Source organism: Acidobacteriota bacterium, assembly GCA_030949985.1.
GTDB lineage: Bacteria > Acidobacteriota > Polarisedimenticolia > J045 > J045 > JALTMS01.
In genome coordinates, this window is record JAUZRX010000019.1 from 1 (window position 1) to 42,687 (window position 42,687).

Here is a 42,687-nt window from a genome sequence, read left to right on the forward strand (position 1 = left end):
GTCGGGGTCGAATTCGTCCATGAAATCGCTCCAGCACCCGCGGCAATAGGCGGCGCCGCACTCGCGGCAGACGCAATCGAGTTCGAGCCAGTAGCGCGGGGGGATGGCCTGCAAGTCACCCTCGCGGAGCGCGGCGATGATCTGGTGCACGAGGGCGGCCTCGTGAAAGAGGGTGGTGAATCCGGTGTTACCGGCGACGGTCAGGCTGTGGACGCCGGGCTGGTTCGTGGGACCCATGTCGGTGACCGTGGATGCCGGGCCGCCGCAGGCCGCACAGGTCATGGTGACGGCTTCTTGCCGGGGGGACGTGTTCGCGGTGTCGTTCATGGTCTGCCTCCTTGGCGGGCGGGGGCCCTGCAAAAGGAGGATCGACACTCCAGGCGCAAAAGTCTAATCGAATATTTTTAGGGGACAGATCCATCCGGCTGATGGATTCAGGGCTGCGCCAGCGCCTCCCGCAGGGCCTCGGCCACCCGGCCCACCTGGCCCTCGTCCAGCCGCGTGTGGAAGGGCAGGGCGATGGTGCGGGCCGCGACGGATTCGGTGACGGGGAACATGCCTTCCCGCAGCCCGAAGCGCTCGCGGTAGAACGGTTGGAGGTGGATCGGGGCGAAGTAGTTGCGGCAGCCGATACCTCGGGCGCGCAGCGCGTCGAGCACCCGTCCGCGGCGTTCGCGGTCGCTGCCTTCCTCGAGTGCGATGACGTAGACGAACCAGGAAATGCGCTGCTCCGCCGTGGCGGGAGGCGGCAGGATGATCCCCTCTACCTCGCCAAGGGCCTGGGCGTAGAGTTCGTAGACCTTCTGGCGGCGCTCGATGAAGCTCTCCAGGCGGCGGAGCTGGACGAGCCCCAGGGCGCAGAGGATGTCGGGGATGCGGTAGTTCCAGCCCAGGCGTTCGTGGCTCAGCCAGGTGCCGTCGGCGCCCCGGCCCTGGTTGCGCAGGGAGCGGAGGGTGGCGGCCAACTCCCGGTCGTCGGTGACCACCATGCCGCCCTCGCCGGTGGTGATCTGCTTGTTGGGATAGAAGGCGAAGCACCCGGCCCGGGCGAAGGCGCCGGCCATGCGCCCGCCGATGCGGCTGCCGAGGGCTTCGCAGGAGTCCTCGATCACCTGCAGGTCGTGGCGCCGGGCGATTTCCATGTAACGGGGCATGGGGCAGGGCCGGCCGAAGACGTGCACCGGCAGCAGCCCGCGGCAGCGGGGACCGATGGCCGCCTCGGCCGCGGCGGGGTCCATGTCCCAGGTCACCGGGTCGATGTCGGCGAACACCGGTCGCACCCCTTCGAAGAGCAGGCAGTTGCTCGAGGAGATGAAGGAGAACGGGGTGGTGACCACCTCGTCGCCGGGGCCCCAGCCCAGGGCGTGGACCAGCATGTGCAGCGCGGCGGTGCCCGAGGAGACGGCGACCGCCTCCCGGGTGCCGACGTAGCGGGCCATGGCCTGCTCGAAGGCTTCCAGCCGCGGGCCGAGGCTCAGGTGCTGATCCTCGAGAACCTCCACCACCGCGGCGATTTCCTCGGGGCCCACGTCGGGACAGGCGAGGGAGATCGTTTCGGCCATCGGCTCCACCATGGGCAACGCTCCTTGCTCCACCCCGGCCAGATTACCTCGACCCGGGAGCGGTTTCACTTCTAGAATGTCACGGTTTCCGGGGTTGTCGGCAAGTCCCTTCCCGCGGCCTCCGGCCTGGAGGATCCACGATGAGTACCCATCGCGCCGACTGGCACACCTACTTCATGAACATCGCCCGCCAGGTGGCGACGCGCTCCACCTGCGAGCGCAAGCACGTCGGCGCGGTGATCGTCCGCGACAAGCGCATCCTCTCCACCGGCTACAACGGGTCGATCCGCGGCCTGGACCACTGCGACGACGTGGGCCACATGATGGAGGCGGGGCACTGTGTCCGCACGGTGCATGCCGAGGCCAACGCCATCGTCCAGGCGGCGGCCAACGGCGTGGCCGTCGACGGCGCCGAGATCTACATCACCGCCAGCCCCTGCTGGAACTGCTTCAAGCTGGTGGCCAACGCGGGCATCCGGGCGATCTACTTCGGCGAGTTCTACCGCGACGAGCGGATCTACGATTTTGCCAAGGCTCTCGAGATCCGGCTGATCGATCTCAGCGGGAGCGGGGAGTAGGTCGAAATGCCGCGCCCGCTCAGCCGACACCCACCGGCTCCTTCGAGGCCTCGAGAAAGGACATGTCGGCCCCCGAACTCTTGAGGGTGGCGGCCATCGTTCCCTTGTCCACGGCGCGGATCCAGGCCTCCTCGGCGGTGATTTTCTTCTCCCGCACCAGTTCCATCAGCGCCTCGTTCAGGGTCACCATGCCGAACTTGCGGCCCGTCTGCATGATCGAGGGGATCTGAAAGGTCTTGCCCTCGCGGATCAGGTTGGCCACCGAGGGGATGCCGATCAGCACTTCCAGCGCCGCGACCCGGCCCCCGCCGATCTTCTTGCAGAGCGTCTGGGCGATGACGCCCTTGAGCGACTCGGAGAGCATGGTACGTACCTGGTTCTGCTGCTCGGGGGGGAACTGGTCGATGATCCTGTCCACCGTGGACACGGCGGTGGTGGTGTGCAGGGTGCCGAAGACCAGGTGGCCTGTCTCGGCGGTCTCGATGGCGATGGCGATGGTTTCGAGGTCGCGCATCTCGCCGACCAGCACGATGTCCGGATCCTCGCGCAGGGCCGCCCGCAGGGCCTTCTTGAACGAGTCCGTGTGAATCCCCACCTCGCGCTGATTGACCAGGCAGCGGATGTTCTCGTGGACGAACTCGATGGGGTCTTCGATGGTGATGATGTGATCGTTGCGGGTTTTGTTGATGTGGTCGATCAGCGCGGTCAGGGTGGTGGACTTGCCGCTGCCGGTGGGACCGGTGACCAGCACCAGCCCCTTGGTCAGTCGACACAGGTCGAGGATCTTCGGAGAGAGCCCGAGGTCGTCGGCGGTGAGGATCTTCGAGGGAATCGTTCGGAACACCGCCCCCGGGCCCTTGCGGTCGAGGAAGATGTTGGAACGGAAGCGGGCGAGCCCGGGAATTTCGTGGGCGAAGTCGGTGTCGTGGCAGCGCTCGAACTCCTCCCGGTTACGCTCGGGCATGATCGGCCAGAGCAACTCGCGGATCGCGGCGGCATCCCGGGGAGCCTCGCCCTCGATGCGCTGGATTTCCCCGTCGACCCGGAGAATCGGCACCTCTCCCGAGGAAAGGTGCAGGTCGGATCCCCCGGCTTCCACGAGCTTGTGCAGCAGCCGGTCGATCTCCAGCCCGCCGGCGGGCTCGGCGGAGGCGGCCGGAACCGCTGGCACCGGAGTCTCGGCGGCCGGCTGGGGTGCCGGTGCGACCCGGGGCGCTGGGGCGGCCTGGGGCGCTGGAGACGCCTGGGGCGCCGGGGGCGTGGGGGCCTCGGGGGTCCCGGGCGCCGGAGCCGCCGTCGGGGTGAAGACTGCCTCGAGTCCCGAGGCCGAGGCGTTCACCCGGAGCTGTATCGGCGGCAGTCCCGGACGGACGACGGTGGCTTCCAGGCTGCCCTGGCTCTGGATCTGCTCCAGCTCCGGCGCCGAGACCACCTCGGCAAGCAGGCCGAGGACCTGCTCGAGGTTGGGCTGGACGGAGGAGGCCGGCTGCAGGCCTTCGGGCAGGAGGAAGGCGGGGGAGCGGCCGGCGACGAGCTGCAATTCCCGGGCCTTGCGGTCGTACATCGCCTGGAAGAAACGGTCGAGCTTGGCCACCTGGGATCTCCACGCGGGCACTCTGCGCGCCGGCGGTGGCCGGCGCGGCGCCCCTGCGAAGAATCTAGGAACCGCGGGCGGAAAAGAAAAGGCCGGAGCCGTGGGGGCTCCGGCCTTTTCCGGATCGCGCCGCATCGGTGCGGATCGGGGGGCTACTGGACCAGGATCGTCACCTTGTCGATCTGGAGCGGCTCCCGCGGCGCGCCGGACGAAGTGCCGGCCCGCTCGAGGGCATCGAGGGTCTCGAAGCCGTCGACCACGCGGCCGAAGACGGTGTGCTTACCGTCGAGCCAGGGGGTGGGCTTGAAGATGATGAAGAACTGGCTGCCGTCGGTTCTCGGCCGGCCGGTGTTGGCCGTGGAGAGCACGCCTCGCCGATCGTGCCGGACGTTCATCTTGGTCTCCCCGGCGAAGCGGTAACCCGGCCCGCCCCGGCCGTTGCCCAGCGGGCAGCCGCCCTGGGCCATGAAGCCCGGGATCACCCGGTGGAAGGCCAGGCCGTCGTAAAAACCCAGCCGCGCCAGGTAGATGAAGTTGGTGACGTGCATCGGCGCGGCCTTGGGCAGCAGTTCGATCTTCATCGAGCCCTTGTTGGTCTTCATCAGGGCGAAGTACTTGCGCCCCTTGGTGAAGGTGACCTTCGCGGGGAGGGGAAGCTGGACCCGCCAGGCCCCGTCGCTCTTGTCGATCTCGGCCTTGGCGATCATGGCGTCGATGGCTGCCAGGGCGGCATCGGGCGCCGGGGCGGGCGCGGCCTCGGTGGCCAGCGCCGCGGGCAGCGCCAGGGCCAGCAAGGTCCACAGGGCAAGGATGTTCCGCTTCATCGATCTCTCCTAGTAGTACCAGCTGAGCACGGCGTAGAGCTGCGGGCTGCGGCGGAAACGAGACCCCGTGCGGGCCACGTGATCTCCGGCCTGGATCGTCCGGGTGGCGGCGGGCTTGCGGTAGCCCACGTCGGGGGTGTAGGACGAGAAGAGATCGCGCACGAACGACTTGTGTTCGGTCTGCAACCAGCCGAGTTCGAGTTTGAGGTTCTGGTCGCGGACGTACCATGTCACGCCGCCGCCCCACTGGCGCAGGCGCTCGCTCAGGGCGATCCAGGAGGGCCGGTCTTCGATCACCGGGGTGTCGGTCTGGCCGGTGTTGGTCAGCACCGGCGGCCCGAGTTCGGTCGCGACCGGGTCGACGATGCCGAAATCGGGCTGCTGGGCCTCGACCCAGCGGCCGACGACCTCCCAGTTCCGGGCCACGAAGAGGCCGACTTCGATTTGCCACACCTCCAGGTCCTGGTCATCACGACGCAGGACCACGGCGGAGGTGGGAATTGGGATGCCCAGCACGTGGTCCGCTTCGGGCCCCGCGTTGACCAGGCGGTTGTTTTCGTAGGTCCACTTCTGCCAGCTCGTCAGCAGGGTCACGGCTTCGGCCCGGTAGCCGAAGAAGAGCTCGAAGCCATCCCGCGAGACCGAGGGCTCGCACTCGGCCCCGGCCACCGGCAGACAGAGACCCTTGGTCTGCGAGTCGACCATGCCGAGGGAGTTCTTGACGAAGGCGGCGCCCACGGTGACCTGTTCTTCGTCCGGGCGCTCGTAGCGCGGCGAGTCGGAGTCGAAGCCGTCGGGACCGGTCAGCTCGAAGCGCAGGGCGATCTGCTGGTCGGTGTCCGTGTCGTAGGTGTTGCGCCCGGAGCCGTTCTGGACCGCGGCCTGGGCGTGGAAACGCCCCCGCCGCCAGTCGATTTGGAAACCGGGGTCGCGCTCGGGCGAGATGTAGGTCGTGGCCGGGGAGAGCCGGGGCAGGAGCTGTCGCCAGCTGCGCTGGAGCTGGAAGAAGCCGAAGGGCGTTTTGAACTGGCCGAAGGTCAGCGCCCACTGCTCGCCGGCCCGGATGCGAACCCAGGCGTCGAGCAGTTCCATGTCGGTACCTCCGCCCCGCGTCTCCGATTCCAGCCGGAAGGTCAGCCAATCGGCGACCGCCTTGCCGGTGAAGATCGCTCGGGCCCGCTGCAGGTCGAAGCCCTGCTGCTGGGGAAAGCGAATGCCCGCGTCGGAGGAGAAGGCGTCGCCCGTTGCGTAGGGGAAGGCGATCTCCTCGTCGTTGTTGCCGAGCCAGCCGTAGAACGAGCCCGAATAGTCCAGTTCGTCCCGCGAACGGTTGACGGCGACTTCTGCAAAGAAATGCATGTCGAGGGAGAAGTGCTCGCCCTCGGCAATCCGGATGCCTTGTTCGTCCGCCGAGGCCTCGCCGGCCAGGCTCGGAAGAGCGACGGCTCCGGCGGCGAGGACGGCGAGCAGGGCTCCCATCGATCGTAGCTTCATGACCAGGTCCTCCTCTGGGTCTGCGGAATCGCGGCGGCTCTAAAAGGCGTGCTGGATTCCGATGCGAATGAAGTTGGACTTGGCCTCGGTTCTGCCGCGAATGAAGTCGCCGGCCGCGAGCGCTTCGAGGGGGTCGCTGATGTCCAGGCGATCATCGATGGCCATTTCGAACTGGCCCACGTTGATTTGCAGCTTGAGGTCGTGGTTGCCCGTGAAGTAGTAGTTGAAGCCCGCGGTCAGGGCCGTGGTCTCGTACTCGCTCTGCAGTTCGCCCGTGTAGATCGTGTCGAGCGGGTCGGTGGTCCAGGACTCGTAGCGCAGGGCCACTTCGCTGTGATCGCCCACCCAGGCTCCCACTTCGACGGTGCAGGAGTCGAGTTGCAGCTCGTCCGGCCCGCCCGCGGGGTTGAAACCGGCGTTGTCCTGGCTCCAGGACTGCCACGAGAAGTTGGCGCGGACCCGCGTGCCGGCCACACCGCCGAAGACCTCGAAGGCCGACAGGTTGTCGGTGGCATAGCCGCAGGTCTGGGCGAGGCTGCCCTCGCAGACCATGGTGGAGCCCACTTCGTTGTCGTGGGCGGCCACGCCGATGCCGTAACGCAGGCCCTCGTACCGGCCCGGGAGGGCCGTCATGCCGCTGCCGAAGAAGCCGGGCGTCTGGATGTAGACTCGGCCCGACCAGGCGAACTCGTCGTTGTCGTCGCCCAGGCTGCCGGTGCCGTTACCGTTGCTCAGCATCGCGTCCCAACCCACCTTGTCGCTGGCGGTGTGGCCGGAGTAGCGCACGCCCACCTGGCGGCGCGGAGCGAAGGGCTCGCCGCTGAGGTAGGGGCGCTCGAGGAACATCTGGTCGCGGGAGTACTCCTGGTAGAAGTAGTCGAAGGGGTCCTTCTGCTGGCCCACTGTCATGCTGTGATTCTCGCCCATGCGGAACCGCAGCCACGCGTCCTGCAACTCCGGGCTGAGGGCGGTGCCGTAGCTGGGCATGGAGAGCATGTCCCCGCTGGGGGAGGGGAGGCTGGCCAGGTCCACGTCGACCATGTAGCTCAGCCACTCCGCACCGGCTTCGCCGAAGAAGCGCAGCCGGGCGCGGCGGACGATGAAATCGGTCTGGGGGTCGAAGTCCGTGCTCGGCACCCCCGTGTAGAGGGGGCCGGAGAAGGTCACCTCGTCATCGTTGTAGTCCGCCCGGACCTGCAGCAGAGTCGAGACGTTGAGACTGAATGCCTCGCCCTCGCGGATGAAAAACGCACCGTCCTCCGCCTTCCCGGCCTCGCCGGCCCAGATGGGCAGTGACAGACCGGCGGCCAGGCAGAAGATTGCCAACGCCTGGATCGACTTCCGCATGAAAGACCTCCTTGATTCCCCTGAATCGGCTGATGTTCACGCTCTACCGCGCCCGGCCACCTCTCCTCTCCGGTGGCGCGCCGCGAAGCGGGCAAGATATCGCGTCCGGGGGGGCTCCGCAATCGAGGCGGAGACGGGGCCGGCGGGCGGTCTCAGGCCAGTCGGTCGAGGTGGGCGCCGAGATGGGCGGCCCCCGAGCCGGGTTGGGGAAGGGGGACGGTGACGCCGCCCGGGCGGTAGCTCAGGACCCGCTCCGCCGGGAGGGGGGGGAGTTCCCGCGGGCCCCGCGGGCCGCCGGGCCGGGGTTTGCCGCCGGCAGGAGCGCCTGGGCGCCGATGGCCCTGGCGGGGGGCTTCGGGTTCGGTCTCGGAGCCGCCGAAAGTCGCCCGCACGCCCCAGCGCACAGCCGACCTGGGGTTCCCGTTCGGATCCCGCGCATACCGCTCATAGACGGCCTCGAGCCGCACCGGGCTCATGCTGGCAACCACACGGTCATCTTCGGCGGAATATAAGGCCTTTTGGAGGCCGGCGAAAGCTTCTTGCCGACGGTTTTTCGGCGCGGTTCGTCGATCCGCTGCCCCGGGCGGGAGGGACGGGGCCCCCGGCGCGCCGCACCCCGCGAAACGAGGCCGCATGGGGCATACTGGCGGGCCGGCGTGCGGTGTCCCGGTCCCCCGGAAGCTCGTTCCCGGGGGCGCGGGGGGCTCGCCGCGGGCCGCCGGGCGGGGACGTGGCCCCCGGCTGCGTTCGAGGTTGCGATGACACGCGTTGTTTCACTCCTGCTGATCCTGGCCGCTGCCGCGCCCGCCGCCGCGGGGGGCGCCGCCAGGGGCCGCTTGCGGGGCGCCGTGCGCTCGGCGGAGGGGCGGGCTCTGCCCGCCGCGGCGGTGATCGCCCAGCGCACCGCCGGACCGGCCTTCCTGGGGCTGACCGTGACCGATGGCCGTGGACTCTATGCGCTCGACGGTCTGCCCCCCGGTCCTTACCGCGTGCTGGCGCTGGCGGAAGGGTTTCAGCCCGCACGGCTCGAGGGCATCGTCGTAGGGGGACCGTTTCGGGCGGTGGCCGAACTGACCCTCCTCCCGGGATTCGCCGCGCCGGTTTCCGTCGAAGCGGCCGGTCAGGGACCGGGGCATGCCTTGCGGCTGCAAGCCGAGGACGAGCGGGGGGCTCCCCTGGCCGGCGTTCACCTGACCCTCGAACCCGTGGGGCAACGGGCCAACCCGGTCCGGCGGGTGACCGATGAGCAGGGCGCGGTGCCACCCATCGATCTGGCTCCAGGCCCCTGGCGCCTGCGGGTCGGCCGGGCGGGCTGGGCCCCGCTGGTCATCGGACGCCTGGCCTGGGGTACGGGCACCCTGGATCTGCGGGTTCGCCTGCGCCCCCTCCCCGAGCGTGCCGAAACGCCCCTCGACGAACTCGTGCCCCAGCCGCTGTGGCTCGACCACTCAGAGCCCCGGGTTTCCCCCGGGGGCGTTTTCTCCTCCGCGCTCGTGCCCGGGCCGGACCGCGCGGTAGCCCTGGCGGTGGCGGATGTCGTAGCCCCGGCTGCCGGGGACACGCACGCGGATCCGGACCAGGCGCCCGTCGAAGACCTCGTTGTCCGAGGCGTAGACCACCTGGTACAGGGCGCGCAGTTCCTCGGCGATCAACTGGTAGACACCGGCCAGTTCCTCGGCCTTGCGGACGAAAAAGGCGCGACCGCCGGTCATGCGGGTCAGCCGCTTGAGGGCCGAACGGGCGGTGCTCAGGGGTTGGACGCCCAGGCCGATGGCGTAGATCGTCACGTCGGAGAGTTCCGCTTCCTCCGTGATCGCAGCGAGGTCGAGGCGTGATTCGGTATCGTCCCCGTCGCTGAGGATGATCAGCGCCCGGCGTTCGGAGGGCACCTGGTAGCTGACGCGAAAGGCGGCATGGAGGGCGTCGTAGAGCGCGGTGCCGCCCACCGGGAAGGTGCCGCCGATGGACTTGCAGGCGGCGTCGAAGTCGTCGGTGATCTCCTCGACGAGGAAGACCCGCTCGTCGAAGTCCACCACGAAGGTCCGGTCGCCGTCCCGGAGCGTTTCGAGAAAGCCGCACGCCGCCTGTTGCGCGGCTTCCATCCGCCCCCGCATCGAGCCCGACGAGTCCATCACGATGCCCACCAGGATCGGCCGCTCCTCCCGGGAGACCTCGACGATGCGCTGAGGGCGGCCGTCCTCCTCGACGACGAAGTCGGAGGCTTCGAGACCGGTGACCAGCCGGCGGTCCTGATCCCGGACGCTGACATCGAGGACCACCCGCTGCACATGGACCACGTACCGGAGGTTCAGGGTGCGGGTGATGGCGAAATCGGAGACGGTGGGGCCGTCGCGGTGGTGGGCGACGACACGCACCACGTGCTGGGCGCTGGCCTCGCCGAAGTCGTATTCGGCCTGCCAGGGGGGCTCCCGGTCGGTGAGCACCAGGCGGTCGTTGACGTAGAAGCGGACGGCCTCGATCTCCCGTGGGTCGTCGATGGTGACCGCGGCCCGGATCTGCCGGGGCCCCGAGACGACCTCGCCCGAACGCGGGGCGAGCAAGGTCACCTTGAAGCCCTTGCGGGCCGTCAGGTCCTGGGCGGTCGTCACGGCCGCCACCAGGACCAGGGCCGTCAGCAGGCCGGTGAGCCGGGTCCGGGTGTCGCCCTTCACGGTGCCTCCTCCCCCGGGGGGGCGGCCCCGGGCCGCAGCCGTTCGAGGACCGCGTCGGCCCGGGCCGCCCGCTCCGGTGCCGGCGAGGCCGCCAGGTAGGCCTCGAGTTCCCGGACCAGGGTCTCGTAGTCGCCACGCCGCAGGGCCAGGCGTGCCAGGCCGGCATGGACCTCCGCCGGCGGGTCGGGTTGGTCCAGGATGCGCCGGTAGAGCTTTTCGGCTGCCTCCTCGGCACCGGTCAGCTCCAGGGTGAGAGCCAGGTTGGCCAGGTCCAGCGTATCCGCCGCTCCCCGCCGGTCGATCGTCTCGAGTACGCCACCGGCCTCGAGGGGATAGCCGGCGCGGTAGAGAATGGCCGCCGCCCGGCGCTCCAGGGCCGTGTCCACTGCCGGTCCGGCCAGGGCGCGCTGGGCGAGGCGGGCCGCCCGCTCCGGCTGCCCGGTTTCCACCAGCGAGGCGGCCAGTTCCAGGGTCTCGCCGGGCTCCGGCCGGCCTTCGCCGACGAGCTTTTCGATTTTCGCGAGGTGCTCCCGGCGCTCGAGCCAGCGCGCGCGGGCCGTGTCCAGCGCCCGGCGCTGCCGGCCGAGCAGGCGCTGGGGATGGGGCACCTCGAGCTGCTCGACGGCCTCGTCGATGCGCCCGGTACGAGCCAGGATTTCCGCCAGGACCCGTCGCGCCTCGACCAGGTCCGGATCGAGGCCGATCGCCTCGCGGGCCTGTTGTTCCGCCTCACCGAGGGCCTCGAGAGAGAGCAGGGTGCGGGCGGTCAGGGCCGGGATCCGGGCGTCGAGGGGGCGGAGCGCCCGCGCCCTGCGGGCCGTGGCCAGGGCGCGGTTGGCCAGGCCCGCCTCGAAGAGAATCCGTGCGAGGCCGAGTTGCACTTCGCCGTCGTCGGGCCGCAGCCGTGCGGCCTCCTCGATGTCGGCCCGAGCCTGCTGGATGCGGCCCTCGCGCAAGTGGAGTTCGCCCCGGTGCAGCCGTGCACGGGCGTCGGTGGGGTTGGCCTCGAGGGCCTTGCCGAAGAACTCGAGGGCGGCGGCGGTGTCGTCGCGGGCCAGGGCGAGGCGGGCCAGGCCGTCGTAGGCGGGGGAGTAGTCGACCCGCACCTCGAGAGCCCGGTAGTACGCCGCCCGGGCGGGGGCCGTACGGCCCGCCGCCAGGTAGGCGTCGCCGAGGGCGATCGCGACCCCCAGGTCTTCGGGGGCCAGGTCCCGCGCCAGTTCCAGGAACGAGATGGCCTCTTCGGCTCGGCGCGCCGCCAGCAGGGCCCGGCCGCAGCCCAGGTTGGCCCGGGCGGAGTTCAGGCCCCGCCGGGCGGCCCAGCAGAGGTCGTCCACCGCCGCCGCCGCGTTGCCCTGGGCGAGGGCCGCCAGGCCGCGCCCCATCCTCCGGGTGAATGCTTCCCGCACCCATGCCGCGTCCTCGGCACGGGTCGGTGGGAGGATGGCCGCTGTCAGAATGACGAGGCAGAGCAGTCGCCTGTGCATGGCTGCCGTCCAGCATAGCGCGGGCGCCTCCAGGAGCCAGAGCCGGGAGGCTGTCCGGGCTTTTCCAGGAAGGCCGGGACGGGAGGGAGCGCGGTTCAGCGTCCGGTGGATGGGAAGCGCAGCCGGAAACGCAGTTCCCGCAGATCCGGGTCGTGGGGGTCGAGGCGGATCGCCGCCTCGAGGGCCTCGAGGGCCTGTTCCCGCCGGCCCAGGGCGTTGAGGGAACGGGACCATTCCACCAGGGGAAGGGGGTCGTCCGGGGCCCGGCGGGTCACGTCTTCGAGCACCCGGGCGCTGCGGGCCGCGTCGCCGCCCTCCTCCCTGAGCCACACGCCCCAGGCTACCTGCGCCTCCACGCTGGCGGTGTCCGCCGCCGCCCAGCGCTCGAGCACCCGGCCCCGGCCGGCCTGGCCATCGACGCTCGCGGCCAGCTCCGACCACAGGCGCCAGGCCTCCGGGTTGAGCTTTCCCGCGCAGCGGTCGGCGAGGGATTCGAGAGCCTCGAGGGCGTGCCCGGGTCTGTCCATCCGGCGGTGGATCTCCGCCTCGAGCAGGCCCGCGTCGAGGGCCACGCCGGCGCGGCAATCCGGATCCGCCGCCGCGGCCTGGCGGGTCCGCTCGAGGGCCCGGCGAAACTCCCGCACGCGGAGTGCTTCCCGGCCCTCGCGCAGCAGGTCGGCGGCCCCCGAGGGCTGCTGCGGCGATCGACGCTCCGCGGATTTCTCGTAGGCCTGGTCGATGCCCTCGATCAGCCGTTCGGGCGAGGAATAGCCCACCAGGTCCACCAGCAGGGAGCCGTCCTTCGGATCGATGATCAGGACGGCCGGCAATTCCCGCACGCCGTAGCGCTCGGAGAGGTCCAGGCCGAGCCCCCGGCGGGCGTCCACCTCGCGCCGGAGGGGGACGGTGTTGCGTTCGACCACGCGGGTCACGCCCTCCTGGCTCCAGACGTCCTGATCCATCACGCGGCAGTACTTGCACCAGGTGGCCCAGCAATCGACGAGCACCAGCCGCCCCTCGGCCCGGGCCTTTTCCATCGCCTGCTGGAGATCGCCTTCGAACCAGGCCACCGCCGCGGAGGCGGGCGCCGGGGTCGCTGCCGCCAGCAGCAAGGCGACCAGCAGGCGCTTCATGCCACCACTCCACGGACCACGCGCCCCTCGTCTTCCAGCCCGGTGACGCGAAGGTCGAAGAGTTCCGCCCGGGGCGCGTCGGCAACCAGCACCTCGATGTAGTTGGCGGTCAGGGCGCGCCTGGAGCCGTCGTCCGCCACCGCGTCGAGGCCCAGGGCCGGCAGGACCCGGCCCAGCGCCTGGGCGCGGAAGGCGCGGGCTTTTTCCTCTCCCAGGGTGCGCAGTTCCGTGGTGCGCCGGCCGGCCACCCGTTCGGGAACGGGATCGCTGAGGTCGGCGGCGCGGGTGGTGGGGCGGGGGGAGTAGGTGAAGACGTGGAGGTAGGCCAGGGGAAGATCGGCGATGAAGGCCATCGTCCGGCGGTGGTCTTCGGGCTGCTCCCCGGGAAAGCCCGTGATCACGTCGGCCCCCAGGCAGATCCCGGGCACGCGCTCGACGGCCATCTCGATCACGGCCCGGTAGTGGCGCCGGCGGTAGTTCCGGGACATGCGGGCCAGCACCCGGTCGGACCCGCTCTGCAGGGGAATCTGCAGGTGGGGCGCGATTTGCGGGGAGGCCGTGGCCATCAGGTCGAGCAGGCGCCTGTCGATGGTGCGGGGCTCGAGAGAATTGAGCCGCAGGCGGGGGGGCACCGCTTCACCCGCCAGCGCGTCGAGCAAGGTCTCGAGCAGGTCGCTCAGTGCTCGCCGGGGCTCGAGGTCGGCCCCCCAGGATCCGGTGTTGACTCCCGTCAGGCCGATTTCCCGCACTCCCCGGCGGGCCAGGCGGCGGGCGGCGGCCACGATCGTCTCCGGAGTCGTGGAGCGGCTCGGTCCCCGCACGGAGGGGATCACGCAGTAGCTGCAGGCCAGGTCGCAGCCCTCCTGTACCCGGAGGAAGGCCCGCGAGCGATCGCCGAAGAAGAGATCGATGGACGCGGTCGAGCAGGTTTCCGTCGCACCGAGCAGGGAGGGCAGGCGCTCGCGCTGAGAAAGGCCCACCACCTCGTCCAGCACCCCCAGCTCTTCGAGGGCGCGGGGTTCCCGCTCGGCATAGCAGCCGGTGGCGATGATCCGTGCCTGGGGGTTGAGCCTTCTCAGGCGGCGCGCCAGGCGCCGGCCGTCGGCGTCGGCCTTCATCGTCACCGTGCAGGTGTTGAGTACGATCAGGTCGGCCTGGGCTGGATCGTCGGTGGGCGTGTGCCGGCCTTCACGCAGCCAGCCCTCGGCCCGGGCCGAGTCGAACTGGTTGAGCTTGCAGCCGAGGGTCGCGATGTAGTAGCGGCCCATGCTGCTAGCCCTGCGCGTCGGCGTCCAGGCTCTCCCTGGCCCGGCGGGAGGCCTGCTCGACCTCTTCGGCCATCGACCGCCGGCGCTCGGCCAGCCGTTCGGCCAGGCGCGGGTCGGAGAGGGCGAGGATCTGCACCGCCAGCAACGCGGCGTTGGTCGCTCCCGAGCCGCCCACGGCAAGGGTGGCCACCGGCACGCCGCGGGGCATCTGCACCGTGCTCAGCAGGGCGTCGAGGCCATCGAGCAGGGGGCCGGCCAGGGGCACGCCCAGCACGGGGCGCGAAGTATGGGCCGCCACCACTCCCGCCAGGTGGGCGGCCATGCCGGCGCCGACGATGAAGACCTCCACGCCCTTGGCTTCGGCGCGGCGGATGATCTCCACGGTGCGTTCGGGAGTGCGGTGGGCGGAGGTGATCTCCAGGTCGAAAGGCACGCCGAACCCGGCCAGTTCCCTGGCGGCGCGGCGCATCACGTCGAGGTCGGAGGCGGAACCCATCAAGATCATCACGCGGGGAGAGTCGCTCATGGTCAGGTCTTCCTCGCGGGATCAGCCGTCGATCCCGGCAGCGATGTCCCGGCGGTAGTGAGCGCCGGAGAAGGTGACGCCGGCGGCGCCCTCGTAGGCCTTGGCCCGGGCGGCGGCGAGGGTCGGGCCGATGCCCGTGACTCCCAGGACGCGGCCGCCGGAGGTGCGGATTTCCCCTCCCGGGCCGGTACGGGTGCCGGCGTGAAAGATTACGATGTCCTGCCGGCCGGTGAAGCGTTCGATGTCCAGGATCTTCTTGCCCTTCTGGTAGTGTCCGGGATAGCCCTGGGAGGCCATGATCACGCACACCGCCGCCTCCCGGCGCCATTCGACCCGCACGGTGGACAGGTCGCCGTAGGCGGCGGCCGAGAGCAGGGGCACCAGGTCGGATTTCAGCCGGGGCAGGATCACCTGGGTCTCGGGATCCCCGAAGCGGCAGTTGTATTCCAGCACACGGGGCCCGTCGTCGGTGAGCATCAAGCCCACGTAGAGCACGCCGCGGTAGGGATGCCCCTCGGCGGCGATGCCCCGGATCGTCGGTCCGACGATCTTCTCGAGGGCGTAGGCCGTCAGCTCCCGGTCCAGGTGCAGCGCCGGGGAGTACGAGCCCATGCCTCCCGTGTTCGGCCCCCGGCCGTGGTCGTAGGCACGTTTGTAGTCCTGGCAAGTCACCAGGGGGATCACGCGCTGTCCATCGCTGATGGCGAAGAAGGACGCTTCGCGACCCCGCAGGCACTCTTCGATCACCACCGTGCGGCCGGCGCCGCCGAAGGCCTTGTGGATCATCAGACGCTGGATGGCCTCCCGCGCCTGATCCCGGGTCTCGGCGATGAACACGCCCTTGCCCGCCGCCAGGCCGTCGGCCTTGATCACCAGGGGACGATCGGCCTTGTCGATGTAGGCCAGGGCCTCCTCGGAGCGATCGAAGATTTCGTAAGGCGCGGTGGGAATCCGGTGGCGGGTCATGAACTGCTTGGCGAAGACCTTGCTGCCCTCGAGGCGGGCGGCGCCCGCGGTGGGCCCGAAAACCGCCCGGCCATGGGCCATGATCTTGTCGGCGATGCCCTGCATCAGCGGCAGTTCGGGGCCGACGACCGTCAGGTCGATGCCCTGGCGGGCCACGAAGTCCGCCACGGCTTCGGGGTCCGAGGAGGCCAGGGGCGGGCAGTCGGCGATTTCGGCGATGCCGGCGTTGCCGGGGCTGCAGAAAAGCTCCTCCACCCCCCGGGACTGGCGGATCTTCCAGGCCAGGGCGTGTTCGCGGCCACCGCCACCTAGAACCAGGACCTTCATTCGGGGTCTCCCACGGTACGGGCGTCCACCCGCCGGGGGCGGGGCCGGCGGCGCGCTCGCGAAGCCGCCATTATCGAGCCCCCTTCCGGGGAGTGTCAAAAAAAGCTGGGCGCGTCCCCTGCCTCCCGAGGCCTGGCCCCGGCCGGGGGTTGCCGGGGTGCCGCCGCCCGTGGTACACAAGCCTCCGCTCGCGGCCCTCGAGGGCCCCGGGCGGAGGTGCTCGGGTTACGGGAAAGGGGTGAGATTCCCCTGCCGCCCGGCGACTGTGAGCGGTGACGGTGACTGCGGGCTCCGCGCCCCCCGGCCCCAGGTCGGGGGTGGGCGGAGCGGCCACTGGCCCATTTCGGGGGCCGGGAAGGCGCAGCGCACCGGACGACCCGCGAGCCAGGAGACCGGCCCCAGCACGAAGGGCAGAACCAACCAGGGGCAGGTTCCGCCACCGAACACCCAGGGATGGTTGCCGGCCTGCGGTCGGCGCCGTCGGATGGCCCCGTCGCCCGCCGCGCCCGCCAGGCGCAGGGGGGAGCGGGGCTTTTTCGATTCCCTCACGGGAGTCCTCACCAGGGGTGGCCGGCGCGGAGTTCTGTCCACGACGCCGGGTCTTCGATCTCACCATCGAGGGAGATTCCCCTGGGAAGAGCCGGCCGTGGGCAGATCCGCGTTCGGACCCTCCACGGAAATCCACATGCGTCGTTCCATGCTGCACCGTGTCTTTCTCACCGTCTGTCTGCTGGCTGTGCCGGCCCTGAGTTCAGCCCAGGTCGCACCGGGACCTTCCGGCTGGCTGACCCTCTTCACCTCCGATCCGATGGCCGATCCGGCCGTGGTGGTCGACGGCCCCGTCGCCGAGCGTCTGAACTGGCAGGCGGACATGCCGGCCTTCCCGGGTGACCGGCCCGGCTCCCTGGCCGTCCTCTACCGCTCCGACCTGCCCGCCGCGCGCCTCGGCTGGCGGCTGGCCGACGCGGTGGACGAGACGATGGACTTCGTCGCGGGGGCGGTCTTCGTGCTCGACGGAGCCCATTTCGAGGCCGATCCGTTCGGCTTTTTCCAGGTCTCCTGGGGACTGTGGAACGAGCGCCGTACGGGGCTCGACCGCACGGGGGATTTCGACGATCCGGCCGCGGACACCTTCGAACTGCTGGAGTTCGACTATTTCCCCAACGTCTCGCCCTACTTCGGCGGACCGTGGCTCTCGCCCACGACCTTCGGCGCGGCGGATCCCGACAACCCGGTCTTCGACACCCTCGGGGCCTTCGCCAACTTGACCTTCGGGTCGGCGGCGGTGGAACTGCCCCTCGACACTCCGCTGATCGCCACCCTCGAGCATCGCGCGGGGATGGATGCGGTGATCGTGCGGGTCGGGCGTATCACCCCCGACGGCGGGATCGAGCCCATCGAAGGGGCGGAAGTGGTCGAACCCCTGGCCTGGTTGAGCCGGCGGGAGTACGGCCTGGACACGCTGGGGCTGACCCTCTGGCACGACGGCTATACCGGCCCGACCCCGGCCCTCGACGCGAGGGTGATCTTCCACGGCCTGTTCTTCTTCGAGGGGTTGCCGATCACCCCTGAGGAAGTGCTCGATGCGCTCTACTGAGCGCGTCCTGCTGCTCGCCGCGTTCTGTGCTGCGGGAGCCTGGCCTGCGGGCCGGGCTCTCGCAGCCGAACGTTCGCTGCCGGTGGACTGTCTGCCCGACCAGGTGCTGCGCTGGGAGGCCGCCGGCCCGGATCCCGCCGCCCGTCACGGGGCCGCCAACCTCCCCGGCATCGTCCTCGGACCGCCCGGCCCTTCCCTGGCCACCACCGGCTCGACCTCCGTCGCCTCTCTCGGGCCTGCCGGCGGCATGGTCTACGAACTGGTGGACGTGGAAATCGAAGATCGCCCCGGGCCGGACTTCATCGTTTTCGAGAACGCTTTTTTCGTCGGCGCCGCCCCGACGGGCCCGGACGACGATTACACGATCTTCGCCGAGCCGGGTTTCGTCGAGGTTTCCGCCGACGGCGAGACCTGGGTGCGCTTTCCCTACGATCAGCAGGCGCTCGAGGCCGCCCGGGGGGGGAACATCGATCGCCGGCAGCACCTGGCCTTGAAGGGCCTGGCCGGCATCACGCCCACCTTCACCGGCAACTGGACCGTACCCGACGATCCGGCCCAGTGGGATCCGGCGGGCCCCGGCGGCGTTTCCGGGGCCGGGGGGGACGCCTTCGATCTGGCCGACGTGGGGCTGGCCCGGGTGCGCTGGCTGCGCATCATCGATGCCGAGTCGAACAACGGTTTTCCCGGTGCCGGCGAGGGCTTCGATCTCGACGCGGTGGTGGTCCTCCACGGTCGGCCCCTGCCTCCGGCCACCGCGGACACCGACGGGGACCGGTTGTCGGACCGGGTGGAAGAGCGGCTGGTAGGCAGCGATCCCCTCCTGGCGGACAGCGATGGTGACGGCACCGACGACGGTCGCGAGGTGGCCGGCTGCCGCGATCCCCTGTCACCCGGGGAGGATCCCTGGTGGAGGGTCGAGCCCCGCCTCTGGCTCGAGCGGGAAGGGGAGACCGATCGCCTGCGCTGGACCTGGACCGGAGCCGACGACCTCTACGACGTTCTCTCCACACCCCTCGAGCAGATCGTCGACGCGGGAGAGTGGGTGGATCTCGGTCCCGGCGACTGCCTGGGGCAGGCGGTGGCCGGTGTCCGCCTCGACCTGGTGGAGGCTGCTCCGCCCCCGGGTGCCGTGCGCAGCTATCACCTGCGGCTGACCGGCACGATTCCCTGGGGACGGTCCTCGGAACTCGAGGACCGGGAAAGCGGGGCCGGCTGCCCGTGATACCGCGGCTGCCGGGAGTGATCGCCCTGGCCTGGGTGGGAGCGGCCCTGGCCGGCTCCGCGCCGGAGCCCGACCCGCCCCTGTCCACCGGGAAACGGGAAGAGGTGGAGGTGCGGGCCGACGCTCCCACCGCGGACGAGGCCACCGGTTTCGGTACCGAGGTGGACCTGGGGCCGGTGGAGGGCCGGGCGGCGGATCTCCAGGATCTGCTGCGCCTGGTGCCCGGGGTGCGGGTGACCAGCTACGGCGGCCTGGGGCGCTATGCCACGGTCTCCCTGCGGGGCTCGGCGGCGGACCAGGTGGCGATCTACATCGACGGCGTGCTGCAGAACCCGGCCCTGGGAGGCGCCGTGGATCTGTCGGGGATCCCGGCCAGCCAGGTGGCCTCCATTCGGGTCTACCGGGGAGCCCCTCCCGCCGCCCTGGGCCTCGAGGGCATGGGCGGCGCCATCGACATCCGTACCCGCGGGGCGGGGCCGGACGGGCCCGGGCCCCGGCTGCAGGGTGACTTCCTGGCCGGGAGCCTCGAGACCCGCAGGATCACCGGGCAGTGGCGCGGAAACCTCGGTGCCGGGCGAAGCCTGAGCCTGGGTTTCGAAAGCCTGGACTCCGAAGGCGCCTTCACCTTCCTCAGCGACAACGGCACATCCCAGACCACCGCCGACGACGGGCCCCGTCGCCGGCTCAACAACCGGGTGCGCGCGCGCCACGGCCTGCTTCGGCTGGCGGCGGGGGAAGTGGCCGGTGGCCCCCTGGCCTTCTCGCTACGCTGGCTCGGGCGGGAGCGGGGGCTGCCGGGCACCGAATCGCTGCCGGCGCTGGCCGCCGCCTCCCGGGAGGAACACTGGGACCTGACGGGTCGATGGTCCCGCGGGAGCGGAAGGCCGGGGGGAGCGGATGCCTGGTCCGCGGCCTTCGACCTGCGGGCCCACCGGGACCGCCTGACGGATCCGGAGGGTGAGCTGGGCTTCGGGGCGCGGGACCAGCTGACCCGCACCGCGGGCGGCGGCCTGCGCGTGGCCTGGCGCGGAAGTCGGGGGGGGCACCGGCTGCTGGGCCGGCTCGAGCTGCGCTCCGAACGGTCTCGGGTTCGCGAGGCCCTGCTCGATCTCAGTGACCGGGGCGGTCTGCGCCGGCGGACCTTCAGCCTGGTGGTGGAGGACTCGGCGGCGGCGGGCCGGGGCTGGTGGCTCTCGGCGGCGGGGCGTCTCGAGCGCCGCCGGGACGACTTCGTCAGCCCCTCTCCGGGGCTGCTGCCCCCGCCCGCGGACGACCTGGCCCGCTGGGAGTGGGGCGGGCGCCTGGCCGCCGCCCGGCAGGTTCGGGGAGGCGTGGTGCTGCGGGCGGCGCTCGCCCGCACGGTGCACGTACCCGGCCTCGACGTGCTTTTCGGCGACCGGGGGGCCGTACTGGGGAATCCGGCCCTGCGGCCGGAGACGGCCGTGCAGCTCGAGTGGGGCGCCGTGGCCACGCGGCGGGCGGGAAGGGGCCGGCTGGAGGTGGAACTGAGCGCCTGGGCCCGCCGTTCGAGGGACCTGATCGTGTTGTTGCCGATCTCCTTCGGCCGCGTGCGGGCGCAGAACCTGGACCGGGCCACGGGCGTCGGGCTCGAGGGCAAGCTGCGCCTGTCTTGGAGGGAGGGATGGTCCGCCGAGGCGGGGGGGAGCCTCTCCCGTCTACGGGATCGGAGCGGGGGGATCTACGACGGTCACCGGCTGGTCGGTCGCGCCGATCGGCAGGGTTACCTGGCCCTGCGGGCCCGGCCGGGAAAGTGGGAGGCGGACTACGAAGTGAGCTATCTGGGGCCGGTGGCCACCGATCGCCTGGACACGGCCGAAGGGCGCCTGCCCTCGCGGGCCATTCACGACCTGCGCGTGGGCCGTCGCCTGGGTCGGGGACTGGCGGTCCACGTGGAAGTGCGCAACCTGCTCGACAGCGCCGTGCGCGACGTGGCGCGCTTCCCCCTGCCGGGCCGCAGTCTCTACCTGCACCTGGGCTGGAAGGACGGGCGATGAGGACTCCCGGAGCATGGCTGTTGCTGGTGTGGGGGCTGGCGTCCCTGCTCGCCGGCTGCGGGGGCGAGGTGCGCCCGTCCGCCGGGGAACCTTCCGGCCCCGCCGCGGAGGAACTGGGCGAGATCTTCGATCTGGACGTGGAGCTGCCGCACCTGGTTTTTCCCGATCGTGCCGAGCGGGGCGCCCGGCTGACCCTGGTCCTGGAGATCAGCGGTCGGGGGGAAGGGCGCCGTCCGGCCCGCGTGGTGTTGCAATCGGCCCGGGTGGGCGGCGCCCCGGTGCCGGTGGTCGACCTCGGCTCCGGCGAGGTGCAGGTGGACGTGGCCGGTGACGACTGGCAGACCTCCCGCATCGGTCCCCTGCAACTCGAGGGCAGCGCCTTCGAAGTGGTCCTGCGGGGGCGCCTGGAGGACGCGGGCCATGCCCTCGCCGGCGTGAGTTGGGAGAGTCAGTCGGGGCTCGAGGGGACTTTCGTCGGCTGGCGGCGGCAGCGTTTTCTCGTGGCGGCCACCGATTTTCTCTCTTCCGGCCGCCTGCGGGTGCTGTCCGTCGCCCGGGGCCGGGAATTGATCGACGAGGGGGCCGGCGCGAGTGTCAGCTCCGACCCGGTGCTCTCCCGGGCGGGAGCGGTGATCGTGATCAACCGCCTCGGTTTCGACAACCTTCAGCGCCTGGACCCGGGCCGGGATTTCGCCACCGCCTGGCAGCGGCGGGTCGGCGAGGGCTCCAACCCCCACGACGCGCTGGTGGTGGACGGCCGGGGCTTCGTCACGCGCTACGAGCCGCCCTTCAGCGACCTGGCGCGCTTCGACCCGGGTCGGGGCGAGGTCGACGCCAGCGTGGGCCTCGAGGAACTGGCCGAGAACGACGACGGTTATCCCCGCCCCGATCGCCTGGCTTTCGCCGCGGGCAAGATCTTCGTCGGCCTGCAGGACATCGATCGCACATTCACCCGTTACGCCGACGGTAAGCTCGCGGTGGTGGATCCCGTCACCCTGGACCTGGAGGGAGCGATCCTCTTGCCGGGCCGCAACCCGGGTCGCATCCTGGTCGCCCGCGAGGCGGGGCGGGAGAAGCTCTTCGTGGCCCTGGCGGGGATCTTCCCCGGGCTGCTGCCCCAGGAACTCTCCGGGGGCGTGGCCGTGGTGGACGTGGCCAATCGTGTCTTCGAACGCTGGGCGCTGGACGACGATGCGGCCGGGGGCAACGTGGCCGACCTGGCGCTGGCCTCCCCCCGCCTGGGCTATGTGCTGGTCTCCGATGCGGACTACGTCCACCGGGTCCTGGCCTTCGACCCCGCCGTCGGCGAGGTGCGGCGCACCGTGCTCGAGAGCCCCGATTTCGTTCCCGCCATCGCCTTGTCGGGGGGAGGGGTGTTGGCGGTGCCCGACCGGGACTACCGGGCCCCGGGGGTCTGCTTCTACCGCGTGCCCCGGACGGACGTGACGCGGACGGAGACCGCCCTCGGTTGCCTGCCCGTCGGTCTGCCTCCCGCGGCCTTGTCGGCCCTCGACTGAGGCGGGGGGAGTCGCGGTGAGGCACAATCGCCGTCCGGGAGGCCGATCATGAGATTCCAGTGGCGGGTCTGCGTCACCGTTCTGGCCGCGTGGCTCCTGGCCGCCGGAGGAAGCCGGGCGGCCGCGCCGGGCCTGGGCGAGCTGCACCTCGATGCCCGAGCCCTGCGGGCCGTGGTGGCCGGCCATCTGCCCGGTCCGGTGAGCGTGACGGTGCCGGGCATGGGGACGGCGACGTTGCGGCTGATCGCTCCGCGGGAGTTGCGTCTGGTGCGCGGAGGCATCGAGGGACGTTTCGGCCTGCGGGTCGACGCGTTCGGCCTCGAGGGCTCCGCCGATGTGCGCTACGTACCGGAGGTGCTGCGTCAAGAGGGCATCATCCGCCTGCGGGCCGAACGGGCTCGGGCCGAGGGTGTGCTGGCGTTGCTGCCCGACCTGGCTTCCGTGCTGCCTCCCGTGGACCTGCCCCGGGTCCTCGAGTGGCCGGCTCCCGATCCCGAGGCGCCCCGGGTGAGCATGCGCCTCTACGTGCAGGACGTGCGGATCACCGACCGGGCGATGGTGATCCGCTTCTCCCTGCAGGCCCGTCCCCTCCAGGCGCGGTGAGCGTGGCTGTCCGGGACGCCGATGGCGGTCTATCCCCGGACATGACGACGCTCGACTTCGATCTTCGGTTCGTCATCTGTCTCATCCTGCTCCTGCCCACCCCGGGGTTCGGGGCGAGTTTCGGTCCCGCCCTGGCCGCCGCCGCCCCGGTCTGCGCTTGCCGGTGACGGTGATGCTCCTCGCCTGGAGGGCGTGCGGATCGTCTGCGACGGGGATTGAGCGGCCCGCGGCGGCCGGCGAACAACTGCGTCCCGTGGCGGGGGCCTGCTGAAATGTCCACTGGCCTTCCGGGTCCTCGTGCCTATCTTTGAGCCTGGTGTGGGAGGCCGGCTGAAAACCGGCCTGGGGAGTCATGGCCGCCGTGCGCGGGAGGCTGCGGTGAAGAAGACCGCCCGGCCCGGTGGCTCTCGACGCCGCCAGAGCAGCGAGGACGCCATTCTCGATTTCTTACCCGGGGTCTTCTACCGCCTCGGCACCGGCAAGACCGACACCTACTCCGAAGGTATCGATACGCTGACCGGGTACGACGGCGAGCGCCTCCTGGCCGGCCGCCCTCCACTGCTCGATCTGGTCCATCCGGACGACCGGCAGCGGGTGGAGGCCGAGCTGAAACGCGCGGCCCGGCAACGCCGCGGCTATCACCTGCGCTTCCGCCTGCTTTCCCGTTCCGGCCAGGTGCATCACGTCAGTGACCGGGGGTGCTACAGCGAGACGAACTCCGGTGCGGTCTACCGGGAGGGGCTGCTGGTCGACGAGTCCGAATCGATCTGGGCCCAGCAGACCATCAACCAGCACGCGGACAGCCTGGCCGCCCTGGCCGAACAGAAGGGTTTTTCCATGCGGTTGCTGCAGGCGGTTACGGCGGCCTGCGAACTCTTCGTACTGGCGCGCAGCGAGAAGGGGGTGCTGGAGGTGGCCGCGGAGGCTCTCTCCCGGCGCTGCTCGCAGCCCTACGCGGCGGTCTTTCTGGTCCAGGACCGGCCTCCTGCGGCGGGTTTCTCGCCGACCGGCCTGCCGCGGGTGGTGGAGGAAGCGGCGCGTGCGGGCCGGGCGGCGGACCAGGGTGGGCATCCCGCAACCTGTCCGGAGCTGCTCGAGAAGATCCTTCCCCGGGTTCTGACCCGGGTCGAGAGTGTGGCGCTGCGGGAGCCCGGTCTTCCGGGCAGTGAATCCTGGCGGCGGGAGTGGGAGATCCGTTCGGCGGTCGCCGTTCCGCTGCTCTACCAGGGACAGTCCACGGGGGCTTTGTTCATGGCTTCCGATCGCGAGGACCTGGAACCGGCGCGGCCCGCGATCGAGTTGCTCGCCCGGCAGGTGGTGGCGGCCTTGATCGCCGTGCGTCGGGGGCGGCAACTCGAAACCGAGGCCCGTCGCCAGGCCGTGGAAATCCGTCGCCTCGAGGAAGTGCGCGAGGATCTGGATTCGGCGCGGCGGGAAGCCGAGGAGCGCAGCCGGCGCAAGAGCCGCTACCTGGCCCACCTGAGTCACGAGATTCGCACGCCACTCAACGGCATCCTCGGGATGGCTTCCCTGCTGGCCGAGGGCTCCCTCGACGCCGAGCAGCAGGATGCCCTGGAGACGCTGCGGGGCTGCGCCGATTCCCTGCTGGAACTGCTCGACCAGGTCCTCGAACTCAGCCGTTCCAAGGCGGGGGCGCTGAGCGTCGATCCGTCGCCCTGCGACATCGTCGACCCGGCCGAGGGCGCGGTGGCCACCCTCCTCGGACCCGCGCGGGGCAAGGGCCTGCGGATCGAGCTGGTGTTGGAGGACGATCTGCCCGGGCAGGTGCTGGTCGATGCCTGCCGCGTACGCCAGATCCTGGTCAATCTTCTGGGCAACGCGGTGAAATTCACCGACCAGGGGCGCGTCGTTCTACGGGTGGGCAAGGCGGCCGGACCGGCGGGCGAGGACGAACTGCGCCTGCTGGTGGAAGACACGGGTTGCGGTATTCCTCCCGGCCATCTCGAACGCGTCTTCGAGCCTTTCGAGCAGACCGAAGAGGGGCGTCGTCGGCAGGGGACCGGGTTGGGGCTGGCCATTTGCCGGGAATTGGCGGCCGCCATGGGCGGCGAGCTGCAGGCGGAAAGCCGGCTCGGGGAAGGAAGCCGCTTCTGGCTCCAGATCCCTCTGCGTGGTGAGCCGGCCTCGCCGTCCGCACGGCTCCACGCCGCTTCGGGAACGCTGCTCTACGCCAGCTCGGATCGCCTGACCCGGGAAGTGGTCTCCGGCCTGGCCTGGCGCGTGGGCGCGCGTTGCACGCGGATCCCCCGGCTCGACGCCTTCGAGGCCACGCTCGGAGAGCTGCGCGGGGCCGGCCGTCGGGCGCGCGTGGCGCTGGTCGACGGCTTCTTCGAGGGCGCGGAGTCTCTGGCGCGAGCGGCCCGCCGTCAACGCCTGTCCCCCTGGCTGCTGTGGACCGACCCCCGAGCCGGGGCTCCCGGGAGGGAAGGGATCTGGGACGGGGTCGTGCGCACGCCGCTGCTTCGGGGCCATCTGGAGCGATTGTTGGCCGGGGAGGGGGGGCGAGACCCGGACAGCGGTCCGGTCGCGGAGGCCCGGTTGGCAGGGGTCCGGGTGCTGGTGGTCGACGATGACGCCGTCTCCCGCAAGCTGATCAGCCGCCTTCTGGAACAGGTCGATGCCGAGGTGGTGGTGGCCGGCGATGCGGCGGAGGCACGCCGCCTCTTCGCCGACGGGGCGTTCGGGCTGGTTCTGGCGGATTGGAACCTGCCCGATTCGGAGCCCGGCGCGCTGGCCTCCGAGCTGCGGGAGATCGACCGTCGGGCGGGCCGCAGAAGGACTCCCATGGTGCTCTGCAGCGCAGACGAGGTGGAACGGGAAGCCTGGGCCGCGGCGGGCCTCGACGACGCCCTGTCCAAGCCCATCACGGCGCAGCGGCTCTACGAGACGGCGGCCGCGTGGGCGGCGGAGACGATCGGCGTCGGTTGATCGGGTTTGGAGGGGGGGAAGCTGGCAGGGCTACGGGGATTCGAACCCCGGTTTCATGGCTGAGAACCACGCGTCCTAACCCCTAGACGATAGCCCCGCCTGGGCCGTCCGTCGGACGGTGCGGCAGATTATAGAGGGCGCCCGGCGGGTGTCAAACCCGGCTGTGGCGGTGCTATTCTTCGGCGGGGACGCGAGGACCGGCCCGGGGGCGACCCCCGCAGGAGGGAGGCAGCGGCATGAGCGACTTCCCGAGAGAGGAACACGCCCGTTTCGAGGAGTCTCCCCTCACGCGCAGCGAGTACATCCAGGCGATGGTTCACTTCTACCGGGGCGAGATGAATCGCTCCAACGTCTGGCGCCAGCGACTGGACAACACCACCAACTGGGCCGTGGTGACCTCGGCGGCGATCATCACGTTCTCCTTTTCCGAGCCCTCCCAGACGCACCTTTTGCTGGTGGTCTGCAATTTCCTGATCCTCGGTTATCTTTTCATCGAGGCGCGGCGCTTTCGTTACTTCTCGGTCTACCGCGCCCGGGTCCGGATGCTCGAGGAGAATTTCATTCTGCCCATCGTCACCCGGAACCTGGTCTCCCCCAAGCCCGACTGGCGGGAGTTCGTGGCGATGGACCTGGACGTTCCCAAGTTCAAGTCCACGCTGGTGGAGTCGCTGGCCCTGCGGGTGCGCTACAACTATTTCTGGATCTTCTCGACGCTCTTTCTCGCCTGGTTGCTGAAGGTCTGGCTGCATCCGGAGCCGTCGCTCTCCTTCGCCGCCTTCTACGAGCACATGGCCGCGCCGCCCCTGCCGGGGTGGGCGGTCCTGGCCGTGGCCGCGTCGTTCTACCTGGTGATGACGCTTCTTTTCCTGCAGGCCGGGCGCGTGCCCGCCACCAGCGAGGACGAGGTTCACGGCTACGAGGCCGACCGATCCCACTGGAAGCTGTAGCGGACCGTGGCGGGGCCGGGTCGGTCCCCGCTACGGAGCGTCGGTCATGCTCTCGAGGGTCAGCGGGCCGCCTTGATAGCCTTCCGGGACACTGTAGAGGCCCGCGGGAGGGTCGAGCTGCTCGACACTCCGGACCTCTTCGATGGTGCGGGATTTCGAACCCATGTACTCGGTGACGGTTTCCTGGTAGACCCGGTAGCCCCGGATTTTGCTCATCTCCTCGACGAGCCGATCGAGTTCTGTCTGCATGACGAAGAGGGTGGCCGTCAGCATCCGGGTCGCGGCGGCCGGCAGGGGAATCTGCTCGGAGGCCCAGATCACCGAGTGGGCCTTGAAAGTCGCCGAGCTCATTTCCATGTCGTAACGACGGCAGTCGAAGCCGGAGATCTTCTTGGTCTCCGAGCCGGGAGTGACGTGGACCTCGATCTTCATCCTGTCGATCATCGGTTCGATCATCGGCCACATGGGGTCGGGCACGATGTTTTTCAGGCTGATCGGCAGGTCCGTCACGCTGTAACGGCGTTCCTCGGGGTGGAGAATGTAGAACCGCTGCTCGTCGAGCCGGATCAGCATCACCTTCTTGCCCAGATCCGTGCGCAGCCGGTCTTCGCCCAGCCAGAGGGTGACGGTCTCTTCCCGGGCGGGCTCGCTGTGCCCCATCACTTCGGAGGCCTCCGTGCGCCGGACTTCGACGATCTTGGTGTCGGCCAGGGTCGGCGCGGCGAGGATGGCGGCGAGCAGGAGGGCGGGCATCTTCATCGTCACTTCCTTCCGGCCCCGCGCTGGGGGCCTTGTGATGCTGCCATGGCCCTCTCGCCGCGGCCAGCGGCCGGCGGCGAGAAGGGGCGCGTCCCGAGCCCGCCGCGGGGGGGGCTGTCCTGCGCGGGTTCGTCGGGACATACTGGGGCCATGAAGACATCGGTCCTGGTTCTCGCCGTGCTCTTACTGGGGGTCTCCTGCGGGAAAAAGGCGGAAAAAGCCGAAAGCCTTCCGCCGCTTCCGCCCTTGCGGCACTTCGTCGGCGCGGCTCTGCTGCGGCAGCATCTCGAACGGGGACACGCCCTGCTCATACTCGACATCCGGCGCGAGGCGGACTACGCGGCGGGCCATTTGCCCGGCGCGGTCAACCTGCCCCTGGCCGAAGTGCGGCCGGATCCCACCGGGCGCCTGCCGGCGGCGCGACGCCGGAAGATCGGGGAGGCGCTCCGCCGGGCGGGAGTCCGTCCCGGGCTACCGGTCGTGATCACCGGCGGCGCGGGGCGAGGGGGGTTTCTCGACGCGGCCCTGGCTTGCTGGGTGATGGCCCTGGGAGGTGTCTCCGACTGCCACGTTCTCGAGGGCGGAACATCCGCCTGGGCGGTGCTGGGAGGAAGCCTGGTCACCGATCGCTTCGCCCCGCTCCGGGTGGAGGGGGCCACCGCGGAGATCCCCATCGATCCGCCGGCTCTCGCCGACATCGACGGGATCCGCGAGGCGACGGCTTCTCCCGACACGGCCCTGGTGGACGTTCGCGAGCAGGCTTCCGAGCGCATACCCGGGGCCTACGTCTTGCCCCTCTTGCGGGCGATCGACAGCCGGGGGCGGGTCGATCGCAAGATGCTGGACGATCTGCTCGCCGGTTCGGGGGTACTGGCCGAGGCGGCGGCGATCGTGATGGGCGAAGGCATGGAGGACGGGGCCGCCGGCTGGCTGCTGCTCTCCCGCGGGGGAGGGCTGGCCGGGGCGAAGCTTTTCCCGGGCGGGGTCAGGCGCTACCGGACCTTCCCCGGTCTGCCCCTGGCCCCCGCCGGCGCCGAGTAGGGCGTCTTCCCTCATGACTTCCGGTCGGGCTTTTTCTTGACGACCCGCCGGTCGACCCTTAATCTTTGGCCCCGCGCTGGGGAGTCGTCCAATGGCAGGACATGCGGCTCTGGACCGTAGAATCGGGGTTCGAATCCCTGCTCCCCAGCCACTTCCCTCTCGGATGATCGTCCAGTACGATGCGCGCGGCCCCGGGCTCGCTGCCGGGGGAGCCGGTGTGCCGGGCCCGGGTTCCGGGCTGGCCGTCTCGGTCCGAGGTTCCCGCTGGGGAGTCGTTCAATGGTAGGACAACGGTCTTTGGAACCGTGAATCGGGGTTCGAATCCCTGCTCCCCAGCCAACCTCCGGCCTCAGTCCACGTAGCCCAGGGCCCGCAGGGCGTCGAGGGCCTCCCCGTCCAGTGGCTGCCGCTCGCTCTCCAGGGCCAGGGTCTGGTGCTCGCGACGCACCGCCCGCATCTTCTCCCGCAGGCGGCGAAGCCGGTCGGGCCGGGCGGGGCCCAGATCGTGTTGCTCGAAGGGGTCCTGCCGGACGTCGAAAAGGTAGCTCGCATCCCGCCGGTTCAGCTTGTCCTCCACGATGTGCAGGACCTTGAGCGGGCCTTCCCGGTAGGCGAAGGTGATGCCCTTGGAGGGATAGACCAGTTCGCTGTAGGCCCAGCTCCAGCCTCCCGCCGCGTCGCCGTTCCGGGCCAGCCTCCAGAAGGAGCGGCCCTGGGGGGCGAACTGGCGGGGAGCCGGCAGGCCGGCGGCTTCGAGCAGGGTGGGGGCCAGGTCGGTCAGAGAGACCAGTGCGTCGCGGTGCCCCGGGGCCAGGCCGGGGGCCCAAAGGACCAGGGGCACTCGCACGCACTCCTCGAACACCGTCACTCCGTGTCCCGTAAAGCCGTGCTCGTGGAACTCTTCACCATGGTCGGAAGTCAGCACCACGATGCTGCGCTCGAGCAGGCCACGCTGCTCGAGCAGGTCGAGCCAGCCCCCGAGGATGCGGTCGGTGTAGTGCACCTCGCCGTCGTAGCGTCCGCGGGCCCGGGTGCCGAAGAGCAGGTCTTCCACCGGGGGCATGTAGGGATAGTGGGGATCGGTGGTGTGGATGTAGGCGAAGAAGGGACGGGGATCGTCCGCGGCCAGAAAGCGGCGGACTTCGTCGTCGATGGCTCCCACCGGCACGTAGTTGAGTTTGCCGGGAACGTCCGGGGGGGAGTCGACCTTCTTGTCGAAGAAGCGGAAGGTGTCGAAGCCCTGGCCGGTGCCGAACTGCGGGTGCACGGCGAAGTTGGTGACGAAGGCCTGGGTGCGGTAGCCCCCGGCGCGAAAGACCTCGGCCAGGGTCATGGCCTGCTCGGGCAGCACGTGATCCTTGTCCTGGACGCCGTGGGCCGCGGGGTAGAGGCCGGTGAAGAGGCTGACCACCGCGGGGCGGGTCCAGCCCGCCGGCGTGGTCGCCTGCCGGAAGACCACCCCGCGGCGGGCCCAGCGGTCCAGCTTGGGCGAGGTGTCTCGCGGGCAACCGCCGAAGCCCAGGGCGTCGGCCCGCAGAGTATCGACCAGCAGGACGATCACGTTGGGTCGGACCGGCATGGAGGACGCGGGCCCGGTCGGCGTTCTTCCGTCGCCGCAGGCGGCCATCGAGGCGGCCGCGATCAGCAGCGTCCAGCGTGCTGGGCTCCGCAGCGGGTCCCGGATCGAAAAAAGGCTCGTCATCGTTCATCCTCGGCCACCCTGAACGAGGCGGCTCTGCTATATTACGGCTCCTTCGGGGCAAAGCCGTCCCCAGGGAGGAAAGCTGATCATGGCCCGAGCCAAGAAGAAGACCGTCCGCAAGAAGGCCGCCTCAGCCTCATCCGCCCGGAAGAAGGCGGCGACGAAGAAGGCGACCCGGAAGAAGGGTGTCCGGAAAGCCACGGCCAAGAAGAAGGTCGCCAAGAAGAAGGTGGCCAAGAAAAAGGTCGCCAAGAAGAAGTTGGCGAAGAAGAAGGTGGCCAAGAAGAAGGTGGCGAAGAAGACGACGAAGCGGAAAGCCACCCGCAAGGCCGCCGCGAAAAAGAAGGTGGTGAAGAAGAAGGCCGCCGGGAAAAAGTCCGGGACGCCCGCCGGGAAGAAGACCAAGGCCCCGGCCGGCCCGAAAAAGAAGGCCACCCGCAGGAAGGCCTCCGCGGTGACCATGAAGAAGGCTGCGGCGGTGGCGGCTCCTGACGCCCAGGCCCGCACCACCATACGGCGCAGCGCGACGCCCTCGGCGCCCATCGGCGGGCAAGCGCCGGCGCCGGCGGTGGTCCGCCCCCAGGCGGCGGCGGCGCTCAGGCCCTCGGCTTCCACCGTGATTCGCCGGATCCGGGATCACTAGCCGCCCGTCGGCAAGGTTCTGTCGATCCGGGGGCTGGGATTTCATGCCCGTGCTCCCGGCGGGAGTTCGGTGTCCCGGGCGGGAGGGGGCTTTTTCGGCGGCCTGCCGGCCCGTCTCCCGGCGGCAGGCCGCAGAAGCGCTGCAGAAGCATTGACAGCCCCTCGGGCTGCCGCTAGGATGCACCGTCCCGGCGCCCCCCGGCGTCGGAACCGTCCGGCATGGGGCCGTAGCTCAGCTGGGAGAGCGCGTGACTGGCAGTCACGAGGTCAGGGGTTCGATCCCCCTCGGCTCCACCATCCGAAGCGCGAAATCGACTGCTCGATCGACTGCGCCAGGCGCGGGCCTCAGGGGGTCCGTTTTTCGTCGTTCACACAGCGCAACCGCGTGCCGAGTTGCACCGACAGGCGGATCTCTTCGGCGGGGAGATTCGGCGGAAAGAGCACACCGCCGACCTGGGCGTGGTGCAGGGAGGCCCCGTCGAGCCGCGCCTCGGAGAGATCGACGCCGCGCAGGTCGGCGCCGCGGAGGTAGGCGCCGCGGAGGTCGGCCCGTTTGAGGTGGGCCTGGCGCAGATCCACGCTGCGCAGGTTGGCCTTGACCAGGTCGGGGACCTGGCTCTTGGCCATCACGTTGAACTCGTCGATCCGTTCTTCGCGAAGCAGGGCGCAATGAGGCTTGGTGGCGGAAAGGGCCATGAGACTTCCTCCACGGCGACTGATCGGCCCGATCCGGGCCCGACTTGAGCGCGCCGATCCCACCGGGTCCCGGGCGGGTCAAGGTCCGGGGCAGGTGATCGTGTGGGCCGACCAGCGGCCGAAGGCGCCCCGATTCTCCGCCCGGCAGCCGAGTTGCACCGCCGCCTCGGCCACCAGGCGACGGTGAACCGGTGAGGCGATCCACGCCCGCGCCAGGGGGGAGCGCTGCTCGAGGCTTCGCATCCACTGGGCCAGGGCGCGGGGATCCTTCTCGTGATCCGGCCCCCTGCGGACCTGCAGATCGAGGTAGAAGGACAGGCCCCAGGCTGGAGGACCGTCGAGGAAGACCAGCTCCTCCACCCCGGCCGGTACGGTGCGCTCGATCCACCGGGCCATCAGGCGGTCGTCCCGGTCGCCGCCATGGTTCGCGGAGAATACGAACAGCGAAGCGATGGCCACGGTCCAGGCCGCCAGCGCCCCCTGGGCGAGGCCGGAAGGAAAGCCTTTGCCCAGTCCACGTTCGATCCACAGTGCCGCCGGCACCAGCAGGGGGAGCACGTAGAGGTGCAGGCGGGAGCGGCTGAGGGAAAAGACCAGCAAGGGCAGCAGAAACCAGGCGAGCAGCAGCAGGTCGGTGTCGGTCCGGCGGGCCCAGGGTCCGAGGCCTTGTCGAGCCAGGCTGCGGGCCTGTCTCCAGCCCCGACGCAGCAGGATCCAGGTCCAGGGCAGAGTGCCGGCGAGCAGGGCCGGCAGATAGACCTTGAGGGGCCCGTACCACTGGGGATTGCGATCGTGCCCCGCGCTGAGCAGGCGGGCGGCCACCTCGTCCCAGAGGAAGTAACCCAGCAGGGCCGGCTGGCCGATCACCACCACCGCGAACCAGGACAGGGCGGTGGTGAGGAAGACCACCAGGCCGAGGGGATCGATCAGCCAGTTCCATCCCCGGCGCCCGAGGCCCGCCCAGGCGGCCAGGCCCAGCAGGGGGAGCAGGGCCGGGGGCCCCTTGGTCAGGAAGGCCAGCCCGAAGGCCGCCCATCCCAGCACGCTCCACAGTCGCCTGGCGTCCGGCGCGCCCGCCGTGGCCGCGCCGATCAGTCCAGCCATCCCGGCGGTTTCGAAAAAAGTGAGCAGGGAATCGGTGGTGACGATGTTGCGGGCCAGGAAGGGTAGCAGGCAGGTCCCGTAGACCAGGGCCGCCCGCCAGCCTCCTCCGCCCAGCCGCCTGGCGATCAGGGCCACCAGGGCCAGGGTCAGCAGGAAGGCCAGGTTGGCGGGCAGGCGGACGGCCCACTCGTGGCGTCCGAACAGCCCGACGGCCGACGCGATGGCCCAGTAGGTCATCGGCGGCTTGGTGTAGTGGGGCTGTTCCGGGTGCAGGGCGGGGTGCAGCCAGTCACCCGAGCGCAGCATCTCGAGGGCCACCTGCACATAGCGGCCTTCGTCCGGCTCCCACAGGGCACGCCGGCCCTGCAAGGCCACGCTGGAGGCGATCAGGGCGAAGACGAGAAGGACCCCCGCGGGTAGGCGCTGCGTGCTGGACATGCCGTCGTGGTCCTCCCTCGCCGACCGGCGTCGCAGTATAGCGCCGGCTGCCGGCCCGGATCACGCGGAGCCACCGGGGTGGATACGCTGACGGGTCGACCGGGCCGAGTCCTCAGCTTCGCGGCAAGGCCCGCTCCCAGCAGCACAGGGCCAGCAGGGCCCAGAGCGTCCCCTCCCGGGGGCCGTGAAAGAACTCCGGATCTTTGTGGGCGAAATCGCCGAGGCCGGGAAGAGCCTCGGCGAGGGGGGGCGAGGCCTCCAGCAGTTCGAGCAACCGCCGGCGTTCTTTCGGTCGCGAGAGGGCGCCCCGCAGGTTGCCGTAGTTGAAAGTGCGCTTCTTGCGTGTGGTGATGGCGGGGTCGAGGCGCCCGGCGGACCAGCGGCGCAGCAGCAGCTTGGTGTTGGCGTGGCCGGGCCAGCGGCTGATCAGCAGGTCCCGGGGGGCGGTCAGGGCGAATGCCACCAGGTCCCGGTCCAGGTAGGGCAGGCGCAGTTCGGCGGACGAGTCCATCGATACCGAGTCGGCGAAGGAAAGGATATTGGAGGCGAGGAAGGTCTCGAGCAGGACCGTGCGCATGCGCTGGAGGTCGGGCCCCTCGGCGGCGAGGCCCTCGTAGAGCCTGTCGATGGTGCCCAGGTAGGGTTCGCGGGGCTCACCGCCGACCAGCCCGCGCAGATCGTCCAGGGGCAAGGGGCGGTGGATCAGGTAGCGGCCGGCCTGGGGCACCTGGGCGGGACTCGCCGCCAGCAGGCGTCGTTTTCTCTCTTCCAGTGACTCGGGGCCGTAGGTGTAGCGATCGATCACCCCGTCGATCACCGGCAGGGGCCAGCGGCCGAGGCGGCGCAGGGCCGCGAGGCGGAAACGCTCCTGGCTCAGGCGATAGCCCGCCAGCACCTCGTCTCCCCCGTGGCCGCAGAGAAAGACCACCGCCCGCTCGCGGGCGTGGTGGATCATCAGCCAGGTGGGCAGGCTGGCTCCGTCGCCCACGGGCTCGGCGAGCGAGGCGAAGACCCGGGGCAGGACCTGGAGGATCTCCTCGGGTCGGGCCTCGATCAGCTCGGCCTGGCGCCGGGCTTGCTCGCGAAAGGCGCGGCCCTCGTCCGTCGGGTTGTCGGTGGCGGGAAAGAAGGTCAGGGCGCGGACCCCCGAACCCAGTTCGTTCAGGCGGTGATGGAGGGCCTGGGAGTCGATGCCGTCGCTGAGCAGCAGCGCCACGGGGCGATCGCTGACCAGGCAGCGCCGGCAGGCCTGGGCCAGCAGGGCGTCGAATTGTTCGACGGCTTCCCGCACGTCGCGTTTCGACGGGCGGGACAGGCTCATCCGTCGCGCCGGATGCCACCAGCGGCGGGATTCCACGCGGTTGTCCTCGAGGACGAGCAGGTGCCCCGGCGGCAGTTTCTGCACATCCCGCAGGATGGTGCGGGGCGCGACCACGTAGCGCAGGGTGAGGTACTCCTCGAGGGCGCCGCGGTCGATGTCCCGGGGTACCCCCGGGGCGAGCAGGAGCGCTCCCAGGGTCGAGGCGAAGGCGACACGGCCGGCGTCGGCGTGGAAGAAGAGAGGCTTTTCGCCCAGGCGGTCGCGCACCAGCCAGGTGCGCCGGGCCCGGCGGTCGTGGAGGGCAAAGGCGAAGGGGCCGACCAGGCGGTCGAGGGCGGCTTCGCCCCAGCGTTCCCAGGCCGCCAGCAGGATCTCCGTGTCCGAGGTCGAACGCAGCTCCCGGGGATCGAGTCCCAACTCTCCCAGCAGCTCCCGGTGGTTATAGATCTCACCGTTGAAGCTCACCACCAGCCGTCCGCCGGGAGAGACCATCGGCTGGCGGCCGGAGGGGGAGAGATCGATGATGGCCAGCCTTCGGTGCCCGAGGGTGACCTGGTCCTCGCCGATCAGGCCCTGGTCGTCCGGACCCCGGTGGACCATGCCGGCCAGCATCCGCTCGACGGTCTGCGGGTCGTCCCGCTCAGCGCCATCCCGTCGCCAGATACCCGCCACACCGCACATCGGCTCCACCTTTCTCTGCTAGGTCGGTACGATCGGTCATGATCGCAGATCCCCGGCAGCGGGGGCAGCGCTTTTCCCGGCCTCCTGCAGCCGAGGGATTTCGCGGTACCTTTCCAGGCCTGCCGGAAGCACGGGAGAGGGCCTTGATGACGATGCGCGCCTGGCTGGACGAACTCAAGCGGTGGATTCTGCGGATCTGGGCCGGGGCGGCGGCCTGTTTTCTGCCGTTGCTCCTGGTCGGCTGGGCCAGCGGCCGCAACTGGCTGCTGGGTGCGGCCTTCGCCATGCTGCTGGCCTACACCCTTCCTTTCACCCTCCTGCTGACCTCCCGCCTGTTGCGCAGCCGCTGATCGACCCGGTCCCGGTGTGCCCGCCGGCGGCCCCGGGCCATTCCTGCCGGAGGTGTTCCCATGGGTTTGCCTCGCTCCGCGGCCGCCCTGGCCCTGGTCCTGTTCTCCGTTGCGGCGGCCGAGCCGATCCGGGCGCCCCTGCCGCCCCAGGCGCCATGGCACGGGGCCAGCGAAGCCCTGATCGTGGCGGCGGACGACCCGTGGATCACTCCCGCCGAGGCCAGCGGCTTCGAGCGCAGCGCCTCTCTCGAAGCGATGGGAGCCTGGCTCGAGCGCCTGGCCCGCTTCAGCGGGAAGGTGAGGTTGCTCAGCCTGGGCGACAGCCCCGAAGGCAGGAGCCTCACGCTGGTACTGGCCAGCGCCCGGGGAGCGGCGGATCTCCGGACCCTCGCCGCCGGGGGCAAGCCGACCCTCTTCGTCCAGGCCGGGATCCACGCCGGAGAGATCGACGGCAAGGACGCGGGCCTGATGCTGCTGCGCGACCTGGTGGTGGGCGACGAGCAGGCTCTTCTCGAGCAGTGCAACCTGCTCTTCCTGCCCGTGTTCAACATCGACGGCCACGAGCGCCGTTCCGCCTGGTCCCGCATCAACCAGCGGGGACCGGAGCTGATGGGTTGGCGCACCACCGCCCGCAACCTGAACCTCAACCGGGACTACGCCAAGGCGGACAGTCCGGAGATGCACGCCCTGCTGGGGCTTCTCGCGCGCTTTCCCGTGGACCTCTACATCGACGTCCACGTCACCGACGGCGCCGACTACCAGTACGACATCACCTTCGGCTGGAATGGGGCCCACGCCTATTCCCCGGCCATCGCCGGTTGGCTCGACCACCGGTTGGCGCCGGCCTGGAATCGGGCTCTCGAACGGGCCGGGCACGTTCCCGGACCGCTGATCTTCCTCGTCGACCGTCTCGATCCCACCCAGGGCATCCGGGGCTGGACCGCTTCGCCACGCTATTCCCACGGCTACGGGGACCTGCGCCATCTGCCCACGGTGCTGGTGGAGAACCACTCTCTGAAGGACTTCCGCCGGCGGGTGCTGGGCACCCGGGTCCTGCTGGCCGAGGCGATGCGCGTACTCGGAGCGGAGGGCGCGGCGTTGCGTCGGGCGGTGGCCGCCGATCGCGACCGTCGTCCCGCCGTGCTGCCCCTGACCTGGGAGGAGCCGGCCTCGCCGCCGGAACGCATCACCTTTCTCGGCGTCGAGCCCCGGGTCGAAGTGTCGCCGATCAGCGGCGACAGGGTGGTGCGCTGGACCGGTGAGCCCTGGCGTGGCGAAGTCCCCGTGCGTGCGGCCACCGAACCGGCCATCGTCGTCCGGCGGCCGGCGGCCTACTGGGTCAGCGCCGCCTGGAGCGATGTGATCGAGCGCCTGGCGCTCCATGGCGTTCGCTTCGAGCGCCTGGCCGAGCCCCGGAGAGTGCAGGTGGAGATGTTGCGCTTCGGTGAGCCGGACTTTGCGGGCCGGCCCTTCGAGGGTCGCCTGAGAGTCGGCGCGCCCTACACCGTCGAGCGTCGGCGTTGGACCTTTCCCGCCGGCTCGGTGCGCGTGCCCACCGACCAGCCCCTGGGAGACCTGGCTATCAGTCTGCTCGAGCCGGAGGGGCCCGACTCCTTTTTCCAGTGGGGTTTTTTCCCGGAAATCTTCCAGCGCACCGAGTACGCCGAGGCCTACGCCCTCGAGCCCCTGGCCCGGCGCATGCTCGAGCGGGATCCCGAAATCCGGCGCCGGTGGGAGCAGGCGCTGGAGACCGACCCGGCCCTGCGGGGCGATCCTCGCCGGCGCCTGGAGTGGTTCTACCGGCGCTCGCCCTACTACGACCAGCGCCACCGCCTCTACCCCGTGGCGCGGGAACTTCCCTGAACGCCACCCGGTCTCCCGTCGGCGGCGTGCGCAATCCGGGCTATCATGCGGCTTTCGTGCCCGGCCCCGCCCCCCGGCGGGATTTTCTGGCGCGCCCTGTGAGGAGGGAGCGATGGCGTTGCAGCCCTGGTTTGCGCAGTTACTGGTCTGCCCCGAGTCGAAAAAGCCCCTGGTCTACTTCCGGGAAGAGAACTTTCTCTTCTGCCCCGAGTCGAAGCTCAAGTACCGCATCGAGGACGACATCCCCGTGTTGCTCGTGGACGAAGCCGAGCGGTTGAGCGACGAGCAGGCCGCCGAGGTGCTCGCGGCGGCCCGCGAGCAGGGTCTGTTGAGTTGAGGGCTGCACCCCAGGCCGGGCTTGGGTTCCGGCGGAGTCATCGATGAGCACCTACGACTACCGGGCGATCGAGCGGAAATGGCAGCGGATCTGGGAGGAGCGGAAGACCTTCCGCACCGCCGGACCGGGAGAGGAGGGTTTCGACGCCTCCCGGCCCAAGTTCTACGTGCTCGACATGTTCCCCTATCCCTCCGGGGCCGGTCTGCATGTGGGACACCCGCTGGGTTACATCGGCACCGATATCGTGGCCCGCTACAAGCGGATGAAGGGCTACAACGTCCTTCACCCGATGGGATTCGACGCCTTCGGGCTGCCCGCCGAGCAGTACGCGGTGGAAACCGGCGTTCATCCCCGTGTGACCACCGAGAAGAACATTTCGAACATGGTGCGCCAGCTCAAGGGCTTTGGCCTGGGCTACGACTGGGACCGGCGCCTGGCCACCATCGAACCCTCTTACTACCGCTGGACCCAGTGGATCTTCCTGCAGATCTGGAAGAGCTGGTTCGATCCCCAGGCGAATCGGGCTCGTCCCATCGAGGAACTACGCGCCCGTCTCGAGGCCGGAGAACTCGAGGTGGACGCCGAGGGGCGGGTCGTGCCCGCCGGCCGGGGCGGGCGCTCGTGGGACGCGATGGACGAACGAGCCCGGCGGGAGGTGATCGACAGTCATCGCCTGGCCTACCTGGCAGAAGTCCCGGTGAATTGGTGCCCGGAGCTGGGAACGGTGCTGGCCAACGAGGAGGTGACCGCGGAGGGGCGTTCGGAGCGGGGCAACTACCCCGTCTACAAGCGTCCCCTGCGCCAGTGGCAGCTGCGCATCACCGCCTATGCCGAGCGCCTGATCGCCGACCTCGACCTGGTGGACTGGCCGGAGCCGGTCAAGCAGATGCAGCGCAACTGGGTCGGGCGCAGCGAGGGAGCCCTGGTGAACTTTCCCCTCGAGGGGGATGAGCGCCGGCTCCAGATCTTCACCACTCGCCCCGACACACTCTTCGGGGCGACCTACATGGTGCTGGCGCCGGAGCACCCGTGGGTACCCGAGATCACCACCGCCGCACAGAAGCAGGCGGTGGAGACCTATCGGCGGCAGGCCCAGGCGCGCAGCGATCTCGACCGCCAGGCGGACAGTCGCGAGAAGACCGGCGTGTTCACCGGCGCCTGGGCGATACATCCGCTGAGCGGGGAGAAGATCCCGATCTGGATCGCCGACTACGTCCTGATGGGATATGGGACCGGGGCGATCATGGCGGTGCCGGCCCACGACAGTCGGGACTTCGACTTCGCCCGTCGTTTTGGACTGCCGATCCGGGCGGTGGTGGAGCCGGACGCGGAATGGCTGGCGGCCCACGCCCCCCGGGGTGCGACCGGCGATCTGCGGGAGCGCTACCTGAACGACCCCGGCGAGTTCGTCGAGGCCTTTACCGGCCAGGGGCGTTCGATCGGCTCGACCCACCCCGGGATCGCCACCGACGGCCTGCCCACCGAGGAGGCGAAGGCCAGGATCGTCTCCTGGCTCGAGGAGCATGGGCTCGGCCGGCGGGAAGTGCAGTACAAGCTGCGGGACTGGCTCTTCTCCCGTCAGCGCTACTGGGGCGAGCCCTTTCCCGTGCTGCACGGGGAGGACGGCGAGATTCGCGCCGTGGACGAGGCCGACCTGCCGGTGGAACTGCCCGAGATGGAGGATTTCCGGCCTCCCGTCGCCGACGATCCCCGGCAGCCGCCCCAGCCGTCCCTGAGCCGGGCGCCGGAGGCGTGGAAAAAAGTCGTGATCGACGGTAAGACCTACCAGCGGGAGCTCAACACCATGCCCCAGTGGGCGGGTTCCTGCTGGTACTACCTGCGCTTCATCGATCCCCGCAACGACAGCCGCCTGGTCGATCCGGAAAAGGAACGCTACTGGATGGGTGAGCGGGGTGTGGATCTCTACGTGGGCGGTGTGGAGCACGCGGTGCTGCACCTGCTCTATGCCCGCTTCTGGCACAAGGTGCTCTACGACCTGGGTCATGTCTCCACCCCCGAACCCTTCGGCCGCCTGTTCAACCAGGGCTACATCCTGGCCTGGGCCTACCAGGACGAGCGAGGGGTGTACGTTCCGGCGGCGGAGGTGGAGGAACGGGAGGACGGAACCTACCTCTGGCAGGGCAAGCCCGTCACCCGGCACTACGGCAAGATGGGCAAGTCCCTGAAGAACGCCGTGGCCCCCGACGCCATCTACGAGGAGTACGGCTGCGACACCTTGCGGCTCTACGAGATGTACATGGGGCCGCTCGAGACTTCCAAGCCCTGGATCATGCGCGACATCGTCGGCATCAGCCGTTTCCTGCACCGGGTCTGGCGCAACTTCGTCGGCGACGATGGCGCACTGAAGGTCAGTGATCAGCCGGCGTCGCTGGAACTCCGGCGCCTGCTGCACCGCACCATCCAGCGGGTGAGCCAGGACATGGAGAATCTGGGGATCAACACCGCCATCGCGCGCCTGATCGAGCTGAACAACGCCCTGGTGCCCGTCGATGCCCTGCCCCGTGAAGTCGCCGAGCCCTTCGTGCTGATGCTCGCGCCCATGGCGCCCCACCTAGCCGAGGAACTCTGGGAGCGCCTGGGTCACGAGGACTCCGTTGCCACGGCGCCGTGGCCGGGGTGGGACGAGCGGTACCTGGTCGAGGAACAGGTGGAGATCGTCGTCCAGGTCACGGGCAAGGTGCGGGGACGGGTCCGGGTCGCCGCCGAAGCCGACGAGGCGGCGGTGCGGCAGGCTGCGGAGGCCGACGAGCGCATCGCGCGGCATCTGGCGGGCAAGACGGTGCGGAAGGTGATCTACATTCCCGGTAAGCTGATCAACATCGTGGCCACCTGAGTGCCGGCCGTTGCCGACGGGAGGAGGATGCCGTGTCCCAGGTTCCAGACGATCGTCAGATCCTCGAGCGCCTGCGCAACGACGAGCCGGGAGCTTTCGATCTCTTCGTCGATCGATTCGGTGACCGGATCTACGGTTTTGGCCTGCGGATGTGCGGGGAGGTGGAAGACGCCCGGGACGTGTTCCAGGAAACCCTGCTCCAGGCCTACCAGAAAATCGGCCAGCTCAAGCATCCCGAGGCGCTGAAGTCCTGGCTCTACCGGGTGGCTTCCAACGCCTGCCTGATGAAGCGCCGGAAGGGCAAATTCGAGCCCCGTCGTGAGTTGTCCCTCGACGAGTTGATGCCCTCCGGTCGTGAGGGGCTGCGCGTCGAGATTCCCGACCCCGGTCGGCTGCCTGACGAGGAGGCCGCCTCGGGGGAACTGCGGGAACTGCTGCGGGAGGCCATCGCCGAGTTGCCGGAGCACTACCGTATCGTCCTCGTGCTGCGCGACATGGAGCAGCTTTCCACCCGGGAGGTGGCCGAGGCGCTCGATCTGGCTGAGACCGCCGTCAAGATGCGCCTCCACCGGGCGCGGCTGATGGTGCGTCAGCGCCTCGAGGAACTGCTGGCACGCCGTGTCGGCAAGGGGGAGGCCTGATGGGCTGTGATCACCGGCATGGAGACCTGAGCTGCAGGGAGATCTTCGCCATGCTCTCGGAGTATCTCGACGAGGAACTCGACGCGTCCGTCTGTTCGAGGCTCGAAGAGCACCTCGAGGACTGCCCCCCCTGCGTGGAGTTTCTCGACTCTCTGCGTCGCACCGTCGGCTTGCTGCGTGCCGAGGGGAGGGTGGAGCCGGCGCCGGAAGATCTGCGCCGGGAGTTGTCGGCCGCTCTCGGCCGGCTGGAGCCTCCCGGCTCTCGGTGACCTCCCGCCGGAATCTGCATCTTCCTGGGCAGGGCGGACAGTCGCCCGGGAGGTGCTGATGACCATCAACCGTATGCTGCGCGCGATCGCCGGCTTCTTCGTTCTTCTCTCGGTGGCCCTGGGCTACTGGGTCAGCCCCTGGTTCCTGCTCTTCACGGCCTTCGTGGGGCTCAATCTCTTCCAGTCCGCCTTTACCAACTGGTGCCCGATGATGGCGATTCTGCGGGGCCTGGGGGTCCGCGAAGGCTGATCCCCGGGTTTCACCGAAAGACGAATGCCCGGCGAAACCCTTCCGGTCCCAAGAGGAATTCCCACGGCCCCGGAGGAAAGTCGTTGACAGGGCGAGGTCCCAATTTCAAGATTGCCTTTCGATAAGTCTTCCCCGCTGCTCGAAGGGAGAGATCTGATGGGACGCTCGGGACGGAATTCGGGACGGAAGTGGTGGTTTGTCGTAACGGGATGGCTTGCGCTCACGGCGCTGGTCACCGTGGGGTGCGCCAGTTCGAAGCGGGTCAAGGTCGATGAATTCCCCCAGACCGTCGAGGCGGTGGTGGAGGCTACGCCTTCGGAGCCCGATCGGATCGACTTTCTCGACGTCGAGCCTTGGACTCTCGAGCCGGGGCAGTCGGCCACGGTGACGCTCGAGGCCACGGCCGAGCGACGGGCGGAAGTCGTGCTCAAGGGCCTCGATGGCGCTGCGGCGGGACGCTCCGTCGTGGTGGAAATGAAAGCCGCCGGCGAGGGCCGCTACACCGGCCGGGTGACAGCCGGTGAGAACCTGCCTCCCGGCAAGTACCGGATCGAGGCCAGTCTGCTCGGTGGGCCCACGGGTGAGCCGACGCGCCTGGTTTCTTCCCGGGCGCTGACCGTCGCCGCGCCGCCGCCGCCGGTGGATCCCTGCGTGGAACTGGCCGGGAGCCTGGCGACTCCGGTGATTCACTTCGATTTCGACAAGTACGACCTCGACGATCAGGCACGGGCCTACATCCGCAAGCTCGCGGCGAGCCTGAAGGAGATCGCCCCCCGGGTGGCCGGCCTGACGGTGGAAGGGCACTGCGACGAGCGGGGGACCGTGGAATACAACCTGGCCCTCGGGGCTCGCCGGGCCCTGGCCGTACGCGACGCGCTGCTGGCCGAGCCCGGCATGGACGGCCTGGCGGTCTCGACTCTCAGCCGCGGCGAGGAGCAGCCCCTCGTGCCCGGAGCTCGCACCGAGCAGGAGCATGCCCGCAACCGGCGTGCGGTACTCGTCCTCGAGTGCAGCCCGCGGAACTAGCGGCGCTCTCCCCGCATCATGACCAAGGACCCGCGACTCGTCGCGGGTCCTTTCTCGTTCACCGTGGAGCGAACAATGTTGTTCC

Annotated in this window: 37 protein-coding genes, 4 tRNA genes and 1 riboswitch; of the genes, 22 read left to right on the forward strand and 19 right to left on the reverse strand. The window is 70.1% G+C overall.

All coding sequences use genetic code 11. The features are described from left to right. Both Q9Q40_04675 and Q9Q40_04680 read right to left on the reverse strand, forming a co-directional pair. On the reverse strand, window positions 1-327 hold a 327-nt coding region (locus Q9Q40_04675; protein MDQ7006505.1), incomplete at its 3' end, for a hypothetical protein. 107 nt (window positions 328-434) lie between these two features. Further along, window positions 435-1,574, reverse strand: coding sequence for a DegT/DnrJ/EryC1/StrS family aminotransferase (locus tag Q9Q40_04680; protein ID MDQ7006506.1), 1,140 nt, complete (start codon window positions 1,572-1,574; stop codon window positions 435-437). Window positions 1,575-1,702: 128 nt separating this feature from the next. Here Q9Q40_04680 and Q9Q40_04685 point away from each other — a divergent pair, with 128 nt between their 5' ends. Then, window positions 1,703-2,140 carry a cytidine/deoxycytidylate deaminase family protein gene (locus Q9Q40_04685; protein MDQ7006507.1) on the forward strand — a complete coding sequence of 146 codons (438 nt, stop codon included), beginning with the start codon at window positions 1,703-1,705 and terminating at the stop codon, window positions 2,138-2,140. A 19-nt stretch (window positions 2,141-2,159) separates the two neighbouring features. Here Q9Q40_04685 and Q9Q40_04690 read toward each other — a convergent pair whose 3' ends face one another. From Q9Q40_04690 to purD, 11 genes are all read right to left on the reverse strand, one after another. Continuing rightward, the gene (locus tag Q9Q40_04690) at window positions 2,160-3,734 is read right to left on the reverse strand and encodes a type IV pilus twitching motility protein PilT (protein MDQ7006508.1); all 1,575 of its coding nucleotides are present in this window, start codon (window positions 3,732-3,734) and stop codon (window positions 2,160-2,162) included. Window positions 3,735-3,886: 152 nt separating this feature from the next. After that, window positions 3,887-4,558: a peptidylprolyl isomerase gene (locus Q9Q40_04695; protein ID MDQ7006509.1), complete on the reverse strand. Its 672-nt coding sequence runs from the start codon at window positions 4,556-4,558 to the stop codon at window positions 3,887-3,889. A 9-nt stretch (window positions 4,559-4,567) separates the two neighbouring features. After that, the gene (locus Q9Q40_04700; GenBank protein MDQ7006510.1) at window positions 4,568-6,052 is read right to left on the reverse strand and encodes a porin; all 1,485 of its coding nucleotides are present in this window, start codon (window positions 6,050-6,052) and stop codon (window positions 4,568-4,570) included. 39 nt (window positions 6,053-6,091) lie between these two features. Beyond that, on the reverse strand, window positions 6,092-7,399 hold the full coding sequence (locus tag Q9Q40_04705) for a porin (GenBank protein MDQ7006511.1): 1,308 nt from the start codon (window positions 7,397-7,399) through the stop codon (window positions 6,092-6,094). 152 nt (window positions 7,400-7,551) lie between these two features. Then, complete coding sequence (locus Q9Q40_04710; protein MDQ7006512.1) at window positions 7,552-7,875, reverse strand: hypothetical protein; 324 nt, start codon at window positions 7,873-7,875, stop codon at window positions 7,552-7,554. Between the two features lie 972 nt (window positions 7,876-8,847). Further along, complete coding sequence (locus tag Q9Q40_04715; protein ID MDQ7006513.1) at window positions 8,848-10,071, reverse strand: VWA domain-containing protein; 1,224 nt, start codon at window positions 10,069-10,071, stop codon at window positions 8,848-8,850. Then, a complete protein-coding gene (locus Q9Q40_04720; GenBank protein MDQ7006514.1) occupies window positions 10,068-11,558 on the reverse strand; it encodes a tetratricopeptide repeat protein in 1,491 nt (496 codons plus the stop codon). The genes Q9Q40_04715 and Q9Q40_04720 overlap by 4 nt, the downstream gene beginning before the upstream one ends. A 95-nt stretch (window positions 11,559-11,653) precedes the next feature. Continuing rightward, entirely contained in the window at window positions 11,654-12,691 is a 1,038-nt protein-coding gene (locus tag Q9Q40_04725; protein MDQ7006515.1) for a thioredoxin family protein, read from the reverse strand. Then, window positions 12,688-13,959, reverse strand: coding sequence for a MiaB/RimO family radical SAM methylthiotransferase (locus tag Q9Q40_04730; protein ID MDQ7006516.1), 1,272 nt, complete (start codon window positions 13,957-13,959; stop codon window positions 12,688-12,690). Before Q9Q40_04730 ends, Q9Q40_04725 begins: the two co-directional genes overlap by 4 nt. 4 nt (window positions 13,960-13,963) lie before the next feature. Continuing rightward, complete coding sequence (gene purE / locus Q9Q40_04735; protein MDQ7006517.1) at window positions 13,964-14,485, reverse strand: 5-(carboxyamino)imidazole ribonucleotide mutase; 522 nt, start codon at window positions 14,483-14,485, stop codon at window positions 13,964-13,966. Window positions 14,486-14,506: 21 nt separating this feature from the next. After that, complete coding sequence (gene purD / locus Q9Q40_04740; protein ID MDQ7006518.1) at window positions 14,507-15,778, reverse strand: phosphoribosylamine--glycine ligase; 1,272 nt, start codon at window positions 15,776-15,778, stop codon at window positions 14,507-14,509. A gap of 227 nt (window positions 15,779-16,005) precedes the next feature. Then, window positions 16,006-16,173, forward strand: a riboswitch (cobalamin riboswitch). Between the two features lie 290 nt (window positions 16,174-16,463). On the opposite strand from purD, the gene Q9Q40_04745 reads away from it, so the two are divergent. From Q9Q40_04745 to Q9Q40_04775, 7 genes are all read left to right on the forward strand, one after another. Then, the gene (locus tag Q9Q40_04745; GenBank protein ID MDQ7006519.1) at window positions 16,464-17,375 is read left to right on the forward strand and encodes a hypothetical protein; all 912 of its coding nucleotides are present in this window, start codon (window positions 16,464-16,466) and stop codon (window positions 17,373-17,375) included. Continuing rightward, window positions 17,362-18,597 (forward strand): hypothetical protein, encoded by a 1,236-nt coding sequence (locus Q9Q40_04750; protein ID MDQ7006520.1) that lies wholly within the window; start codon window positions 17,362-17,364, stop codon window positions 18,595-18,597. The genes Q9Q40_04745 and Q9Q40_04750 overlap by 14 nt, the downstream gene beginning before the upstream one ends. Beyond that, window positions 18,594-20,612, forward strand: a complete 2,019-nt coding sequence (locus Q9Q40_04755) for a TonB-dependent receptor (protein ID MDQ7006521.1) — start codon at window positions 18,594-18,596, stop codon at window positions 20,610-20,612. Before Q9Q40_04750 ends, Q9Q40_04755 begins: the two co-directional genes overlap by 4 nt. Continuing rightward, entirely contained in the window at window positions 20,609-22,129 is a 1,521-nt protein-coding gene (locus Q9Q40_04760; protein MDQ7006522.1) for a hypothetical protein, read from the forward strand. The genes Q9Q40_04755 and Q9Q40_04760 overlap by 4 nt, the downstream gene beginning before the upstream one ends. 48 nt (window positions 22,130-22,177) lie before the next feature. Then, window positions 22,178-22,732, forward strand: coding sequence for a hypothetical protein (locus Q9Q40_04765; GenBank protein MDQ7006523.1), 555 nt, complete (start codon window positions 22,178-22,180; stop codon window positions 22,730-22,732). Continuing rightward, on the forward strand, window positions 22,729-22,899 hold the full coding sequence (locus Q9Q40_04770) for a hypothetical protein (GenBank protein ID MDQ7006524.1): 171 nt from the start codon (window positions 22,729-22,731) through the stop codon (window positions 22,897-22,899). The genes Q9Q40_04765 and Q9Q40_04770 overlap by 4 nt, the downstream gene beginning before the upstream one ends. Window positions 22,900-23,110: 211 nt before the next feature. Then, complete coding sequence (locus tag Q9Q40_04775) at window positions 23,111-25,681, forward strand: ATP-binding protein (protein MDQ7006525.1); 2,571 nt, start codon at window positions 23,111-23,113, stop codon at window positions 25,679-25,681. A 22-nt stretch (window positions 25,682-25,703) separates the two neighbouring features. Here Q9Q40_04775 and Q9Q40_04780 read toward each other — a convergent pair. Next, window positions 25,704-25,778: transfer RNA gene (locus Q9Q40_04780), tRNA-Glu, on the reverse strand. Window positions 25,779-25,917: 139 nt separating this feature from the next. Here Q9Q40_04780 and Q9Q40_04785 point away from each other — a divergent pair. Then, window positions 25,918-26,628, forward strand: coding sequence for a DUF2270 domain-containing protein (locus tag Q9Q40_04785; GenBank protein MDQ7006526.1), 711 nt, complete (start codon window positions 25,918-25,920; stop codon window positions 26,626-26,628). 30 nt (window positions 26,629-26,658) lie between these two features. Here the strand turns inward: Q9Q40_04785 and Q9Q40_04790 are convergent, their stop codons facing one another. After that, on the reverse strand, window positions 26,659-27,387 hold the full coding sequence (locus Q9Q40_04790) for a DUF4412 domain-containing protein (protein MDQ7006527.1): 729 nt from the start codon (window positions 27,385-27,387) through the stop codon (window positions 26,659-26,661). Between the two features lie 150 nt (window positions 27,388-27,537). On the opposite strand from Q9Q40_04790, the gene Q9Q40_04795 reads away from it, so the two are divergent. The 3 genes from Q9Q40_04795 (at window position 27,538) to Q9Q40_04805 (ending at window position 28,767) form a co-directional block, all read left to right on the forward strand. Further along, entirely contained in the window at window positions 27,538-28,428 is an 891-nt protein-coding gene (locus Q9Q40_04795; GenBank protein ID MDQ7006528.1) for a rhodanese-like domain-containing protein, read from the forward strand. A gap of 77 nt (window positions 28,429-28,505) precedes the next feature. Then, window positions 28,506-28,579: transfer RNA gene (locus Q9Q40_04800), tRNA-Gln, on the forward strand. Window positions 28,580-28,693: 114 nt separating this feature from the next. Continuing rightward, window positions 28,694-28,767 (forward strand) — tRNA-Gln (locus Q9Q40_04805). Between the two features lie 10 nt (window positions 28,768-28,777). Here Q9Q40_04805 and Q9Q40_04810 read toward each other — a convergent pair. Beyond that, window positions 28,778-30,130: a sulfatase gene (locus Q9Q40_04810; protein ID MDQ7006529.1), complete on the reverse strand. Its 1,353-nt coding sequence runs from the start codon at window positions 30,128-30,130 to the stop codon at window positions 28,778-28,780. Between the two features lie 88 nt (window positions 30,131-30,218). Between Q9Q40_04810 and Q9Q40_04815 the strand changes: the two genes are divergently transcribed. Together Q9Q40_04815 and Q9Q40_04820 are read left to right on the forward strand one after the other, a co-directional pair. Further along, window positions 30,219-30,773: a histone H1 gene (locus tag Q9Q40_04815; GenBank protein ID MDQ7006530.1), complete on the forward strand. Its 555-nt coding sequence runs from the start codon at window positions 30,219-30,221 to the stop codon at window positions 30,771-30,773. Window positions 30,774-30,993: 220 nt separating this feature from the next. Continuing rightward, window positions 30,994-31,069: transfer RNA gene (locus tag Q9Q40_04820), tRNA-Ala, on the forward strand. Window positions 31,070-31,117: 48 nt separating this feature from the next. On the opposite strand, the gene Q9Q40_04825 is transcribed toward Q9Q40_04820, so the two are convergent. From Q9Q40_04825 to asnB, 3 genes are all read right to left on the reverse strand, one after another. Further along, complete coding sequence (locus Q9Q40_04825; GenBank protein ID MDQ7006531.1) at window positions 31,118-31,468, reverse strand: pentapeptide repeat-containing protein; 351 nt, start codon at window positions 31,466-31,468, stop codon at window positions 31,118-31,120. A gap of 78 nt (window positions 31,469-31,546) precedes the next feature. Then, window positions 31,547-33,010, reverse strand: coding sequence for a glycosyltransferase family 39 protein (locus tag Q9Q40_04830; GenBank protein ID MDQ7006532.1), 1,464 nt, complete (start codon window positions 33,008-33,010; stop codon window positions 31,547-31,549). Window positions 33,011-33,122: 112 nt separating this feature from the next. Further along, window positions 33,123-35,012, reverse strand: coding sequence for an asparagine synthase (glutamine-hydrolyzing) (gene asnB / locus Q9Q40_04835; GenBank protein MDQ7006533.1), 1,890 nt, complete (start codon window positions 35,010-35,012; stop codon window positions 33,123-33,125). A gap of 146 nt (window positions 35,013-35,158) precedes the next feature. Between asnB and Q9Q40_04840 the strand changes: the two genes are divergently transcribed. The 8 genes from Q9Q40_04840 (at window position 35,159) to Q9Q40_04875 (ending at window position 42,602) form a co-directional block, all read left to right on the forward strand. Further along, the gene (locus Q9Q40_04840) at window positions 35,159-35,362 is read left to right on the forward strand and encodes a hypothetical protein (protein MDQ7006534.1); all 204 of its coding nucleotides are present in this window, start codon (window positions 35,159-35,161) and stop codon (window positions 35,360-35,362) included. 60 nt (window positions 35,363-35,422) lie between these two features. Continuing rightward, window positions 35,423-37,225, forward strand: a complete 1,803-nt coding sequence (locus Q9Q40_04845; GenBank protein MDQ7006535.1) for a M14 family metallopeptidase — start codon at window positions 35,423-35,425, stop codon at window positions 37,223-37,225. Between the two features lie 112 nt (window positions 37,226-37,337). Further along, window positions 37,338-37,562, forward strand: a complete 225-nt coding sequence (locus Q9Q40_04850; protein ID MDQ7006536.1) for a Trm112 family protein — start codon at window positions 37,338-37,340, stop codon at window positions 37,560-37,562. Between the two features lie 43 nt (window positions 37,563-37,605). Further along, window positions 37,606-40,416: a leucine--tRNA ligase gene (gene leuS / locus Q9Q40_04855; GenBank protein ID MDQ7006537.1), complete on the forward strand. Its 2,811-nt coding sequence runs from the start codon at window positions 37,606-37,608 to the stop codon at window positions 40,414-40,416. Window positions 40,417-40,448: 32 nt separating this feature from the next. Further along, window positions 40,449-41,057 (forward strand): sigma-70 family RNA polymerase sigma factor, encoded by a 609-nt coding sequence (locus Q9Q40_04860; GenBank protein MDQ7006538.1) that lies wholly within the window; start codon window positions 40,449-40,451, stop codon window positions 41,055-41,057. Then, entirely contained in the window at window positions 41,057-41,326 is a 270-nt protein-coding gene (locus Q9Q40_04865) for a zf-HC2 domain-containing protein (GenBank protein ID MDQ7006539.1), read from the forward strand. The genes Q9Q40_04860 and Q9Q40_04865 overlap by 1 nt, the downstream gene beginning before the upstream one ends. Before the next feature lie 58 nt (window positions 41,327-41,384). Beyond that, window positions 41,385-41,576: a DUF2892 domain-containing protein gene (locus Q9Q40_04870; protein MDQ7006540.1), complete on the forward strand. Its 192-nt coding sequence runs from the start codon at window positions 41,385-41,387 to the stop codon at window positions 41,574-41,576. A 156-nt stretch (window positions 41,577-41,732) separates the two neighbouring features. After that, complete coding sequence (locus Q9Q40_04875; GenBank protein ID MDQ7006541.1) at window positions 41,733-42,602, forward strand: OmpA family protein; 870 nt, start codon at window positions 41,733-41,735, stop codon at window positions 42,600-42,602. Window positions 42,603-42,687 lie beyond the last annotated feature (85 nt).

Bases quoted from the DNA above. Each gene is read 5' to 3' on its own strand.
- purE (MDQ7006517.1), bottom strand. From the start codon at position 14,485: ATGAGCGACTCTCCCCGCGTGATGATCTTGATGGGTTCCGCCTCCGAC.
- Q9Q40_04750 (MDQ7006520.1), top strand. From the start codon at position 17,362: ATGCGCTCTACTGAGCGCGTCCTGCTGCTCGCCGCGTTCTGTGCTGCG.
- Q9Q40_04705 (MDQ7006511.1), bottom strand. From the start codon at position 7,399: ATGCGGAAGTCGATCCAGGCGTTGGCAATCTTCTGCCTGGCCGCCGGT.
- Q9Q40_04725 (MDQ7006515.1), bottom strand. From the start codon at position 12,691: ATGAAGCGCCTGCTGGTCGCCTTGCTGCTGGCGGCAGCGACCCCGGCG.
- leuS (MDQ7006537.1), top strand. From the start codon at position 37,606: ATGAGCACCTACGACTACCGGGCGATCGAGCGGAAATGGCAGCGGATC.
- Q9Q40_04825 (MDQ7006531.1), bottom strand. From the start codon at position 31,468: ATGGCCCTTTCCGCCACCAAGCCTCATTGCGCCCTGCTTCGCGAAGAA.
- Q9Q40_04845 (MDQ7006535.1), top strand. From the start codon at position 35,423: ATGGGTTTGCCTCGCTCCGCGGCCGCCCTGGCCCTGGTCCTGTTCTCC.
- Q9Q40_04695 (MDQ7006509.1), bottom strand. From the start codon at position 4,558: ATGAAGCGGAACATCCTTGCCCTGTGGACCTTGCTGGCCCTGGCGCTG.
- Q9Q40_04840 (MDQ7006534.1), top strand. From the start codon at position 35,159: ATGACGATGCGCGCCTGGCTGGACGAACTCAAGCGGTGGATTCTGCGG.
- Q9Q40_04795 (MDQ7006528.1), top strand. From the start codon at position 27,538: ATGAAGACATCGGTCCTGGTTCTCGCCGTGCTCTTACTGGGGGTCTCC.
- Q9Q40_04810 (MDQ7006529.1), bottom strand. From the start codon at position 30,130: ATGACGAGCCTTTTTTCGATCCGGGACCCGCTGCGGAGCCCAGCACGC.
- Q9Q40_04790 (MDQ7006527.1), bottom strand. From the start codon at position 27,387: ATGAAGATGCCCGCCCTCCTGCTCGCCGCCATCCTCGCCGCGCCGACC.
- Q9Q40_04815 (MDQ7006530.1), top strand. From the start codon at position 30,219: ATGGCCCGAGCCAAGAAGAAGACCGTCCGCAAGAAGGCCGCCTCAGCC.
- Q9Q40_04720 (MDQ7006514.1), bottom strand. From the start codon at position 11,558: ATGCACAGGCGACTGCTCTGCCTCGTCATTCTGACAGCGGCCATCCTC.
- Q9Q40_04700 (MDQ7006510.1), bottom strand. From the start codon at position 6,052: ATGAAGCTACGATCGATGGGAGCCCTGCTCGCCGTCCTCGCCGCCGGA.
- Q9Q40_04685 (MDQ7006507.1), top strand. From the start codon at position 1,703: ATGAGTACCCATCGCGCCGACTGGCACACCTACTTCATGAACATCGCC.
- Q9Q40_04785 (MDQ7006526.1), top strand. From the start codon at position 25,918: ATGAGCGACTTCCCGAGAGAGGAACACGCCCGTTTCGAGGAGTCTCCC.
- Q9Q40_04710 (MDQ7006512.1), bottom strand. From the start codon at position 7,875: ATGAGCCCGGTGCGGCTCGAGGCCGTCTATGAGCGGTATGCGCGGGAT.
- Q9Q40_04830 (MDQ7006532.1), bottom strand. From the start codon at position 33,010: ATGTCCAGCACGCAGCGCCTACCCGCGGGGGTCCTTCTCGTCTTCGCC.
- Q9Q40_04760 (MDQ7006522.1), top strand. From the start codon at position 20,609: ATGAGGACTCCCGGAGCATGGCTGTTGCTGGTGTGGGGGCTGGCGTCC.
- Q9Q40_04865 (MDQ7006539.1), top strand. From the start codon at position 41,057: ATGGGCTGTGATCACCGGCATGGAGACCTGAGCTGCAGGGAGATCTTC.
- purD (MDQ7006518.1), bottom strand. From the start codon at position 15,778: ATGAAGGTCCTGGTTCTAGGTGGCGGTGGCCGCGAACACGCCCTGGCC.
- Q9Q40_04875 (MDQ7006541.1), top strand. From the start codon at position 41,733: ATGGGACGCTCGGGACGGAATTCGGGACGGAAGTGGTGGTTTGTCGTA.
- asnB (MDQ7006533.1), bottom strand. From the start codon at position 35,012: ATGTGCGGTGTGGCGGGTATCTGGCGACGGGATGGCGCTGAGCGGGAC.
- Q9Q40_04745 (MDQ7006519.1), top strand. From the start codon at position 16,464: ATGCGTCGTTCCATGCTGCACCGTGTCTTTCTCACCGTCTGTCTGCTG.
- Q9Q40_04870 (MDQ7006540.1), top strand. From the start codon at position 41,385: ATGACCATCAACCGTATGCTGCGCGCGATCGCCGGCTTCTTCGTTCTT.
- Q9Q40_04850 (MDQ7006536.1), top strand. From the start codon at position 37,338: ATGGCGTTGCAGCCCTGGTTTGCGCAGTTACTGGTCTGCCCCGAGTCG.
- Q9Q40_04730 (MDQ7006516.1), bottom strand. From the start codon at position 13,959: ATGGGCCGCTACTACATCGCGACCCTCGGCTGCAAGCTCAACCAGTTC.
- Q9Q40_04765 (MDQ7006523.1), top strand. From the start codon at position 22,178: ATGAGATTCCAGTGGCGGGTCTGCGTCACCGTTCTGGCCGCGTGGCTC.
- Q9Q40_04680 (MDQ7006506.1), bottom strand. From the start codon at position 1,574: ATGGTGGAGCCGATGGCCGAAACGATCTCCCTCGCCTGTCCCGACGTG.